The sequence below is a fragment of the Cupriavidus laharis genome (assembly GCF_914271435.1).
GTDB lineage: Bacteria > Pseudomonadota > Gammaproteobacteria > Burkholderiales > Burkholderiaceae > Cupriavidus > Cupriavidus laharis.
This window is the reverse complement of sequence record NZ_CAJZAI010000002.1, coordinates 622,715-679,958: the sequence shown is the minus strand read 5'-3', so window position 1 is coordinate 679,958 and position 57,244 is coordinate 622,715. Positions and strand designations below refer to the sequence as shown.

At 62.6% G+C, this 57,244-nt stretch carries 52 protein-coding genes and 3 pseudogenes (1 of these 55 only partly in view); 38 read left to right on the top strand and 17 right to left on the bottom strand.

The genetic code is table 11. The features are described 5' to 3' along the window. Positions 1-63 carry the end of a porin gene (locus tag LDO29_RS06900; protein WP_224079028.1) on the top strand. 1,014 nt of this gene lie to the left of the window's left edge, so the window shows 63 of its 1,077 coding nt (coding positions 1,015-1,077); the start codon falls outside the window, past its left edge; its stop codon occupies positions 61-63. Between the two features lie 175 nt (positions 64-238). Here the strand turns inward: LDO29_RS06900 and LDO29_RS06895 are convergent, their stop codons facing one another. Continuing rightward, positions 239-619 (bottom strand): hypothetical protein, encoded by a 381-nt coding sequence (locus tag LDO29_RS06895; protein WP_224079135.1) that lies wholly within the window; start codon positions 617-619, stop codon positions 239-241. Between the two features lie 273 nt (positions 620-892). Then, the gene (locus LDO29_RS06885; protein ID WP_224079027.1) at positions 893-3,229 is read right to left on the bottom strand and encodes an ATP-dependent DNA helicase; all 2,337 of its coding nucleotides are present in this window, start codon (positions 3,227-3,229) and stop codon (positions 893-895) included. A 375-nt stretch (positions 3,230-3,604) separates the two neighbouring features. Here LDO29_RS06885 and LDO29_RS06880 point away from each other — a divergent pair, with 375 nt between their 5' ends. Next, a complete protein-coding gene (locus tag LDO29_RS06880; protein WP_224079026.1) occupies positions 3,605-5,350 on the top strand; it encodes a tannase/feruloyl esterase family alpha/beta hydrolase in 1,746 nt (581 codons plus the stop codon). Between the two features lie 126 nt (positions 5,351-5,476). On the opposite strand, the gene LDO29_RS06875 is transcribed toward LDO29_RS06880, so the two are convergent. Next, entirely contained in the window at positions 5,477-6,991 is a 1,515-nt protein-coding gene (locus LDO29_RS06875) for a CoA-acylating methylmalonate-semialdehyde dehydrogenase (RefSeq protein WP_224079025.1), read from the bottom strand. Between the two features lie 188 nt (positions 6,992-7,179). On the opposite strand from LDO29_RS06875, the gene LDO29_RS06870 reads away from it, so the two are divergent. From LDO29_RS06870 to LDO29_RS06805, 14 genes are all read left to right on the top strand, one after another. Continuing rightward, entirely contained in the window at positions 7,180-8,145 is a 966-nt protein-coding gene (locus LDO29_RS06870; RefSeq protein WP_224079024.1) for a LysR family transcriptional regulator, read from the top strand. A gap of 160 nt (positions 8,146-8,305) precedes the next feature. Then, the gene (locus LDO29_RS06865; protein WP_224079023.1) at positions 8,306-9,937 is read left to right on the top strand and encodes a thiamine pyrophosphate-binding protein; all 1,632 of its coding nucleotides are present in this window, start codon (positions 8,306-8,308) and stop codon (positions 9,935-9,937) included. Positions 9,938-9,959: 22 nt separating this feature from the next. Next, positions 9,960-10,694, top strand: a complete 735-nt coding sequence (locus LDO29_RS06860; protein ID WP_224079022.1) for a succinate dehydrogenase/fumarate reductase iron-sulfur subunit — start codon at positions 9,960-9,962, stop codon at positions 10,692-10,694. A 2-nt stretch (positions 10,695-10,696) separates the two neighbouring features. Continuing rightward, positions 10,697-11,032, top strand: coding sequence for a succinate dehydrogenase (locus tag LDO29_RS06855; RefSeq protein WP_224079021.1), 336 nt, complete (start codon positions 10,697-10,699; stop codon positions 11,030-11,032). Further along, the gene (locus LDO29_RS06850; protein WP_211947612.1) at positions 11,029-11,376 is read left to right on the top strand and encodes a succinate dehydrogenase; all 348 of its coding nucleotides are present in this window, start codon (positions 11,029-11,031) and stop codon (positions 11,374-11,376) included. The genes LDO29_RS06855 and LDO29_RS06850 overlap by 4 nt, the downstream gene beginning before the upstream one ends. After that, entirely contained in the window at positions 11,377-13,125 is a 1,749-nt protein-coding gene (locus tag LDO29_RS06845) for an L-aspartate oxidase (protein WP_224079020.1), read from the top strand. A 12-nt stretch (positions 13,126-13,137) separates the two neighbouring features. Continuing rightward, on the top strand, positions 13,138-14,073 hold the full coding sequence (locus tag LDO29_RS06840) for a fumarate hydratase (RefSeq protein WP_224079019.1): 936 nt from the start codon (positions 13,138-13,140) through the stop codon (positions 14,071-14,073). Then, entirely contained in the window at positions 14,067-14,750 is a 684-nt protein-coding gene (locus tag LDO29_RS06835) for a fumarate hydratase C-terminal domain-containing protein (RefSeq protein WP_224079018.1), read from the top strand. The genes LDO29_RS06840 and LDO29_RS06835 overlap by 7 nt, the downstream gene beginning before the upstream one ends. Positions 14,751-14,797: 47 nt before the next feature. Beyond that, positions 14,798-15,631 carry an amidohydrolase family protein gene (locus LDO29_RS06830; RefSeq protein ID WP_224079017.1) on the top strand — a complete coding sequence of 278 codons (834 nt, stop codon included), beginning with the start codon at positions 14,798-14,800 and terminating at the stop codon, positions 15,629-15,631. Between the two features lie 65 nt (positions 15,632-15,696). After that, positions 15,697-16,623: a LysR family transcriptional regulator gene (locus LDO29_RS06825; RefSeq protein ID WP_224079016.1), complete on the top strand. Its 927-nt coding sequence runs from the start codon at positions 15,697-15,699 to the stop codon at positions 16,621-16,623. Positions 16,624-16,625: 2 nt separating this feature from the next. Beyond that, positions 16,626-17,528 (top strand): LysR family transcriptional regulator, encoded by a 903-nt coding sequence (locus LDO29_RS06820; protein WP_224079015.1) that lies wholly within the window; start codon positions 16,626-16,628, stop codon positions 17,526-17,528. A 360-nt stretch (positions 17,529-17,888) separates the two neighbouring features. After that, positions 17,889-18,836 carry a Bug family tripartite tricarboxylate transporter substrate binding protein gene (locus tag LDO29_RS06815; protein WP_396022635.1) on the top strand — a complete coding sequence of 316 codons (948 nt, stop codon included), beginning with the start codon at positions 17,889-17,891 and terminating at the stop codon, positions 18,834-18,836. Between the two features lie 123 nt (positions 18,837-18,959). Continuing rightward, on the top strand, positions 18,960-19,961 hold the full coding sequence (locus tag LDO29_RS06810; protein WP_224079013.1) for a Bug family tripartite tricarboxylate transporter substrate binding protein: 1,002 nt from the start codon (positions 18,960-18,962) through the stop codon (positions 19,959-19,961). A gap of 32 nt (positions 19,962-19,993) precedes the next feature. Beyond that, positions 19,994-20,734, top strand: a complete 741-nt coding sequence (locus LDO29_RS06805; protein WP_224079012.1) for a sulfite exporter TauE/SafE family protein — start codon at positions 19,994-19,996, stop codon at positions 20,732-20,734. A 674-nt stretch (positions 20,735-21,408) separates the two neighbouring features. On the opposite strand, the pseudogene LDO29_RS06800 reads toward LDO29_RS06805, so the two are convergent. Both LDO29_RS06800 and LDO29_RS06795 read right to left on the bottom strand, forming a co-directional pair. Continuing rightward, positions 21,409-22,095, bottom strand: a pseudogene (locus LDO29_RS06800) (tyrosine-type recombinase/integrase); the annotation flags it as partial. A gap of 441 nt (positions 22,096-22,536) precedes the next feature. Next, positions 22,537-22,932, bottom strand: coding sequence for a hypothetical protein (locus tag LDO29_RS06795; protein ID WP_224079011.1), 396 nt, complete (start codon positions 22,930-22,932; stop codon positions 22,537-22,539). Positions 22,933-23,064: 132 nt separating this feature from the next. Between LDO29_RS06795 and LDO29_RS06790 the strand changes: the two genes are divergently transcribed. The 4 genes and pseudogenes from LDO29_RS06790 to LDO29_RS06775 all read left to right on the top strand — a co-directional run. Beyond that, positions 23,065-23,571 (top strand): YkgB family protein, encoded by a 507-nt coding sequence (locus LDO29_RS06790; RefSeq protein WP_224079010.1) that lies wholly within the window; start codon positions 23,065-23,067, stop codon positions 23,569-23,571. 54 nt (positions 23,572-23,625) lie between these two features. Then, on the top strand, positions 23,626-24,084 hold the full coding sequence (locus LDO29_RS06785) for a RidA family protein (protein WP_224079009.1): 459 nt from the start codon (positions 23,626-23,628) through the stop codon (positions 24,082-24,084). Positions 24,085-24,596: 512 nt separating this feature from the next. Further along, complete coding sequence (locus tag LDO29_RS06780) at positions 24,597-25,046, top strand: GNAT family N-acetyltransferase (RefSeq protein WP_224079008.1); 450 nt, start codon at positions 24,597-24,599, stop codon at positions 25,044-25,046. A gap of 75 nt (positions 25,047-25,121) precedes the next feature. Further along, a pseudogene (locus LDO29_RS06775) lies at positions 25,122-25,313 on the top strand (NmrA family transcriptional regulator); the annotation flags it as partial. Positions 25,314-25,410: 97 nt separating this feature from the next. Here the strand turns inward: LDO29_RS06775 and LDO29_RS28185 are convergent. Further along, positions 25,411-25,545 (bottom strand): hypothetical protein, encoded by a 135-nt coding sequence (locus LDO29_RS28185; RefSeq protein ID WP_290369530.1) that lies wholly within the window; start codon positions 25,543-25,545, stop codon positions 25,411-25,413. Between the two features lie 108 nt (positions 25,546-25,653). Here LDO29_RS28185 and LDO29_RS06770 point away from each other — a divergent pair, with 108 nt between their 5' ends. From LDO29_RS06770 to LDO29_RS06755, 4 genes and pseudogenes are all read left to right on the top strand, one after another. Next, positions 25,654-26,289 carry a nitroreductase family protein gene (locus LDO29_RS06770; RefSeq protein ID WP_224079007.1) on the top strand — a complete coding sequence of 212 codons (636 nt, stop codon included), beginning with the start codon at positions 25,654-25,656 and terminating at the stop codon, positions 26,287-26,289. Positions 26,290-26,648: 359 nt separating this feature from the next. Next, positions 26,649-27,194, top strand: coding sequence for a carboxymuconolactone decarboxylase family protein (locus tag LDO29_RS06765; RefSeq protein WP_224079006.1), 546 nt, complete (start codon positions 26,649-26,651; stop codon positions 27,192-27,194). Between the two features lie 144 nt (positions 27,195-27,338). Further along, positions 27,339-27,668 (top strand): annotated as a pseudogene (locus tag LDO29_RS06760) (glutathione S-transferase N-terminal domain-containing protein); the annotation flags it as partial. A gap of 223 nt (positions 27,669-27,891) precedes the next feature. Further along, positions 27,892-28,848: an AraC family transcriptional regulator gene (locus LDO29_RS06755; RefSeq protein WP_224079005.1), complete on the top strand. Its 957-nt coding sequence runs from the start codon at positions 27,892-27,894 to the stop codon at positions 28,846-28,848. 754 nt (positions 28,849-29,602) lie between these two features. Here the strand turns inward: LDO29_RS06755 and LDO29_RS06745 are convergent. Then, entirely contained in the window at positions 29,603-30,499 is an 897-nt protein-coding gene (locus LDO29_RS06745) for a LysR family transcriptional regulator (RefSeq protein ID WP_224079003.1), read from the bottom strand. 119 nt (positions 30,500-30,618) lie between these two features. Here LDO29_RS06745 and LDO29_RS06740 point away from each other — a divergent pair, with 119 nt between their 5' ends. Together LDO29_RS06740 and LDO29_RS06735 are read left to right on the top strand one after the other, a co-directional pair. Then, positions 30,619-31,368, top strand: a complete 750-nt coding sequence (locus LDO29_RS06740) for a sulfite exporter TauE/SafE family protein (protein ID WP_224079002.1) — start codon at positions 30,619-30,621, stop codon at positions 31,366-31,368. Between the two features lie 30 nt (positions 31,369-31,398). After that, on the top strand, positions 31,399-31,761 hold the full coding sequence (locus LDO29_RS06735; RefSeq protein WP_224079001.1) for a carboxymuconolactone decarboxylase family protein: 363 nt from the start codon (positions 31,399-31,401) through the stop codon (positions 31,759-31,761). 65 nt (positions 31,762-31,826) lie between these two features. On the opposite strand, the gene LDO29_RS06730 is transcribed toward LDO29_RS06735, so the two are convergent. After that, positions 31,827-32,738, bottom strand: coding sequence for a LysR family transcriptional regulator (locus tag LDO29_RS06730; RefSeq protein ID WP_224079000.1), 912 nt, complete (start codon positions 32,736-32,738; stop codon positions 31,827-31,829). A 129-nt stretch (positions 32,739-32,867) separates the two neighbouring features. On the opposite strand from LDO29_RS06730, the gene LDO29_RS06725 reads away from it, so the two are divergent. Then, positions 32,868-34,052: a M20 aminoacylase family protein gene (locus LDO29_RS06725; protein WP_224078999.1), complete on the top strand. Its 1,185-nt coding sequence runs from the start codon at positions 32,868-32,870 to the stop codon at positions 34,050-34,052. Positions 34,053-34,068: 16 nt separating this feature from the next. Beyond that, positions 34,069-35,394 (top strand): MFS transporter, encoded by a 1,326-nt coding sequence (locus LDO29_RS06720; protein WP_224078998.1) that lies wholly within the window; start codon positions 34,069-34,071, stop codon positions 35,392-35,394. 486 nt (positions 35,395-35,880) lie between these two features. Here the strand turns inward: LDO29_RS06720 and LDO29_RS06715 are convergent, their stop codons facing one another. Next, on the bottom strand, positions 35,881-36,915 hold the full coding sequence (locus LDO29_RS06715) for an AraC family transcriptional regulator (RefSeq protein ID WP_224078997.1): 1,035 nt from the start codon (positions 36,913-36,915) through the stop codon (positions 35,881-35,883). Between the two features lie 137 nt (positions 36,916-37,052). Here LDO29_RS06715 and LDO29_RS06710 point away from each other — a divergent pair, with 137 nt between their 5' ends. The 9 genes from LDO29_RS06710 to LDO29_RS06670 all read left to right on the top strand — a co-directional run bounded on the left by LDO29_RS06710 (position 37,053) and on the right by LDO29_RS06670 (position 46,484). Beyond that, on the top strand, positions 37,053-37,454 hold the full coding sequence (locus tag LDO29_RS06710) for a carboxymuconolactone decarboxylase family protein (RefSeq protein WP_224078996.1): 402 nt from the start codon (positions 37,053-37,055) through the stop codon (positions 37,452-37,454). Positions 37,455-37,496: 42 nt separating this feature from the next. Continuing rightward, positions 37,497-38,552, top strand: a complete 1,056-nt coding sequence (locus LDO29_RS06705) for a BKACE family enzyme (protein WP_224078995.1) — start codon at positions 37,497-37,499, stop codon at positions 38,550-38,552. A gap of 108 nt (positions 38,553-38,660) precedes the next feature. Beyond that, positions 38,661-39,935: an MFS transporter gene (locus LDO29_RS06700; protein WP_224078994.1), complete on the top strand. Its 1,275-nt coding sequence runs from the start codon at positions 38,661-38,663 to the stop codon at positions 39,933-39,935. Positions 39,936-39,963: 28 nt separating this feature from the next. Beyond that, on the top strand, positions 39,964-40,791 hold the full coding sequence (locus LDO29_RS06695; RefSeq protein ID WP_224078993.1) for an SDR family NAD(P)-dependent oxidoreductase: 828 nt from the start codon (positions 39,964-39,966) through the stop codon (positions 40,789-40,791). A 615-nt stretch (positions 40,792-41,406) separates the two neighbouring features. Continuing rightward, a complete protein-coding gene (locus LDO29_RS06690; RefSeq protein WP_224078992.1) occupies positions 41,407-42,111 on the top strand; it encodes a glycoside hydrolase family 25 protein in 705 nt (234 codons plus the stop codon). 180 nt (positions 42,112-42,291) lie between these two features. Next, positions 42,292-43,833 (top strand): hypothetical protein, encoded by a 1,542-nt coding sequence (locus LDO29_RS06685; RefSeq protein ID WP_224078991.1) that lies wholly within the window; start codon positions 42,292-42,294, stop codon positions 43,831-43,833. 176 nt (positions 43,834-44,009) lie between these two features. Further along, positions 44,010-45,095: a catalase family protein gene (locus tag LDO29_RS06680; protein WP_224078990.1), complete on the top strand. Its 1,086-nt coding sequence runs from the start codon at positions 44,010-44,012 to the stop codon at positions 45,093-45,095. A gap of 790 nt (positions 45,096-45,885) precedes the next feature. Next, entirely contained in the window at positions 45,886-46,167 is a 282-nt protein-coding gene (locus LDO29_RS06675) for a type II toxin-antitoxin system Phd/YefM family antitoxin (protein WP_013958564.1), read from the top strand. Then, the gene (locus LDO29_RS06670) at positions 46,164-46,484 is read left to right on the top strand and encodes a type II toxin-antitoxin system RelE/ParE family toxin (protein WP_224078989.1); all 321 of its coding nucleotides are present in this window, start codon (positions 46,164-46,166) and stop codon (positions 46,482-46,484) included. The genes LDO29_RS06675 and LDO29_RS06670 overlap by 4 nt, the downstream gene beginning before the upstream one ends. A 453-nt stretch (positions 46,485-46,937) precedes the next feature. On the opposite strand, the gene LDO29_RS06665 is transcribed toward LDO29_RS06670, so the two are convergent. The 4 genes from LDO29_RS06665 to LDO29_RS06650 all read right to left on the bottom strand — a co-directional run bounded on the left by LDO29_RS06665 (position 46,938) and on the right by LDO29_RS06650 (position 51,698). Beyond that, positions 46,938-47,891, bottom strand: coding sequence for an alpha/beta hydrolase (locus LDO29_RS06665; RefSeq protein WP_224078988.1), 954 nt, complete (start codon positions 47,889-47,891; stop codon positions 46,938-46,940). Between the two features lie 79 nt (positions 47,892-47,970). Further along, a complete protein-coding gene (locus LDO29_RS06660) occupies positions 47,971-49,017 on the bottom strand; it encodes a saccharopine dehydrogenase family protein (RefSeq protein ID WP_224078987.1) in 1,047 nt (348 codons plus the stop codon). Positions 49,018-49,226: 209 nt separating this feature from the next. After that, positions 49,227-50,177: an alpha/beta hydrolase gene (locus LDO29_RS06655; protein ID WP_224078986.1), complete on the bottom strand. Its 951-nt coding sequence runs from the start codon at positions 50,175-50,177 to the stop codon at positions 49,227-49,229. Positions 50,178-50,186: 9 nt separating this feature from the next. Then, positions 50,187-51,698, bottom strand: coding sequence for a flavin-containing monooxygenase (locus tag LDO29_RS06650; RefSeq protein ID WP_224078985.1), 1,512 nt, complete (start codon positions 51,696-51,698; stop codon positions 50,187-50,189). Positions 51,699-51,799: 101 nt separating this feature from the next. On the opposite strand from LDO29_RS06650, the gene LDO29_RS06645 reads away from it, so the two are divergent. Further along, entirely contained in the window at positions 51,800-52,843 is a 1,044-nt protein-coding gene (locus LDO29_RS06645; RefSeq protein WP_224078984.1) for an AraC family transcriptional regulator, read from the top strand. A gap of 736 nt (positions 52,844-53,579) precedes the next feature. Here LDO29_RS06645 and LDO29_RS06640 read toward each other — a convergent pair. The 4 genes from LDO29_RS06640 to LDO29_RS06625 form a co-directional block, all read right to left on the bottom strand. Continuing rightward, positions 53,580-54,050, bottom strand: a complete 471-nt coding sequence (locus LDO29_RS06640) for a hypothetical protein (protein ID WP_224078983.1) — start codon at positions 54,048-54,050, stop codon at positions 53,580-53,582. A 340-nt stretch (positions 54,051-54,390) separates the two neighbouring features. Next, positions 54,391-54,819, bottom strand: coding sequence for a VOC family protein (locus LDO29_RS06635; RefSeq protein WP_224078982.1), 429 nt, complete (start codon positions 54,817-54,819; stop codon positions 54,391-54,393). Between the two features lie 469 nt (positions 54,820-55,288). Continuing rightward, entirely contained in the window at positions 55,289-56,017 is a 729-nt protein-coding gene (locus LDO29_RS06630) for a Crp/Fnr family transcriptional regulator (protein ID WP_224078981.1), read from the bottom strand. Positions 56,018-56,260: 243 nt separating this feature from the next. After that, positions 56,261-57,196, bottom strand: coding sequence for a LysR substrate-binding domain-containing protein (locus LDO29_RS06625; protein ID WP_224078980.1), 936 nt, complete (start codon positions 57,194-57,196; stop codon positions 56,261-56,263). Positions 57,197-57,244: the final 48 nt, after the last annotated feature.

Here is a 57,244-nt window from a genome sequence, read left to right as displayed (position 1 = left end):
GGCAATACGCCAGCGGGCAGCAACCAGTTTGGCGGTGCGGTGGGCATGCGGCATGTCTTCTAACTTTCGACCGCGTACTCCACGGATCTTCGTCTAGTTGAACCAACGATAAGAGACGTCCGAGATGGCGCCAAATTGCGCCATCTGTTCTCGAAGGGACGCGGGCGCCTGCGATGTTCGGAGTAGGGGCTTTCATCCAGGGATTGAGCCCAGATTTAGGCAGGCGGACTCATCGTCCCTAGTTCAGCGAGGATAGGGTGTCGTTCAGAACTTTCAGGTTTTCAGCCATAGAGGATCTCTTTTGCGCCAAGGCGCGCTGAAACTCCCGGACATAGACGCCGACTTCGCCGGCCGCCAGGCGCTCGCCTGCGCCTTCTTCGATGCTCGATCGTTGGAAGCTGAAGCCTGTTAGCCGCTCGCTATTCCGGTCAAGCAGCAGCGCGAAGATCTGCTCCTGAGGGTGTTTGCGAAGATAGTCGTTGTGGAACTCGGAGCGCATTCTGCGAACGCCGAGCGGGCGGGCATCTTCCACAGTTGCCGCATACATTGGCGCGGCGTACTGGTTTACCGCGTCTACATCGTTCGCCAATCCTGCGGCAGTGTTGGGGCGAATGTTCACCAGTAACTTTGCGTGCATCGCTACCGTGTAGCGTGCCGGGATTCATCATTTCCCACCTTGTTGGGGCAATGATTGGGCTGACGCTGAATCGCGTGCTTGATCAGCGCACGACGCGAATCGATCCGTCAACTTCAATTGAGCCTTCAGGGAAGCGCTAGGTGGAGTGATATGCAGGTGCGGCGTTGGGGATACCGCGCTCACGCGATCGAACGACCGCTTGCTGAGGGGAACTGCCATGTGAATGTCTCGACGACGCATCGAATGAGCGTCTCTTCATGGCCGGGACCCGCCTTCGGCAAGTCCGTGCCCGCTTGCCGGAACATCCCACCATCCCGGCAACATGTCCTGTACCTCGGGGCGTGCATAACGGTCGTCGATCAGCCAGACCACGCCGCGGTCCTGCCGGGTGCGGATCACGCGGCCGGCTGCCTGCACCACTTTGCGCAGGCCGGGATACAGATAGGCGTAGTCATAGCCATAGCCCTGGCCGAAGACGGCTTCCATCCGCTCGCGCAGTTGCTCGTTGACGGGGTTCACCTGTGGCAGACCCAGTGTGGCCACGAATGCCCCGATCAGACGATCGCCCGGAAGATCCACGCCTTCCGAGAACACGCCGCCCAGCACCGCGAAGCCGATGCCCCGGCCGCCTGGCGCGAAGGCACCGAGGAATGCGGCCTGGCCGGTCTCGGTCATGCCGCGTGCCTGCGACCATGTCGGGATATCGGGATGACGTTCGGCCAGCACGGCGGCGGCTTGCTGGAGGTAATCATGGCTGCTGAAGAAGGCCAGGTAGTTGCCGGGGCGTCGCGCGAACTGGTCGGCCATCAGCGCGACGATTGCCGGCAGTGATCGTTGCCGGTGGGCATAGCGCGTGGAGATATGGCGCGCCACGTGCACGTCGAGCTGTTCGGCCTGGAATGGCGACGGCACTTCCACCCACACTGCGCTGCCCGGCACGCCCAGCAGGTTGCGGTAGTAGTCGGCCGGCTGCAGCGTGGCCGAGAACAGCGTGGTCGAATGCGCGGCCGCGAAGCGTGGCGCGAGGTACGGCGCCGGCAACAGGTTGCGTACGCACAGCGCTGCGTCGACGCCTGCACGGCTGCGCGGCGTGCGTGTGATGTCAAACAGCGAATGCTTGCCGCCGTATTCCGTCATCTGCTCGGCGAGGCGCAGGAAGTGCATCGCATCGAAATAGAAACGCTCCAGCGTGGCGTCGTGCCGCTGCGGATGCTCGCTCATGTCGTCGATGATGGCAGTGCATAGCTGGGTCAACACCTCAACGAATGCGGCGGGCTCTTCGTCGCATGTTTCGTAGGCGGCGTCGCTGGATTTGGCCAATATGTTCCATTGCCGATAGACCCGGTCCATCGGGCGCTTCAGCGCGCCGGGCGCCGACAGCCGCAAGCCGCGGAACGCGGCATGGTCCAGCGTGGCCGTGTACATGGTCCGCCCGCGCTCGACGAGGTTGTGCGCTTCGTCCACCAGCACGCTGACGCGCCATTCGTTCAGCGCGGCCAGTGCATGCAGCATGGCGCTGCGGTCGAAATAGTAGTTGTAGTCGCCCACCACCAGGTCGCTCCAGCGGATCATCTCCTGGGCGAGGTAGTACGGGCAGACCTCGTGCGTGCGGGCGATCTCGCGCACGGTGCGGCCATCGAGCAGCGCTGCACGGCTGGCGGCGTCGCGTGCGGCGGGCAGCCGGTCGTAGAAGCCCTTTGCCAGCGGGCACGACTCGCCATGGCAGGCCAGGTCCGGATGCTCGCAAGCCTTGTCGCGCGCCATCAGTTCCAGCACACGCAGCGGCGCATCGTCGGGATTGCGGCGCAGTTGCGTGGTGGCCTGCAGCGCTACCGCGCGGCCCGTCGAACGCGCGGACAGGAAAAAGACCTTGTCGATGCGCTGCGTGGGCATGGCCTTCAATGCAGGAAACACCGTCCCGATCGACTTGCCGATGCCGGTAGGCGCCTGCGCCAGCAGCGTGCGCGAACTGGCATTGGCCTTGTAGACCGATTCGGCCAGCAGGCGCTGCCCGTCGCGGAACGTGGCGTGGGGAAAGGCCAGTGCCTGCAGGCCTGCATCGCGATCACTGCGATGAGCGATTTCCCGTTCGGCCCACCGCATGAAACGGCGGCAACTGTCCTCGAAGAAGGCACGCAGTGTCGCAGCGTCGTAGCGTTCCTTCAGCACGCGTTCGCGCTGGCTCAGGATGTCGAAATACACCAGCGCCACGTCGATCTTCGCGAGGTTGCGGGCTTCACACAGCAGCCAGCCGTAGATCTTTGCCTGTGCCCAGTGCAGGGCCTGGTGGTTCTGCGGGATGTCGGCCTTGTTGCCGCGTACGGTCTTGATTTCCTCGATGCGGTTGGCCACTGGATCGTAGCCATCGGCCCGGCCGCGCACGCGCAGGCCTTCGAACTCGCCCGACAGCGTGACTTCGGACTCATAGCCAGGCCCGCGGCGGCTGGTGACCACGCCATGACCCCCCACGCCTTCCTGCCCGGTGGGCGAGGGCGTGAAGCGCAGGTCCAGGTCGCCCGCCTTTGCCGTGAATTCGCACAAGGCGCGAACGGCGACGGTATAGCGGGGCGGATCGATTGGCGTGGCGGGCAAGGCGCAAGAAGTATGGGATCGGGTCACTGTATGAATATACAGTGACCAGCGGCGGCAGGAAATCCGTGTTGTGCCCTTTTGGGACTTTTGGGCCGCGTTTCTCTTGCTCAATGCCGATATGACCTTCCGCGCGGTTTGTCCCATGCAGGTTATTACAGCAATTTGAAAAAGATTCACGTCAACACCGTATCGGGTAACACGAGCCAGCATAAGAGTCGGTACTCGCGCACCACTTCTGAAGTTCCCGACATATTTCCTGAACCACATCCCTGCGAGCATGCGCGCTGGCCCGCCAATTGCGGACGTACCCGCGGGATACCTCGCCGGGCGATACCGTGGCCTATCCCATTCCTGGAAACACCTGGAGGAAAACAAATGTCAACGAACAATGGATGCAGACGTTTGCCAGCGACTATCGGACTGGCACCCGCCATCGTTGCGACTGCGGCAGGACTCATGCTAAGCGCCTGCGGAGGAGGGGGGGACGACAATAGTGCCAGTCCGCCGCACCCGATTACCCCGGTATCGTGCGAAAACATGCCCGGCAAGACAGTTGCCGCAAGCAGCATCGGTCTGCCAACCAAAGGTGCGACCGTGAGCGACGCTATCAAGGTGCCGGCCACGGGTGGCGGCCAGCTTGGCACCGGGGAGTACTGCAAGGTGACCGGCACGATTGCCCCGGTGGATCCGACTGCGCCAGCCATCAAGTTCGAGGTCGATATGCCGGCGAGCTGGAACCAGAAGGTGGTCATGTTCGGCGGCGGTGGCTACGACGGCACCATCCCGAACACGGCGGGCAACGTGCCGGCGGGCCCGACTGATCAGCCCACGCCGCTTGCGCGCGGCTATGCGACATTTGCCAGCGATTCCGGCCACCAGGCCGGCGCGCTGGGGAGCCGTGACGGTTCGTTCGGCACCAATGACGAGGCGCTGCAGAACTTTGCCGGCGACGCGCTGAAAAAGACCCGGGACGTCGCCATTGCGCTGATCCAGTTGCACTACCAGGCCGATGGTCCGAAGAAGGCCTACTTTGCGGGCGGGTCGTCTGGAGGCCGCGAAGCGCTGGCGGTGGTGCAGCGCTGGCCCCAGGACTGGGACGGCGCGATCGTGCTTTATCCGGCCTGGAATGCCGCGAGCCTGGACTTGCAGTTCGGCCGTATTACCCGCGCGCTGGCCGCGCCGGGCGCTTATCCGAACCAGCCCAAGCGCAAGGTGCTCTATGACGCGGCCATTGCCGCATGCGACAACCTGGATGGTGTCAACGACGGCCTGATCAGCAATATCGCGGCCTGCAACAGCAGCTTCGACCCGTCAACGGCGATGCTGAACGGCCAGGCGGTACGTTGCGCCAACGGCGCCGATACCGGCGACACTTGTTTGTCGGATGCGCAGATCAACGCCCTGAAGGTCTATAACACGCAGGTCGTGTTCGGCTATGCGCTGGGCAGCGGAGAGACGAAGTATCCGGGCTTCAACGTCTGGGGCGCGGATCTTGGCCTGGCCGGAAGTGCGTCTGTCCAGCCAACGGTCATCTCGCTGGCCCTCAATACCGATGCGCCGGCCAACCCGATGCCGACGACTGCCCCGTACATGAGCGTGTTCTGGGACCAGTGGGTGCGCTACTTCGTGACGCGTGACCCGACCTTCAATTCGCTCACGCTCGACCCGGAGAACCCGGGGCCGTGGCAGGACCGCGTCAGCCAGCTCACCGGCATCCAGGACGTCAACAAGACCGACTTGTCCGCCTTCATGAACCATGGCGGCAAGATCCTGATGGCGCATGGGATGTCAGACGCGCTGGTCAGCACGCGGGCGACGGAAGACTACTTCACGCGGGTGCAGAGCACGATGGGCGCAGGCAATGTCAGCAACTTCATGCGCTACTACGAGATTCCCGGCTATGGCCATGCCGTGAGCTCGGTATTCAACGCTTCGTGGGATTCGCTGACAGCGCTGGAGAACTGGGTCGAGAATAATACGGCGCCGGTTTCCCAGACGGTGACCGACACCGTCGGTGTGCCGGGCCGGACGCGACCGCTGTGCGAGTATCCGAACTGGCCGAAGTACAACGGTTCGGGTGATGTGAATGTGGCGGCCAGCTTTACCTGCGCGACGCAGTAAGGGGATGGGAGAGGGCCGACCGAGATGGTCGGCCCTGGGATTGTTGGGAATCAAAGTGTTTGTTGCGGGTTTTGGTGGGGGCTGTGTTGTTGTTCTTGGCAGCAAGACCCCCCATCGCCCGCAAAATCACTTCGCCGTGGGCATCGCGAACTCGGCCCCGCGCGCCATAGCGTCCGGCCAGCGCTGCATGACGCTCTTCTGGCGCGTGTAGAACCGCACGCCTTCCTCGCCATAGGCGTGCATGTCGCCGAACAGCGAGCGCTTCCAGCCGCCGAAGCCGTGCCAGGCCATCGGCACGGGGATCGGCACGTTGATGCCGACCATGCCGACCTCGATGCGGCGCGCGAACTCGCGCGCGACCTGGCCTTCGCGCGTGTAGCAGGCCACGCCGTTGCCGAACTCATGCTCGTTGACCAGCTTCACAGCCTGGGCGAAGTCGTCCACGCGCACGCATGACAGCACCGGGCCGAAGATCTCTTCCTTGTAGATGCGCATGTCGGGGGTGACGTTATCGAACAGCGTGCCGCCGGTAAAGAAGCCTTGCTCGTGTCCGGGCACTTTGTAGTTCCTGCCATCGACCACCAGCTTCGCGCCTTCTTCCACGCCGAGCGCAATGTAGTTCTCGATGCGTTCGAGCGCCTGGCCGGTGACGACCGGGCCCATCTCGGCGGCGGGGTCCATGCCGTTGCGGATCACCAGTTCGCGCGCACGGGCCTCCAGCTTCGGCATGATCTTGTCGGCCACGTCACCGACCAGCACCGCGACGGAGATCGCCATGCAGCGTTCGCCGGCGGAGCCGTAGGCCGCGCCGATCAGCCCGTCCACGGCCTGGTCGATGTCGGCGTCCGGCATCACTACCATGTGGTTCTTGGCACCGCCCAGCGCCTGCACGCGCTTGCCCAGCCGCGCGCCGGTTTCGTAGATGTAGTTGGCGATCGGCGTGGAGCCAACGAAGCTCACCGCCTTCACGTCGGCGTGATGGAGCAATGCGTCCACCACGGTCTTGTCGCCCTGCACGACGTTGAACACGCCATCGGGCAGGCCGGCCTGCTTGAGCAGCCTGGCCATGAACAGCGACGCCGAGGGGTCGCGTTCGCTTGGCTTCAGCACGAAGCAGTTGCCGGCCGCGATCGCGACCGGGAACATCCAGCACGGCACCATGCACGGGAAGTTGAACGGCGTGATGCCGGCCACCACGCCAAGCGGCTGGCGCAGCGTCCAGTTGTCCATGCCGGTGGAGACCTGGTCCGTGAAATCGCCCTTGAGCAACTGCGGAATGCCGCAGGCGAACTCGATGATGTCGATGCCGCGGCTGACTTCGCCGGCTGCATCGCTCAGCACCTTGCCGTGCTCGGCCGTGATGATGGCGGCCAGCTCGTCCTTGTGCTGGTTCATCAGTTCCAGGAACTTCAGCATGACGCGGGCGCGGCGGATCGGCGGCGTGTCCGCCCACTTCGGGAATGCCGCCTGCGAGCTGGCCACCGCGGCATCGACATCTTCGACGGTGCCGAGCCGGACCTGACGTGCCACGGCGCCGGTCGCCGGGTTGAACACGGCCTGCGAGCGCGTGCCTGAGCCGGCGTAGCGCTCGCCGGAAACGAAGTGGATCACGTCTGCGGAATCGCTGTACGGCGCCGTCATGAGAATCTCCTGTGCTGGTCTGACGAGCCTGCATCGCCCGCCGTGTCTGGGAATGAGGCGAGTGTATGAAGACAGGGGATAGGCGGGTAGCTAGCCGGCGCCGAACTCACTGTTCAGGATTTTTAGCTACTGGCATGCTATAGATGCGAACTATAGAACGCGTGGCGTGACGTAAGGGTGGTCTGGATATGACGAAAACCAACGTAGAGGATCTTTGGGAGCACTTGCATTGGCTCGTTGTCCTGCATCAGCAGGGCAGCTTCAGCAAGGCCGCCGCGCGGCTCGGCGTGAGCAAGGCCTCGATGAGCCAGCACATTGCCGATCTGGAAAAAGCCGCCGGCATCACACTCGTGCAGCGCACCACGCGCAGTGCGACGCTGACGGATGCCGGCCGGCAACTGGTCGATTCGATGCGCGGCGCGTTCGAGCAGATCGCCACGGGTTATGCCAATGTCCGCGACCTTGCGGGTGCCCCGCGCGGCTTCCTGCGCTTCACCGCGCCGGTGGCGTTTTCCCGGCAGCAGCTGGTGCCGCGGTTGCCCGAATTCCTGCGCCGCTATCCGCAGATCCAGGTCGAGCTGGATATGTCCGACCGATTGCGCCCGCTCGCGCAGGAAGGGTTCGACATTGCCGTGCGGCACACGTCCGCGCCGCCGGAAACCCATGTCGCGTGGACGCTGGCGGCCACGCGCACGGTGCTGGTGGCAAGCCGGTCCTATCTCAGGACCAGAAGCGCGCCCGAATCGCCCGAGGCACTGGCCGATCATGCCTGCCTGCACTATCCCCGCCGGCAAGGCACCGCCACGTGGACCTTCGTGCCGGAGGCGCCGGACACGGGTGCGGGACATGCCGATCCGGTGACAGTCCCCGTTGCCGGCCCGCTCGCGGTCAACAACAGCGAGGCGTTGCGTGACGCCGCGATTGAAGGTCTCGGCATCGCGCTGCTGCCGGACTTCAGCGCGCAGTCGGCGCTGGAAAGCGGAAGACTGGTCGAACTGCTGCCGCAATGGCGCGCGACCGGGGCCTTCGGGGACTGGCTCTATGCCATCCGCCCGTATTCCGCACACGCGTCGCGTGTCTCGCAAGTCTTTGTCGAGTACCTGAGGGAGTCGTTCTCGCAGGGGTTCACGTTCCGCCCGCCGGCCCAGCTCTGATCGTCCAGCGCAATGAGGTATCTAAAGATCACATTGCGTTCTTAAGTTCAAAAAATATCAATCTATATCTAATTGATTCAGAAATATCGATTACTTAAACTTTATTCAACCCAACCACAGAAGACCACGGCCGGAAAAGAACGGTCGGGTACGGAGACAAATGCTCGGTTCGGAACTCGTCATTCGTGCGCTGGCGCGCCGGGGTGTGACTACCATCTTCAGTCTCTCCGGCAACCAGATCATGCCGCTCTACGATGCGTGCATCGATGCCAGGATCCGGATCGTCCACGTCCGCCATGAAGCCGCGGCCGTCTTCATGGCCGATGCGTGGTCGCAGGTGACGGGCGAACTCGGCGTGGCGCTGCTGACCGCCGCGCCGGGCATTGCCAACGGCATCGCGCCGCTGTTCTCCGCAACACAGGCGGAAAGCGCCGTGCTGGTGTTGTCCGGCGATTCCTCCGTGGCCGAAGACGGCATGGGTGCGTTCCAGGAACTGGACCAGGTTGCCATGACGGCACCGCTGACCAAATGGTCGAAGCGAGTGACTGATGCCAGAACACTCGTTTCCACGCTGGACACGGCCATGTCGACGGCAATGGCCGACCGTCGCGGCCCCGTGCACCTCGCCTTGCCGTTTGACCTGATGACGCGGGAATCCGGCATTGACGCATTGCCCGCGCAGATACCCGATGCAAAGCCGGTCGAGCCGGCCGCGAACACCATCGAGGCTATCGCGCAATTGCTGGGCCAGGCGCGCCGTCCGCTGATCCTCGCCGGCCCCTCGCTGTGCCGGGAACGGAATCGCCGGGCCTTGGCGGCACATAGCCAGGCCTTGCATGCGCCCATCGTGCCGATGGAAAGCCCTCGCGGCCTGCGCGATCCGTCGCTGGGCGCGATCGCCGAAGTCGTCGCGGAATCCGACCTGATCGTCCTGCTTGGCAAGCGCCTCGACTTCACGGTCGGGTTTGGCCGCGAGAGCGTTTTTGGCAAGACGGCGCGCGTCGTCGCGATCGACCCTGACGTGGACATGCTGCGCCGGGCAGAAAGGCTTCTTGGCGACCGCCTCGCCGCGCGCTGCGTGTCCGATGTGTCCGTAGCACTCGACAGGCTTGAACAAGCGTCCCGGCCGCCCGAGCAAGATCGTGCCGCATGGATGGAGCGTGTTGGCTCCGCCCGTCTCGAACGTGGCGCGGCCCCGGCCGGATCGAAGCCCGGCATTCATCCGCGCGCCTTGTGCGAATCCGTCAACCGCTTCCTCAGCGGTGTACCGGAACCGATCCTCGTCTGCGATGGCGGCGAGTTCGGCCAATGGGCGCAGGCGTTCTGCACCGCGCCGACGCGGATCATCAATGGCGTGTCCGGCGCGATCGGCGGCGGCATCTGCTATGCCATTGCCGCGAAGATCGCCCGGCCCGGGGCCACGGTCGTGCTGCTGATGGGCGATGGCACCGCCGGCTTCCACCTGTCCGAGTTCGACACCGCCGTGCGCGAGCAGGCCGGCGTCATTGCCGTAATCGGCAACGACCTGCGCTGGAACGCCGAACACGTCATCCAGCAACGCACCTACGGCGAGGACCGCCTGATCGGCTGCGGGCTGAGCGCCACGGCGCGCTACGACGCCGTGGTGGCCGGGCTGGGAGGATTCGGTGCGTTCGTCGAACACATCAACGAACTGGCGCCAGCACTGCAGGCAGCGCTCGCCCGCGGCCAGCCAGCCTGCATCAACGTACGGATGGAAGGCGAGCCCACACCGGTGTTCGCGCGCAATCAGGCTGGCGCATCGGCGCATTGAACGACACGAAGGGGAGACAGTGATGGAGGCGACAAAGGCCGCGCAGCGCATGCTCACGGTACGCATTGCACGCGGCACCGGGGAGGGCAGTTTCACCACCTATGAGGTGCCGTGGCGCGAGAACCAGACCGTGCTGGATGTGGTCACCGAAGTGCAGCGTCGCCTCGACCCGACGCTGTCCTACCGCTTCGCGTGCCGCGTGGGCGTGTGCGGTTCGTGCGCGATGACCGTCAATGGCCGGCCGCGCTGGACGTGCCGCACGCACGTGAGCCGCGTGGAAGAGGATGGCGTGATCGTCATCGAGCCGCTGCGCAACATGCCGCGCATCAAGGATCTGGTGGTCGACATGTCGGAGTTCTTCGACAAGTGGAAGAAGGCCGGCAACACCTTTGTCGGCACCGCCACGCGCGGCGACCCGCCGGCCGCCGTGTCGCCGGCCAGCCGCAAGCGCAAGATGGCCGACGCCGCGATCGAATGCATCAACTGCGGCGTGTGCTATGCCGCCTGCGATGTGGTGTCGTGGGACAAGGAGTACCTGGGCCCGGCAGCGCTGAACCGCGCCTGGACGCTGTTCAACGACGAGCGCCATGCCGATCCCAAGGACGTACTGCGCAAGGCAACTTCGGGCAGTGGTTGCAACGCCTGCCATACGCAGGGCAATTGCATGACGCACTGCCCGGTCAGCCTGAGCCCGACGGGCAGCATCGCGGGCCTGAAGAAGAACGCGCTGCTGCAATTCCTGAAGGGAGGGGGTTGAACATGGAGCCGCGTCTCTTCGCCCTCCAGCGTCTCACGGCCATGGTCATGGCGCCGTTCGTGCTGGTGCACCTGGGCGTCATCCTCTATGCGGTGCGAGGCGGGCTGACCGCCGCCGAGATCCTGTCGCGCACGCAGGGAAGCTGGGTCTGGATTCCGTTCTATTCGCTGTTCGTGCTCAGCGTGGCGGTTCACGTGCCGATCGGCCTGCGCAACATTCTCATCGAGTGGGCCCGGCTCAGCCGCAGCGCCGCATCGGTGCTGTGCCTGTTGTTCGGCCTGGTACTGCTGGCGATGGGACTGCGCGCAGTGGCGGCGGTCGGAGGGCTCTGGTCATGAAGTCACCACGCAATCATCGCGCGTACTGGGCATTCCTGGGCCATCGGCTCTCGGGGCTCGCGCTCGGCATCTTTCTTCCCGCGCATTTCTATGTGCTGGGCCTTGCGCTGGACCAGCGCGCCCGCATGGACGCGTTCCTGAAGTTCGCCGACATGGGCGCGGTCAAGTTCGGCGAATGGGGGCTGGTGCTGCTGCTGTCCATCCATATGTGCTTCGGCCTGCGGCTGCTGGCGCTGGAACTGTTGCCGTGGAGTTCCACGCGCGACGCACGGCTGTCGTGGATCGGCTGGGGCGGTGCGCTGTCGTTGCTGGTCGGCGTGGTCTTTGCCCTGGGGGTAATCTGAATGCAAATCGAGAACCACAAGACGGACATCCTGATCCTCGGCACTGGCGGGGCCGGCCTGTTCGCGGCGCTGCACGCCAAGAAGGCCAACCCCGCGCTGAAGGTGTCGGTGGCGGTCAAGGGCCTGCTGGGCAAATGCGGCTGTACGCGCATGGTGCAGGGTGGCTATAACGTGGCGCTGTCCTCCGGCGATTCGGTCGAACGCCACTTCATGGACACGATCGAGGGCGGCAAGTGGCTGCCGCGGCAGGATCTGGCCTGGCGGCTCGTGGAAGGCGCGGTCGAGCGCGTGCGCGAACTCGAGAACGAGATCGGCTGCTTCTTCGACCGCAACCCGGACGGCACGCTGCACCAGAAGGCGTTCGCGGGGCAGAGCTTCGACCGGACCGTGCACAAGGCCGACCTGACCGGCATCGAGATCATCAACCGGCTGATGGAGCAGGTGCGCGCGCTCGACGTGGAAGAGATGGAAGAGCACCGCGCGATCGAATTGATCCCCGCTGCGGACGGCTCCGGCATTGCGGGCGTACTGTTCATCGACATGCGTCGCGGCACCTATCGCTTCGTGCAAGCCAAGGCCGTGCTGCTGGCCACCGGCGCGGGCCCGACCATGTATCGCTATCACACCCCGTCGGGCGACAAGACTTGCGACGGCCTGGCCATGGCGATGCGCTACGGCTTGAGCCTGCGCGACATGGAGATGGTGCAGTTCCATCCGACCGGGCTGCTCGGCGGCCCGGATACCCGCATGACCGGTACGGTGCTCGAAGAAGGCCTGCGCGGCGCGGGCGGCTGGCTGCTCAATGGCGACGGCGACCGATTCATGACCAACTACGATGCACGCGGAGAACGCGCGACGCGCGATGTGGTCAGCCGCGGCATCTATGCCGAGATGCGCGCCGGCCGCACCGGGCCGATGGGCGGCGTCTATATTCAGATGAGCCACCTCGGACCGGAGAAGGTGGCCAGGACCTTCCCGGGCATGGTCAATCGCTGCAGCGACTGCGGCTTCGACCTGGCAGGCGGGCGCGTCGAGGTAGTGCCGACTGCCCACTACCTCATGGGCGGCGTCGAGTTCAACGTCGACTGCAGCACGGCATCGCCAGGTCTGTTCGCCGCTGGCGAGGACTGCGGTGGCGTCCATGGCGCGAACCGCCTCGGCGGCAACGGCGTGGCGAACTCGACGGTGTTCGGCGGTATCGCGGGCGATGCGATGGCCGCTTACGTCCCGGGCGTGCGGCAATGGAAGGAGCCGGACCGGCGCGTGATCGCGCGCGGCATCGAGCGTGCCGAGTATCCGTTCTCGAAGCCGGCGGGCGCGATCCACGAACTGCGCGACGCACTCGCGCAGACGATGTGGGACGACGTTGGCGTGCTGCGCCATGAGGCGGCGATGCAGCGCGGACTGGAATCGGTCGCGTCGCACCAGCGCGCGTTGATGGCCATTGGCGTGCCCGACGGCGACCGGCGCTACAACGTGACCTGGCATGACTGGCTGAACCTGCAAAGCCTGGTCGACATGTCGCGCGTCATCACGGTGTCCGCGCTGGCTCGCGAGGACAGCCGCGGCGCGCATTTCCGTGAAGACTTCCCTGATACGGGCGACCTGCACAGCAGCCGCTATACCCGCGTGAGTGCCGACGGCGACGACATTCGCCTGGAGATGGTCCCCGTCAAGTTCGATATTGTCCGGCCCGGAACCTCGCTGATCACTGGCGAAGCCGGCCAACCCCCGAAAGTTGCCGCATAGAGGACTGCTACGATGACCATTTCCATCGATCGGGTCGAGGAAGCCGCGTTCGAGATCATGAAACGCGCCGCGATCGAGATCCCCAAGGACTACAAGCAAGGTATCCAGGCCTTGCAGAAGACCGAGACCGGCAAGCTGCCGCGCTTCGTCATCCACGCGATGCAGGACAACTGGGAAGCCGCCGACGAGGACCGCCGTCCGATGTGCGCGGACACCGGCTTGCCACGCTACTACGTGAAGGTCGGCAATGAAGCGGCGGTCCAGCGCGGCTTTGTCGCCGTCGAGCGGGCGCTGCGCAAGGCGACTGCCGACGCGACGCTGGCCGTGCCGCTGCGCCCGAACCGCGTGCATCCGCTCTGGCGCACCGACAACAACAACAACGTCGGCATCAACGCACCGGAGATCGAGTGGTCGTTCGAGCCCCATGCCGACTGGGTCGAGATCACCACGGTGCATAAGGGCGGCCTGTTCGGCACCGACTACCGCATGCTGTTCCCCGGCGACGGCATCGACGGCATCAAGCGCTTCGTGCTCGATACGCTGATCGCGTTCGGCAAGCGCGGCCTGGCGTGCCAGCCGGCCATCGTCGGCATCGGGCTGGGCGGCTCCAAGGATACGTGCATGCAGCTCGGCAAGCAGGCCGCCTGCCTGCGCGTGGTCGGCGACCGCAACCCCGACCCGAAGATTGCCGAACTGGAGCTGGAACTCATGAAGCTCGGCAATTCGATCGGCATGGGGGCCATGGGTTTTGTCGGCTCTTCGATGGTGGTCGATTGCCACATCGAAGTCGGCCATACCCACACGGGCGGCATGCCGGTCAGCCTGCACACGTTCTGCCTGTCGTCGCGGCGCGCCACGGCACGCATCCACGCGAGCGGCGAGATCGAGTACCGCACGGACCCGCAGTGGTTCACCCCCTACCTGCGCAGGGAGACAGTCGAATGGTAAGCCCGCAAGACGATGACCTGAAGGTCTTCCATATCAACCTCCCCGCCACGACGGAAGACATTGCCAGACTGGAACTGGGCTCGGCCGTCTACCTGAACGGCGTGATCTACACCGCGCGCGAGGGCGTCTACAAGAAGGTGCTGGATGAAGGCCGCGAGCCGCCGGTCGAGTTGCGCGGGCTCAGCAACGTCAACTTCCACTGCTCGCCCGCGGCTGCGCCAGATGGTAACGGCGGCTACAACGTCGGCGCGGTGACTGCCACGGCGAGCTTCCGCTTCTCGAAGTGGATCCCGAAGTGGATGGAGAAGACCGGCTGCCGGATCTTCATCGGCAAGGGCGGCATGCCTGCCGACGACTACAAGCGCGTGCTGGCACCCGGCGGCGCGGTCTACCTGACGACGGTCGGGTACGGCACGGGTGCGCTGCTGGGCCGCGGCATCAAGCGCGTGCGCGACGTGTTCTGGCTCGACGAGCTTGGCATCGCCCAGGCGATGTGGATGTTCGAGGTCGAGAACTTCGGCCCGTTCATCGTCGAGAGCGATCTTGAAGGCAACTCGCTCTTTGCCCAGCACGCCGAGGTCATCAACGCCGGCATCGAGAAGCTCTACGCCGGACTCAAGCCGCCCGCACTGCACCGCTACGGCGAGACCGACGACCGCAAGAACGAAGTGATGTAGCCCCAAGCACCCCCAACACACAGGCAGCGAACCGGCAAGGAACGGACATGATCATCGATTTCCGACTGCGGCCGCCACTCGGCGGCTTCCTGAATACCCTGATGTACTCGGCCGGCGAGCGCCGCGACGGCTTCACGCGCACGGTCGGCTTCGAGCCTTCGCCGGCTGCGCAGCAGCAGTCGATGGACCTGCTGATGCGGGAGATGGACGGGGCCGGCGTCGACAAGGGCGTTGTCGTGGGCCGCCTTGCCGGCACGCTGGGCAGCGTATCGAATGACGATGTGGCGCGGATCGTGCGCGACTATCCGGGGCGGTTCATCGGTGCGGCATCGATTGATCCCACCAATCGCGTGGCCGCCTGCAAGACCATTTCGGATGCCGTCGCCGGCGGCTTCAAGGCCATCAACATCGAGCCCGGTTCGTACCCGATACCGATGTACGCGGACGACCGCCGCCTGTACCCGATCTACGCCCATTGCGAAGACCTGGACGTGCCGGTGATCCTGATGGTGGGCGGCACCGCGGGCCCGGACCTGAGCTACTCCGACCCGATACGCACCGACCGCGTGCTCACCGATTTCCCGAAGTTGAAGGTCGTGGTGGTGCACGGCGGCTGGCCATGGGTCACGGAGATTCTCCACATCGCGTTCCGCCGGCCGAACCTGTACCTGTCGCCCGATATGTACTTTTCGAGGATGCCGGGCTGGGAGGAGTACGTGAAGGCGGCCGATACCTTCCTGGCGGACCGGATGCTGTACGCGAGTTCATTCCCGTTCTGCCCGGTGCGGGACTACAAGCAGTGGTTCGAAACCCTGCCGATCCGTCCGGAGAACATGGAGAAGGTCATGGGCGGGAACGCCCGCCGCCTGCTGGGGCTATAGGGCACGCGGTGTGCGTCCGTGCGGCACAATGACGGCGCACCGTACCCCCTGATATCGAGTCGAATATGGACGTCAAGACGCTCTACACCCTGGTCGCCATCGCGGATCGCGGCAGCTTCGCCGAAGCGGGCAACGCGATCGGCCTGTCGCTGTCCGCAGTGAGCATGCAGATGCGCGCGCTCGAGGAAGAGTTGGGCATGACTATCTTCGACCGCAGCCGCAGGCCGCCGATCCTGACGGACGCAGGGCTCGCCTTCACCAACCGGGCCCGCGACCTGCTGACGCACTGGGAAAGCATGAGCGCGGCGCTCAAGCGCGAAGCGGCGGGCGGCGTGCTCAAGCTCGGCGCCGTGCACACGTGCGTGTCCGGCCTGCTGCCGCTGGCACTGAAGCGGCTGCAGCAGCACGGGCATCGCATCGACATCCACCTGACCACGGGGCTGACCCACGACCTGGAGCGCGCCGTGCAACGGCGCCAGCTCGATGTCGCCGTGGTCACCGAGCCCGAGGTGCCGCGCCTGGACCTGGAGTTCACGCCGTTCTTCAACGAAGAGTTCGTGGTCATCACGCATGTCACGACGCGTGGAGATTCGGACAAAGGCGTGCTCGAAACGACGCCATATGTGCGCTTCAATCGCACGGCGCGCGTGGGCCTGCTGGTCCAGGAAGAAATGGTGCGCCGGCAGATCGCGGTCCGGTCGACGATGGAGATCGACACGCTGGATGGCGTTATCGCCATGGTCGCAAACGGCCTCGGCTCCTCGGTGGTGCCCGCGCGCGGCGTGCAGAACGAGTTTCCGGCGTCGATCCGTACCATCCCGTTCGGATCGCCGCCGCTGATGCGCAGGCTCGGCATTCTGGTGCCGCGCGACAATCCGCGCGCCCACCTGTCGCGGCTGCTGCTCGATGCGCTGACGGCTGTTACAGCGCCAACGAGCGCGCCAGCCAGCACCCCCGACGACAGCCGGCCCAGGCTGGTGCGCAAGCGTTAGCGATGGCGACGGTGCGATTCTCCCTGCGGCAACTCGAACTGTTCTCGGCGGTGGCCAGGACGGGGTCCACGGCAGCCGCCGGGGAAGAGGCTGCATTGTCGCAATCGGCCGTCAGTGCTTCGGTGAACGAACTGGAGCAATTGCTGGGGATCACGCTGTTCGATCGTGTTTCCAAGCGGCTCGTGCTCAACGATGCCGGGCGCGCGCTGCAGGAGCGCGCGAAGCGCCTGGTGCGCGATGCCAGGTCGATCGAGCGCGAGTTTTCCGGAAACAGTCCGCCTTGCCACCTCAAGGTGGCGGCGAGCACGACGATAGGCAATTGCCTGATTCCAAGGATTCTTGCCGATTATCAGGAGCAGTACCCGGATCGGCGCGTCGACACGCATATCTGCAATTCGCAGGAAGTCATCCGCATGGTCGCGGAAGCGCATGTCGACGTTGGCATTATCGAAGGGCCAGACCCCGGCACCGATCTGGTCAGCCTTCCGTGGCGCGATGACGAACTGGTGATCGTCGCCTCTCCACACGACGCGCTTGCCATCGCGCAGCGGGAGAGTGGCTGTCCCGTTTCGGACGAACAACTGCGTAATGCCAGGTGGCTGTTCCGTGAAGAAGGCTCCGGCACGCGCGATGCAGTCAGGAAGGCGCTGCATCCCCACCTGGGCCCGCTGTGTCCACACATGGTGCTGGGAAGCTCGGAGGCGATCCGGCACGCCGTTGAGCTGGGGTTGGGCATCAGCTGCCTGTCGCGGCTGCTGGTTCAGTCAATGCTCGACGGGGGAGCCCTGGTCGAGTTGCGCACCGGATTTCCAAGGCTGATGCGGCCATTGTCGGTCGTTCTGCATCCGGCGCGGTCGATGTCGGCGCCGATGTCGCAGTTCCTGGGCCTGCATCGAAGCGGATAGTCGAAGAGCAAGATCGGACTTGGAGTTGGATCGTGCATTTTCTTTAAATGTGCGAGGCAATGTTTTATCTGGATTTTAATTAACCAGTTTCACTGGTGATATTGACTTCAAGATTCCGTTTCCATTTAAGGATAGTAGTCATTAGCATCGATTAAAGCAGAGACACTGCGCACGATAGTCGCGACGGACAGCGGCACCACAAAGGAGACAGCGATGACACGACTTGGCATTGGAAAGGCGATCAGGCACTGGAAAGGGCTGGCATGGCAATGGCTGCGCCGCGCACGGGCGAATCCCGTGATGAAGGAACTGTGTGGCGGCGGGGACACCAGGCGCTACGCCGGTTCCACCGCCGTGGCCATGTTTGCCTTCGCGATCGCGCCGTTGTACCTGACGCCCGCGCATGCCGAGGAATGGCCCAACAAGCCGGTGCGCCTGGTGGTGCCGTTCGCCTCGGGCGGCGCCACCGATCTGCTCGCACGCGCGCTGGCGCTGGAGCTGGGCAAGCAATGGAAGCAGCCCGTGGTGGTGGACAACCGTCCCGGCGCAGGCGGTGCTGTCGGCGCAGAGGTGGTCGCCAAGGCGGCGCCGGATGGCTACACGCTGCTGCTGGCCTCGGGCAGCATGTTCACGGTGAATCCCTACATCTATCAGAAGCTGCCGTATTCCACGCAGAGCTTCGAGATGATCAGCAAGGTGGCCAGCGGCCCGATGGTCGTCACGGTCAACACCAAGGTTCCCGCCAAGACCGTGGCGGAGCTCATCAGCTATGCGAAGGCCAATCCCGGCAAGCTTACCTTCGGCTCGGCGGGCAACGGCAGCCAGGTCCATATCGCCAGCGAGGCGTTTGCCGAAGCCGCAGGCATGGAGGTCGTCCACGTGCCGTACAAGGGGGACGGTCCGGCCTATGCGGACCTGATGGCGGGTGTGATCGACATGACCGTGGGCAATATCAACGGCATCTCGCCGCTGCTCAAGGGCGGCCGCCTGCGCGCCCTGGCGGTGACGGGCAAGGAGCGCTCGCCGCTGCTGCCCGACGTGCCGACGGTGGCGGAAGCCGGCCTGCCGGGCTTCAGCTTCTACGGCTGGTTCGCGCTGATGGCGCCGGCGGGAACGCCCAAGGACCTGACCGCAAAGATGTATGCCGATCTCGAGCGCGCGGTATCGGAGCCGGGCATGCAGCGGTACCTGGCCGGGCAGGGCATGACCAAGACGCTGTCCCCGAATGGCCGCCTGGTCGAGGAGATTGCGCAGGAATCCGGGCGGTGGAAGATGCTGGTGGCCAGGCGCAAGATCTCTGCAAACTAGCCGGTCCATGGAGGGACACCTGATAGGACGTTGAAATGTCCGGGTGTCCGACACAGAGCGTACCCACTGTCGGATGGCAGGCAGCGCCTGAGCCGCCACCGTCCGGAAACGGAGACAAGCGTCATGGATCGAATGCTTCGCAGGACCCTGCGGCTTGCCGCGCTCGGCGTGGCAGCAGCAGGCGCTGCGGCGGTGCTGCCCACTGCCGCGCAGACGTATCCGAGCCGGCCGGTCACGATCGTCGTGCCGTTCAGCGCGGGCGGCGACGCGGACCAGTCCGCGCGCAACCTGTCCGTCACGGCCTCCGCCATGCTCGGGCAGCCGGTCGTGGTGATGAACCGGCCCGGCGCGAACGGGGCCATCGGCTCGCAGGTGGCGAAAGACGCGGCGCCGGACGGCTACACACTGCTGCTGGCCCGGGTCGGCTCGCAGGTGCTCCTTCCCGCCATCCAGGACTCGGGGCTCCAGTACAAGTGGAACGACTTCACCTTCATCGGCCTGCTCGAACTGAACCCCGTGGTCTGCGTCGTGCATCCGGATTCGAAGTACAAGACCATTGCGGACCTCGCTGCCGAACTCCAGGCGCATCCCGGCAAGCTGAACTACAGCGCGTCGGGCCCGGCCACGGTGCTGAACCTTGCGCCGCAGTTGCTGCTCCAGAGCCTGAACCTCAAGCCGGCCGATGCCGTCAGCGTGAACTACAAGGGCGGCAGCGAGGCGGCGCTCGCCGTGATCTCGAAGGAAGTGGATTTCAGCTGCCCGAACCTGAGTTCCGTGAGCGGGCAACTCTCGGGAGGAAAGCTGCGCGCGCTGGTGACCACGACACCGGAACGGCTGAAGCAGTTCCCGGATGTGCCGACCGTCCGGGAGGCCGGGTTCCCGAAGCTCGAGGCGGTGATCGGCTGGAGCGCGCTGTACGGCCCGCCGAAACTGGCCCCGGAGATCGTCAGGAAGTGGGCCGCCATCCTCAAGGCGGCGTCGGGCGATGCACGCTGGATCTCCGCCAACGCGACGTATGGCGGCATACCACGCGTCCTCACACCCGATGAGACAGCCAGGTATGTCTCGGAGAGCTTCGCGACATATCAGTCGCTGGCCCGCAGTGTCGGCATCAAGGTGCAATAGCGTGGCAACCACGGGAACAACGGGCTGACAGGATGGGAACCGAGCACTACGCGGTCCTGGGGGCGACCGTCGCCGCCGCCTACACGGTATTCGGGCTGACCGGCTTTGGCGCGGCGATGGTGGCGGTACCCGTGCTGGTCCAGTTCATCCCGCTGCAGTTCGTGGTGCCGATGCTGCTGCTGCTGGACCTTGTCACCACCACGATGGTCGGCTTGCGCAACCGCGCTTCCATTGCGCGATCCGAGCTGCTTCGGCTGGTGCCGTTCATGGTCGCCGGGGTGGCGCTTGGCACGACCGTGCTGGCAAAGGTCGAGTCACGCTGGCTGCTGGTCGGCCTTGGCGTGTTCGTGCTAGGCATGACCGCGCGTGCGCTGGCAGCCCCCTCCGTTCGCATGCAGGCGACCGGCAAGGCCTGGTCGGCGCCGGCAGGCATCGTCGGCGGGGTATTCAGCGCGCTGTTCGGGACAGGCGGCCCGATCTACACCATGTACCTGTCCCGGCGCCTGCCGCACATCGACGAGTTCCGCGCCACGATCGCGGCCGTGATCTTGGTCAGCGCAGGCATGCGTCTGGTCGCGTTTGCCGGCAGCGGACTGCTGCAGCAGGCGGACCTGTTGCGCAGCGCGGCGTTCGCGGTGCCGTTCAGCCTCGCTGGCCTGGCCGCCGGGTCGCGGCTGCGCAGGCGCTTCTCCGCGGAGGCCGTGCGGCGTGTGCTGCTGCTGTTCCTGGCGGCCAGCGGCGTCTCGGTGCTGTGCCGCGGCCTGATGATGTAGTGCGACGCGCGTCATCAGGCCGGCATCCGTTGGCAAGGTCAAACAGTTACGGACTGCGCGCATTTCTTCGTCCGCAAAGCCGACGCTGACAAGGCATATCCATAACGGTTGCGTCCTACGCCGGGCGGCTCTGTTTGCCGCAACCTTGCGGGAACCCAAGCAGACATTTCCCGCTTCACATCTGCAATCCGGAGCTGCTCGCAGCCTTTGCGTGGTCCACGCACAGGTTACCCACCACCTGGCTGTCCACACAAACGAGCACGTAGACGCCGACGCGATGCTCTTGGCTGGTTTCGCATTGCAGTCGCGAGCGAAGGGCGGCAGACGGGTCCGGCGTCAGCTTCCGAAGTACAGCGGGCTTTTAGCGCTTCGTCACAGCCGGCATACCATCGGCCGACGCACATAGCGTAAGGAATCGGGAGGAGCCGCTTCGGAAGGTCCGTTTGCGGTGCATCGGCAGTATTGTTGCAGTACAACGGTACTGCCCCAGCGAGGAAGCGCCCTGTCCATGTTGCGTAAGTCTCATCGGTTACTGTCACCTGGCTAGGGACTGGACAGGGACGCAAAGGTCAACCAGCGCCCGTGGCTCATTGTCCGTGGATAATCGGGGCGGTCTGAAACGCAGGAGTACGCGATGAAACGTCTGTTCGAAATCGGATTCGCCTCTGCCGGCTACTGGCGAAGCTGTGTCGCAGCGTATGCATGAACGCGTGCTTCTCAATCTGTGCATCCTGGGCAGCGGCATGGATGGCGCGATTGAGTTGCCGGGGGCTGAGCGGTTGGATGGAGTTAAGGCCCGGGAACTACCAGCCACCGTCGAGCATCTTGCCCTGGGCATGGGCAACACGCCACCAAACGCGCAGGCGTTCGAGCAGCACGGGTGAGAGCATCGCGTAGCGGTCCTTGCGACCCTTGCCCTGTTCGATGCGCAGGGTCATGCGTTCACTGTCGATGTCGGTGACCTTCAACGCCACCACTTCGCTGGCGCGCAAGCCGGCGCCATAGGCGACCGCGAGCGCGGTCTGGTGCTTCAGGTTCCCGGCGGTCGCCAGCAGTCGGCCGACTTCGTCGGGACTGAGTACCACGGGCAGGGGGCGTGGAATTCGTACCAGTCGCATCTTGGCCATGCGTTGCGCATCGCCGAGCGTCACTTCAAAGAAGAACTTCAATCCGGTGATCGCGGCATTGAGCGAAACCGGGGAGATGCCGTGATCGACCAGATGGAGTTGATAGCGTCGTAGGTCCTCAGTGCTAGCCGTGTCGGGAGAGCGGCCGAGAAAGGCCGCGAACTGGCGCACGGCGCGGATGTATTGGGTCTGGGTCTGATCCGCAAGCGTGCGCATCCGCATGTCTTCGATCATGCGCTGGCGTAGCGGGCTGATGGTAGTTTTGGCCGGGACTCGGACGGATACCAACCGCCAGGCCGGCGGCCGTCTCTGATCGGGCCCATAGCGGTCAGTTGAACAGAAGGCGTGGTCAAGAGGGGCGTCGTGGCTCCATGAACTGGCCGGCTCATTGGCGACGTCAGCGTGCCCTGCATCGTGGCTAGTATGAAGTTGCCGATCCCGTCGTGTACCCCGCGTTCGACCTGCTTGCCGGTCACGAGGGCCATACCTCATCTCCTACGCCGCTTGCTGCGGCACACCGATATCGATCACCCACACCTGCTGGAAACCGTGCCGCAAACGTCGCTATGCCGCCGCGATAGAGGTGGGTTGCCTCGTTGTTTTGATCTTTTTTAGCATCTTATTGAGCAAATGTAGTCTCGAAATCAATATCGGGTGAGCCTACAGTGGAGACTCCTAACCCCCTGATGAAAGAGTCGCAGCATGAGCCGAATCGCCAGCGAGAAGACGGGTTGCGACGTTTGTTTGGCCGCACACAGCTTTGTAGGCAAGATGGTAAGTCTGTCGGTCGATGCCTAGCGCGCCATTTGCGCCGGGCAGGCCACGGGTGATGCCAAGCGTGATGCCTTGGTGCGCTTCGCATCTCACCTGCAGACCACCAGTGGCACGATCAACTAAGACGAGTTCACTGCCATCCGCGCGGCCGGCTACACCGACACTCAGTTGGCTGAGATCTCGCCGGCCATCGCGCTCACCATCTTCACCAATACCTTCAACCGTATCAACGGAACCGACGTCGATTTTCCACCCATCGGGTAAGCGCCCTTTCCGGGCGCGCATGGCATCACACATCCAGTTTTCTCCGGGCAGCTTATAGCCGTAATGCGCTCCAATTGTAGGTCTTCGGGCCGCCGGAAACTGCCAACGGCTCGGTCACAAAAGCTCGCTAACAAGGACGCTTACAACTTAAATGGGAAACCTAAAATGACCAGTCTTATGAATCGGGTTCGCGTAAAAATAGCTGAAAAGAGCGTTGGGCCGCTCTCTCATCTGGCTCTGCTCAGATGGGCGCTAGTCGTCGTCTTCCTTTGGTTTGGTGGAATGAAATTCACCGCTTACGAAGCCAACGGCATTGCTCCGTTCATCGTCAACAGCCCCATCATGCGCTGGTTGCACAGCCTATTCGGAGTTCAAGGGGCAAGTTATGTCATAGGTGTACTTGAGCTGTCGACCGCAGCGGCTCTGATTGTCGGAGCCTTCCAGCCCATTGTCTCCGCATTGGGAGCGGCGATGTCCGCTGCGACCTATCTGATCACACTCACTTTCTTCTTGAGCACCCCCGGGGTAGCAGAGGCGACAGCGGGCGGATTTCCGGCGATCTCGGCAGCACCAGGGCAGTTCCTTCTTAAGGACCTTGTTCTGCTGGCCGCATCGCTTTGTCTTCTGCTGACGTCTGTACAGGGCTCGTCGCCCAAAGATCAGAAGCCATGAGGTGAACAAATGGCCCGGATAACCTGGGCCGGCTTATTCAACTGGAGATAAGAGATGACAAACAAGATCACAACGAATGGCAAAGGGGCTGCCTATCATGGCGTGCCAGCGGAAGACGACTACGGCTACGCACAGGCGATTAAGATCGGAAGCATGATCTTTGTTTCCGGCCAGTTCAGTCATGATGACATGGGGGCCATGATCGCACCCGCGGCGCTCGATGATACCGGCAAGCCCACTAATTTCTCGATGATGGCAGAACAGATGCGGGTGACCTACGCAAATGCCGCCAAGATCTTGGCACAGTTCGGCGCCACCCTCGACAACGTTGTGGAAGAGACGCTCTATGTCCTGGATGTCGATGCGGCGTTTGCGGTTGCGGGAAAGGTGCGCAAAGAAGCTTACGCCAAGGTGCGGCCTCAGTGCGCCAGCAATCTGATTGGGGTATCGAGGCTGGCCTTTCCTGACCAGCTTATCGAAATCGTCTTCAAGGCGGTGCTGCCTAGAGCATAGGCGAACCTCGGTTGATACTTCCAGAAAGCGTCAGTGCGATGACGCGCTCGGTGAGTCCGGCTACAAGCTCCTTCGGCATAACGACCTAACCGACGTGCATGAGCGGCACCCCGTCGGACCAGCTTGATGAACGGAACGATGCCAGCGATTTCGATACCAGAACGCAAGACAAGCTCATACGAGAATAGGCATGCGTCCTCATCACCGGCGGGTCAAGCGGCATCGGCCTCGCTCTGGCGCGGGTACTGTTGGCGCGCGGGCGAAAGTAGCGGTCGGCGGGCGGCGCCTGGAAGTCATCATCGAACGCGTTCAATCCCTGTGAACCCGGACTGCCGAGCGCCGCGGCATAGTGGCCTATGTCGCGACGGACGAAGGCCGCGCCACTACGCTCGAATGGGTTCTTGCCGCCCTCAGCGGCCCCAATGCCCTTGGAACAGCGTCGGTGGCATCAGGGGCGGCCGTCCGGTCTGGAGTGTCGCCGGGGGCGGTAGCCTCGATTTCAGGAGTATTCTATGCAATCAGTCGGGATCAAAGCCATTGATCACAACGATTTTGATCTTTGGCTGCCGCTGTGGAAAGGCTATCAGCGGTTTTACGAATTGGATATCCCAGAGTCCGTGACGCTCAAAACCTGGGCGCGCTTTTTGGATCCGGCCGAGCCGATGCATGCGGCGCTAGCCATGGTGGACGAACAAGCATTGGGGTTGGTGCATTCGATCCACCATCGCTCCACCTGGACTACCGGAGACCACTGTTATCTTCAGGACCTGTTTGTTGCGGACGTCGCGCGTGGCAGCGGCATTGGCCGCGCGTTGATCGAGCATGTCTATGCGGACGCGAAACGTCGCGGGGTGTCCCGTGTGCACTGGCTGACGCACGAAACCAACCATAACGCCATGCAGCTTTACGACCGCATCGCTGAGCGCTCGGAGTTCATCCAGTATCGAAAACTATTTCCCTGACATGCGGTTCGTTCGCCATCGGGACTCGTGCGGCGCATCGCCGAAAACCAACCGAGGCTCAGAAGGAGAAGACCCATGAGGATAGTCGTGATCTGCGGCACTGGCCTGATTGGCTTGAAGACCGTTGCCATTCTGCGCGAGGGTGGCCACGAGGTCGTCGCGGCGTCGCCCAACGGTGGCGTCAACACAGTCACCGGCGAAGGGCTCAAAGAAGCCATCACCGGCGCACAGGTGGTGATCGACGTGTCCAATGCGCCTTCATTTGACGCCGGGGGTGGTGCAAGGTGCGGGTGTTCGTGAACTGGGCTGTCGAGGTTTTCTCGTCGCATCCTCACTTCGGCGCGGCACCGCAGAAACCGGCGGCTTAGTTTGCGTATTCATAGCCGACGACCTGGGGCGTCACGACTTGGCGCCGCGGATCGCGCAGTTGCGAATCCCATTGCTCGTCGTGCATTCGACGCTGGATTTTCGCGTCGTGCTCGCAGATGTGGATGGCCAAGTTGTTTTGATCCTTTTGGGCATTTAATCGAGCAGATAGAGTCTCGAAATATGTATCGGCTAGACCTAAAGTGGAGGCTCCTAACCACCTGATGAAAGAGTCCTACCCATGACCAAGGGAACCGCGAAGACCAATGCAGTCATCGAATGTATCTTGAGCCGCAGCGCCGCCAAGTACTACGATCCCGCCGCCACCTTGAGCGACGACGAAATCCGCGCGCTGGTGCGAATCGGCACCAGCGCGCCGACATCCTTCCACATGCAGAACTGGCGCTTCATCGCCGTACGCACGGCTGAGGCAAAAGCTCGGCTGAGCCCGATCGCCTGGAACCAGCCTCCGATCACCGAAGCAGCTGTTACCTTCATCGTCTGCGGCCAGTTGGCCGATTCCAGCGTAATACCAGATCGCCTCGCTCCGCTGGTGGAAGCGGGCGTCATGCCGGCAGAGATGGTGCCGGAATGGGAAATCCCCGCACGTAACCTGTATATGGACTATCCGCAGCGCCAGCGCGACGAGGCAGTACGCTCCGGCACCTTCGGCGCGGCGGCGATGATCTACGCAGCCCGTTCGCTAGGTCTGGGTTCTACGCCGATGATTGGTTTCGATGCCGAAGCGGTGCACCGCGAATTCGGACTGGCCAGGGACGAAGTGCCGGTCATGCTGTTGTCCGTAGGAGCGGAGCGCCCGGGAAACTGGCCGCAGAAGCCGCGCCTGCCGCTGGCCGATGTGTTGGATTTGGTATAGCTGCGTCGCAATCGCAGTGGTCATGCCGGACGACTAAGCGGCTGCCAAGTGAGCGGCAAACACACAAGGTACCTCCCACTTGAAGGCCTGACCAGCTTCGACCCAAGACTTGGGCACGAAGTAAGCCGAGGGATGGTTCCCACATGGACTTTCCCCAATTATTGATGTTTCCAGAATTCATGACAACGCAAAATATTCGTCGTCCCCGCGCAGGCGGGGACCCAGTGACTTTTTGTCCCCCTTCGGGGGACTTGTAAGACGCTGGATTCCCGCCTTCGCGGGAATGACGGTGGTTGCTTTGATGTTGTCGTGAAATAGGGAAAGCTCAATAGTGAAACCAGTAACTTACAGAGACTACGATGCCAAGAACTGCTGCTCTGAAGCCGGAACAGGTGCCGGCCGATTCGAAACCGACCCTCGATGCGTTCACCAAGAACATCGGGTTCACTCCAAATATGATGGCGACCTTCGCGCAGAGCCCCATCGCGTTCAACTCGTGGGCCATCCTGCTTGGGTCCTTGAGTAAGGCGCTTGACGTGAAGACGCGTGACAGCATCGGCCTCGCTGTCTCCGAAGTGAATGGCTGCAACTACTGCCTGACAGTTCACAGCTTTACGGCTGAGCATATGGCCAAGCTGGCGGCCGATGAAATCATTCTCGCTCGGAAGGGCCATGCCAACGACCCGAAGCGCGACGCCGCCGTTCAGTTTGCGCGCAAAGTCATCGAGACCCGCGGCAACGTCACTGACGCCGATCTGAAAGCCGTCCGCGAAGCCGGCTACACGGATGCGAACGTCATGGAGATCGTCGCGCTGGTTGCCATGTATTCCCTGACGAACTTTTTCAATAACGTGTTTGATCCCGAGAAGGATTTTCCTGCCGTCACGCCGGCTGGCTCGATCTGAACCCTATCCGGTCGCATCGACCCTGTCCGAAGGTGCTTGAAGGTTCGACGCGAGTGTAATGCCAAAGCCTGGAGGCACCTGGGAGAGATTCTTGGGAACGCCTCCGGGCTTATCGTATGACCCGCCAAGTCCAGGAGAAAGAAAGTGACACTCGATCATCCAATTTTCGCGCGCTGGCCGGTGGGGTACCCCGATCGGCTGCAACTCTTTTCCTTACCGACGCCCACCGGGGTGGAGGTCGGCATCATGCTGGAGGAGACGGGCCTTGACTATGAGCCTCACCGCATCGACATCATGGAGAACGAAAACCATGATCCGGACTTCCTTGCACTCAATCCCAATGGCAAGATTCCGGCGATCTACGATCCCGACGGACCGAACGGCCGGCCGCTGGCGTTGTTCGAATCGGGAGCGATCCTGATCTACCTCGAAGACAAGGCGGGGCAGTTTCTCTCCACCGATCCCAACACGCGCTGCCGACATGGTGACGATCATCAAGCAGGCGATACTGTCGTTCGTCGCGACAGTCAATGAGGACGGACCGCCCAATCTTTCACCGAAGGCGTCCTTGACGGTCACGAACGGCGCTCTCTCTAGTTCGCCGATATCGCATCTGTCCGAACGATACTGAACTTGAGGCGATAGATGGTTGTGCAATTCCAATAAGATGCCTGAACGTTTCAAGTACCGAGGTCCTATGTCCCAAGTCGACTGGCTGAGCCAACTCCTGCAAATGATCACCATCACTGGCCGGCTGGAGGTCCGTTGCGCCTACGGTGCACCATGGCGTGTAGCCTGGCCACAGTCCGCGGCGCGCGAGATTCCCTACCACGTCGTACTCAAGGGCAGGGCCATTATCGAGAATCCGGAGACAAAGACGACTTTGGAGCTCGGGGGAGGAGATATCGTGCTATTGCCTCACGGGTCGGCGCACGTGCTACACGATGGCAGTGGACACGAGCCGGGTCTCACATACAATCGCCAAGGTTCTGCAGGATGGATGCTCAGCCAGAATGATGGCCAGGGCGAGCATCTGGACTTGTTGTGCGGGCGATTTTTCATCGAGCCGCCTCATGATCGGCTGATTCGCAACTATCTACCCACGAACTTGGTGGTACGGGCCATGGACGGCCATCGTGAAGATGCCATGGGGTCCGCTTCGAACCACCTCGCCAGTCTCGTGGGGCTAATGCGCATGGAGTCCACCGGCGACAAACTGGGCGGATTCGCCATGCTCAACGCGCTAACGTCGGCGCTGTTCACATTGGTACTACGCGCAGCAAGCGAATCCGAGAAGGCTCCGGCAGGCTTGTTGGCGCTTGCCAGCCATCCACGACTGGCTCCGGCCATTTCAGCCATGTTCGCCGATCCGGCACGACCCTGGACTCTGCCTGACCTGGCCGACTTGTGCAGCATGTCACGCGCCACGTTCATGCGGCACTTTCAGGAAAAGCTGGGGCGCTCAGCCATAGAATTGCTGACCGATATCCGGATGAGCCTGGCCGCCAACGAACTGAAGAAGCCGACAATGACCACCGAGGCAGTGGCCGACTCAGTCGGGTATCGATCCGTGGCAGCGTTCCGGCGTGCGTTCACGGACACGATGGGCATGACGCCGGGGCAATGGCGCCGTCTGGCGCGTGAGGGCGAGTAATGCTCTTGGGCTTCGGTGTGCAGCCTGAATGAGGCGCTAGCAGTCGCGGGTGGTCGGGGATTCCAGGGCTCGGGCCCTTGCACTGTTTACGGCCGAGCACGCCCGGGAACTTGTGAGCGCCTCGCGGTGCCCGAAGCAGTGGATGGCTCGAAGAGCGCCTTCCGCTCGCTCCGATCCACCTCTGCACTCGGATCAACCAACGACTCCGAGTGCCCATGGCAACGTCGGGAAATCTGTGCACCTTACTGCTTACGACGCGCGCGGGCGCATGACCGACGTCGATATTGACGGCATCCATACACGGTACGCATTACGATGCGCTAGGTCAGATTGTTGGCGTCGTCGGGCCGTTCGATCTGGTCACCCGCTACACCTATAACGCTGCCCATCGGCTGATCCAGATCCTGGACAAAATCGCGATCGCCGACGAAATAGGGAATGGCTGAGTCTGGCCGGACTCTGCCCGCGGGCTATCCACCTGGGGTCTTGCTGGCGCCGGAGGCGTCTACCGGCCCAAACAAAGGCGACAGCCGCTGTTGTCCACGGAAACCTATACGGGGTGCCGGAATTTCGTGCCGATAAATGTAAAAGAGTCCTGCTGGGCGAGGACTCGTCCTGAATCGATGGCCGCTCGATGCGTCGCTTGTACTTCATGTTCGACGGGTACGCTATGTGGTACGGTTTCCAGTCTGGTGCCGTGGAAGCCGGTGATCGAGCACCGGTCGGGGCGGTAGATCGCAGCGACGGTGAGCGGCTACAGGGTCGGCGCTCTGCCGCCGAGATGCGTCAACAGGTTTTGCATCGGTGCGGATAGCGTGTGCCATTGTTGAAAGCACAGACAGAGCTTTCTGCGCGCCCAGTCATCTCTAATCCTGAGGGTTTTGAATGGGTATCTGCGTCCAAAACGCCTTGCGGCCGCTAATGGAATAATCGCGACCCCCACCCCTTGTGACACCATCTGGCACGATCCCTCGAAGTTTTTCATGCGAATACGGAATGCTAACGTCTTGCGCAGATCGGCAGCGTGTCCGTCGATGTGATCTTGAAGCGCGCTACCGGCCTCCAAGCCAACGAACTGCTCACCCGTAACATCGGCAAAGCAAACTTCCTTCGATTCTGCGAGTCTGTGCGCCACAGGAACAATCAGCACAAGATAATCACTGGCGACAGGTTGGATTGTGAGACCCGTGGGGTTGACCGCATCTGATACCACACCAGCTTCGGCCAGTCCTGCGCCGATCATTCGCACAATCTCGGCACTCGTACGCTCTCTCAGGTCAATGTTCAGACGCGGACGCTGCGCAAGCCACGGGGCAAGCTTCTGCGGCAAGAGGCCGGTCAGCGCTGCCGTATTTGCGTACAGCAGCAACGTACCTCGTGCACCGTCACCAAAGTCGCGTAGCTCCCCTTGCAATAAACTGTGTTGTCGGAGAATCAGACGCGCATGGTGTGCCAGCGCCTCACCTGCCTCGGTGGTCACTACCCCCCGGCGGCTTCTTTCAAGCAGAGCGACACCGGCATCCGACTCGATATTGCTGATACGCTCGCTTGCCGACGCCAATGCGAGGTTTGCTTGCCTGGCCCCGGCTGTAATGCTGCCCGCATCGACCACGCAAAGAAACAGGCGCAAATCCACGAGATCGAATTTCATACCCCCTCCAAGACAGAGTTCCTTCGGCTAGTCCGAAGGCACCATCGGAAAAACCGCATTGTGCCAGCTTCTGGCCGGATGTGTAATGCCGGCTATGGACACTTTGACTAATGCCGGCTATGAATACTCTGAGCATTGAATTGATCTGCCTGCTCGTTGCGACGTTTCTCGGAGCCGGCATGGTCAAAGGCGTGACCGGAATGGGCTTACCCACGGTTGCCATGGGCGTGCTTGGGGCTACCATGTCCCCCCTTACGGCGGCGGCGATCTTGATCATTCCGTCGTTCGTGACCAACGTGTGGCAAATGCTGGCCGGGCGAGACCTGCTCCGCCTCCTGCGACGGCTGTGGCCAATGATGCTCTGCATCGTGATCGGTACGCTTATGGGGACGCGACTGCTGGTAGTCGTTGACTCCGTCTGGTCGGGACGTGCGCTGGGGCTTGCCCTGATCGCCTATGCGGCCTATGCGCTGTTCGTGCCGACGCTCTCCGTCCCGGAACGGCTCGAGCCCCGGCTTTCGCCCGTCGTCGGCATGGTTACCGGGTTGTTGACTGGCGTCACCGGCATCTTCACGATTCCTGCAGTGCCTTATGTGCAGTCGTTGGGTCTTCAGAAAGACGAACTGGTGGAGGCTCTTGGCCTTTCGTTTACCGTCTCCACGATTGCTCTCGCAGGAGGGTTCCTGGCCCAGGACGCGTTTCGACTCGACCAGCTCGGCTTGTCGCTGCTGGCTGTCCTTCCCGCTCTCGTCGGGATGTGGCTGGGTTCGATTGTGCGGCAGAAGATCAGCCCGAAAACGTTCCGCCGTTGCTTTCTCCTGTTCCTCGTTATTCTGGGCCTCGAACTGACGCTGCGTCCGTTTTCCTGAGCCCTGGCCACCTGATGAAGAGTCCATACCATGAGCCGTATCGCTATTCCCGACATCACGTCTGCCACCGGCGCCACCGCTGATATCTATGCTAGGGTGAAGAAGCTTTCCGGTGACCGTGTTCCTAATACGTACGCCGCGTTGGGCTACCTTATGCCGGCTTCTTTGGCCGCGGTGCTCGACGCCCAAGGCACATTGAACTCGGGTCGCCTGAGCCGGCAAGAGCACGAAACCATCAAGCTGTTAGTCAGTGAGAAGACCGGCTGCGACGTTTGTGTGGCCGCGCACAGTTACGTGGGAAAATTGTCGGGCTTGCCGGTCGATGCGCTACGTGCCATTCGCGCGGGGCAGCCCACGGGTGACGTCAAGCGTGATCGACGCCTGGGCGTCTGAGAGGCGGTCTCAGCGAACGACGCATCTTGGCCGGTCTCGGTCCGAGACTCGTCGTGCCACTATGATCATGTGGACTCCGCCACGATCCCAAGACCAGTGGATTCGCGGATGCAGTGGATGAAGTAGTCCGCCGTGCGCGTGAGGATCGCACCTTCGCGCAGCACCAGGGCCACGTGGATATCCGGAGGATTCTCCGGTAGCGTGAGAGGCGTCAACAGGCTGGCGATATAGGGGGAGCGTACCGACGGCAGCGACAGTGGCACCACCGCGTCGGTCTCCAGCATGAGGGTGCTGAACAGGACGTTCGACGTGCTGCGTGTGATGCGGCGCGGGGGCGGCAGTCCGTGCCGGGCGAACAGGCCAGCGAGATATGCGGGGTAGCTGTCGCTCGCGTCCTGGTGCAGCCATTCTGCCTCCTGCAAGTCCGCCAGCGAGGTGGCGCCGGCCAGCGGACTGCCGGTGCGCACTACGAATGACGTCGGATAGACCGACAGTTCGGAGTACTGCAGGAACGGATCGGCGGCCAGAACCTGCATGGCGGTGAGACCGAAGTCGACCTGGCCGTTGCGCAGGTGTTCCTGCAGTCGCGGCGGGTCGAATTCCAGGAAGTCGACGCTCACGTCCGGCATGCCCTGTCGAAAGCGCGAGAATGCCGGCGGCAGCAGCGAGATGCCGGGTAGCGGCGACACCCCGATCCGCAGCCGGCTCTCGTTGATGCCACGCCGCTGTGCCAGTTCTGCCTCGGCACGTTCGATTTCGCAAACGATCAGCCGAGCTCGCGCCAGCAGCGCCTGTCCATCGCTGGTTAGCGTCACGCCCCAGGAGTTGCGCGCCAGCAGTGGCACGCCGGCCTCGGCCTCCAGCTCGCGCATGGCTTTGGTGATGGCCGGCTGGGTCAGGCACAGGGCACGCGCGGCGGCGTTGATGCTGCCGTGATCGGCAATGGCGACGAGGGCGCGCAGGTGGTGGTGTTTCATGCGGGTCTACCCGGTCAGGGGTTTACCTGAATAACCCCGGGTTATGGTTATCAACTTTCGTGCTTTGTTACTGCGGCGGGTGATTACATACCATGGGCTTTCTGCATCCATCCCCACAGGAACCCGAAAATGTCGCAAGGCGCCGTCATTATTCCCGAAATCCACGCTCATCAGGCCGAATTCGTCGCGCTGCGCCGTGATATCCACGCACACCCGGAACTCGGCTTTGAGGAAGTCCGCACCAGCCGCCTGGTGGCCGACAAGCTGGCGGAGTGGGGCTACGACGTGACGGCAGGCGTAGGCGGCACCGGCGTGGTCGGGCAACTGAAGCTCGGCAACGGCACGCGCCGCATCGGCATCCGCGCCGACATGGACGCGCTCCCCATCGTCGAGGCTACCGGCCTGCCATACGCCAGCACGCACCACGGCAAGATGCACGCCTGCGGCCACGACGGCCACACTGCCATCCTGCTCGCTGCCGCGCACTACTTTGCGGCCACACGCCGATTCGACGGCACGCTCAACCTGATTTTCCAGCCGGCCGAGGAGGGGCAGGGCGGTGCGCAGCGCATGGTGGCCGACGGCCTGTTCAAGCGTTTCCCGTGCGACGCGGTTTACGCCCTGCACAATGCGCCCGGCGTGCAGCTCGGGCACTTCGTGGTGCATGAGGGGCCGGCGCTGGCGTCGGCCGATACCGTCACCATCACGCTGACCGGTAAGGGCGCGCACGGCGCCATGCCGCAGTACGGGCGCGATCCCGTGGTGGCGGCCGCGGCCATTGTCATGGCGCTGCAGACCATCGTCGCACGCAACCTGTCGGCAACTGATGCCGGCGTGATTACGGTGGGTTCACTGCAGGCCGGCACCACGCACAACGTTATTCCCGAGACGGCGAAAATCCTCCTGACCGTGCGCGCGCTCGACCGTACTGTGCGCGACACGCTCGAGGCCCGCCTGCGCGAAGTGGTCGACCTGCAGGCCCGCAGCCTCGGGGTGAGCGCGGAAATTCACTATCACAAGGTCACCAGCGTGGTGGTCAATACGCCCGACGAAACGCGCTTCATCCGCGGCGTCATCCAGGACCTCGTCGGCCAGGACTGCGTGCAGGACATGGGAAAGGGTGCAATGGGCAGCGAGGATTTCTCATGGATGCTCGACGAAGTGCCGGGCTGTTACGTTCTGCTCGGCAACGGTAGCGGCTCGCAGGGCGGCTGCATGGTCCACAACCCCGGCTACGATTTCAACGACGAGGCGCTCCCGCTGGGCGCGAGCATGTGGGCGCGGCTGGTCGAGCGCTACCTCGTCGCCGCCTGAAAAGGGAGGATGCGATATGGAGCAGAGACTCGATGCGGCCCTGACCGGCACTACCTCGCCTGGCTCGCCGACCGCGCGTGCTGACGCCGCCGCCTCGTTCACCAGGCAGCGCCGCGCCGTGATCGCCGCCTCGCTCGGCAATGCGCTGGAGCTGTTCGACTTCACGGTGTTCAGCTTCTTCGCCGGGCTGATCGGCAAGCTGTTCTTCCCCGTGGAAGGCGAATATGGCCCCTTGCTGCTGGCGCTGGCGACGTTCGGCATCGGCTTTGTCATGCGGCCTGTGGGCAGCGTGGTGATCGGCAACTACGCCGACCGCGCCGGTCGCAAGCCGGCCTTGACGCTCACGATAGGCCTGATGGCGCTGGGCACGGCCATCATCGGTCTGGCGCCCACCTATGCACAGATCGGCATCGCCGCGCCGCTGCTGGTCGTCACGGGCCGGCTGCTGCAGGGCTTCTCGGCCGGCGGGGAGATCGGCGCCGCTACCAGCTTCCTGATGGAGTCCGGCACGCGCAGCAACCGCGGCTTCATGGTGAGCTGGCAGATGGCCGGGCAAGGCGCGTCGGCGCTGGCCGGCGCGCTGTGCGGCGCCCTGCTGACGCACGGCCTGCCGCAGGCCGCGCTGGAAAGCTGGGGCTGGCGTGTGCCCTTCCTGCTCGGCCTGCTGATTGGCCCGGTCGGCTTCTATATCCGCCGCCATCTCGACGAGACTCACCAGGACGTTGCGCGCGAGCGCAGCGCGCTGTCTGAGGTGGTGCAACAACATGGCCGCAAGCTGCTGCTCGGCACGCTGCTGATCCTCGGCGGCACTGCCGAAATGTACGTAGTGGTGTTCTTCGCGCCGGCCTGGCTGGTCAAGACTTTCCACATGCCGGCCGCCACGTCGCTGCTCACGGGCTGTGCTGCCGGGGCGATCATGCTGTTGGTATCGCCGCTGGCGGGCGTGCTCGCCGACCGCCTGGGCCGCCGCAAGCCGCTGCTGCTGACGCTGCGCGTGGTGTCGCTGCTAGGGATGTTGCCGGGATTCCTGCTGGTGCAGAATGCGCCGTCGCTCGGGTCGGCGCTGGTGCTGGTGTGCGGTGTGATGATGCTGGCTACGCTGGGTGCGCCGGCCGGCTTTCTGTTCATCATGGAAGCCTTCCCGCGCCGCGTGCGTGCCACCGGGCTGGCGATCATCTATGCCGGCGGCGTGACACTGTTTGGAGGCTTCGCTCAGTTTATCGTGACGTGGATGCTGAGCGTGACAGGTAACCCGCTGTCACCTGCGTGGTACGTGCTCGGCTGCGGCACCGCGAGCCTGCTGGCGCTGCTGGCGTTTGCAGAGCAGCGTGTCGCGGATTGATCCGACCGGCGCTCGGGCTTCACGGAATGCAGCAGGTCGAGCCCGGCGGCTGCGCTCCATGGAATGCGCACGTTGGCAGTTGTGCCCCCGCCGCGTAGCAGGTATTTCAGCGCTTGATGCCTTTGGCGTGCGAATCGATGTTTCGGCACGCCCGGAACTTCCGTAGCCGACCCGAAGCGGAAGCTCGATGGGCCAAGACCGATGACTGCTGCGCAGCGGCTGCTGCCAGTGAAAGTTAGCATGGTATGTGCGATGTGGCCGACCTCTGCCCGATGGTGGTCGGCAGAAGCTGAGCCACATTGGCCCCTCGATCAATCGTGAACTCAGCGACAGCTTTCGAGGAACCAATTGCCATGCGCCGATTCAAGTTTGACTGTGAGAGCAGCGCTCGCTATCGCACTCAACTTTCCCACATTCGCGGTGATTGCCATTTGGAGGTACGTGACTTTTTGCGGAGTGGCGACGCATCTGATTAGCCTGCCGTTTTCAGGACTTGACACTCTGTCGTGTGTCCGCCTGTTCCGCCTTCACCCGGCTTCGCCACCGCGAAACACTGCACCCGAACTGGAGGGCGAACCAGTGCGAGAACGCGCTCAGCGAGGCAAAGCCAAGCAGGGCGGCCACTTCCGACAGGGGACGTTCGCGATTCTCGACATATCGCACCGCGAGCTCTGTCCGGATCGCGTTCAGTAGCCCGGAGTAGCGCTCGCCCTGGCTCGCGAGGCGGCGTTGCACCGTCCTCGCATCCATGCCGAGGTGCTCGGCCACCCGGTCGATCGAGCATGCGCCCGATGGCAGCAAGGCGATGACCAGCCGTCGCACCTTGTCCGCCATGCTGTCCTCGGACCGGGCGAGCATCGCGCCGAGATACTGCCGCACCTGACGGGCGATGGCTGGATCGTAGGAGGGAAGCGGGGCATTGAGGTCGGATGCGTCGCAGATGATGCCATCGAACTCTTGGTTGAACAGCACCGGCATCTTGAAGATGCGCAGGTGCGTCGCGGTACTGGCTGGTGCGGAATGGGTGAAACAGATGCTGCGAGGCTTCCACCTGGGACCGAGGAACAGCGCGAGTACGCGATACAGGACGCCGACCACCAACTCCGAGGACTGTCTCAGCGAGCCGTGAAGTCCGGCCAGTGCTTCCTGCCGGATGGTCACAAGGCCGTCTGCCCCGTCGATACGCATCGCAATGGCCTCGTTCTGCAGTCGAAGGTAGCGGGCCATGGATTCCAGCGCACGTCGCAGCGTGGGCTCCTCCCGCATGACGAACGCCAAAGGGCCGAGATTGGCGAGTTCCCGCGTCTCGGCCATGCGGAGCCCGAAATCCTCCACGCCTGCCGCCTGCGCTGACGCCTCCAGCAACCGGGAGACGGCGGCTGCGGAAATCCGTATATCGGGATCGACCAGCGCAGCCACGCCGATGCGGGCGGCCCGCAGGAACGCGAATGGGTCCAGGCCCAGCGCACGGGCTACATCGACGTAATTGGTAAGGCTAGCGCTTCGTAGCTGGTAGGGCATGGCGTTTTCCCTAGGTGTCGTGAATTATAAAATGTATGTCGTGATTCATCAAATCGAACTCGGCCGATGGCCAATACTTTCCCAGGTCGGCGCGACCTTGCGCCTGAAGTGAACCTAATCCGTCGAGGACAACAAACATGATCAGCCAGAGCCGCCCCACACCCCTGTGTGATCAATTGCGGGCCACCGGGAACTGGAATCCCGCCTGGGACGCCATCGCCGAGCTGGACCCGGCATGGACTGAGAAATTCATGGAGATGGGCATGCACCCGGTTCTCTCCGGCGTGCTCGATCCCAAGGTCTACGAATTCATCGCCATCGCGGTCGATGCGTCGTGCACCCACATGTACGCCCCAGGCACACGCCGCCACATTCGCAAGGCGCTCGAACTGGGCGCCACGAAGGAAGAGATCGCCGCGGTGCTGCAGGCCGTCAGCGTGCTCGGCATCCACAGCAGCAGTCTGGGTGCGCCGATCCTGCTGGAAGAACTCGCGGCACGGCAACAGCAACAGGCGTTGGCAGAGCGCGCAGCCGCTTGAATACGATTCGCGCCACACACCTCAAGAGAGAGAGAGACAGAGATGCATTTTCTAGACGATTCCCTCCTGCCCGAGAACCAGGAAAAGCTGGTCATTCAGGTTGCCCCCTACGGGCCGCAATGGCTGCCCGGCGATTCGGACGACATTCCGGTGAGCATGGAAGAGCAGGTCCAGAAGGCGGTCGATTGCTACAACGCGGGCGCCACCGTGCTCCATGTACATGTCCGCGAGGCCGACGGAAAGGGCAGTAAGCGGCTGTCCATGTTCAATGAGATGCTGGCGCGGCTGCGCGAAGCCGTGCCCAAGATGGTGCTGCAGGTGGGCGGGTCGATCTCATTCGCCCCGGAAGACGAAGGCCAGGCCGCCAAGTGGCTGGCCGACGATACCCGCCACATGCTCGCCGAATTGCAGCCGAAGCCGGACCAGGTCACTGTCGCCATCAACACCTCTCAAATGAACGTGATGGAGCTGATGACCGAGGCCGACGTGGCAGGGACTTCCCTGGCGAACCCGGCCATCCAGGCGGCGTACCGAGACATGATCGTGCCGTCCAATCCATCGTGGCATGTCGAGCACATCAAGCGACTGGTCGCGAAGGGCATCCAGCCGCATTTCATGCTCGGCAACATGACAGGCCTCGAGACGGTCGAGCGACTGATCCGCGCCGGCGTCTACCATGGACCGCTGATCCTGAACTACGTCGCCATCGGCGGCGGCGCTGCCGGGCTGCATCCGGCCGACATGATCGAATTCGTGCGCCGCACGCCGGACGGTGCTGTGCTGACCATCGAAACGCTCAATCGCACCGTGTTTCCGATGAGCGCCATGGCGATCGCGCTGGGCCTGCACGTGCGCGTGGGTATAGAAGATACGCTTTACGGCCCCAATGGCCAGCGCGCTACCTCCGTGCAGCAGATCGAAACGATGGTGCGCATTGCCCGCGAGCTGAACCGCGAAGTCGCCACCGGCGAAGACGCGCATCGCATCTACCAGACCGGCACGTTCTGGAACAGCGCCGACGAAACCCTGGCCCGTCTGGGCATGGTACCGAACCGCAAGCCCACGCAGCGCGGCGTGCCGTTGCGTCCGGCCGCCTGAGCTCGACCCATTCTCATCCTCGGGGAGGGGCGTGAAGACTATCTAAAAGATGGCTAACAAAAATTGATCCGTGCCAGCGGCCAAGCGCACGCAAAACAGGAGACAAGAATGTTCTGGAAGAAAAGCCCCGCCACGGTGCTGGCCAGCTTGCTGGTCATCCACGTGCTGGCCATGGTTGACCGCAACATGCTGCTGGGCTTTTCGCCCCAGATCATCGCGGACCTGCAACTCAGCAACGCCCAATACGGCTTCCTCGTCGGGGCAGTGTGGGTACTGAGCTATGCATGCTCGGTCGTGTTTCTTGGCTCCATGGCCGACCGCTTCAGCCGCACGCGAATCCTGGCCGGTGGCGTGTTTGTCTGGAGCCTGTGCACCTGGGCCTCGGGTCATGCCCAGAACTTCGAGCAGATGGCGCTGGCGCGTTTCTTCGTCGCCATTGGCGAGGCCGCGCTCGTGCCGTCCACGGTGTCACTGCTGGCCGAGCTGTTTGTGCAGGAGCGGCGCGGCACGGCCATGGGAATCTTCTTCATGGGCATTCCGCTGGGCATCGGCGTCAGCTTTTTGCTGGCCGGCACCTTTGGTGCGGTGCATGGTTGGCGCACCACCTTTTACGCCTTGGGTGGCGTGGGTATCGCCATCGCCGTGCTGCTGGCTGGCCTCAAGGACGACCGACACCATCTGCCAGTGAGCGAGCGTGGTGCCCCCTTTATGCAGCAGGTGCGCGACACGCTTGGCCTGCTGCGCCGTAGCCCTGCGCTTTCGCTGATGATTGCCGGTTTTGCCCTCTTTCACTTCTTCTTCGTTGGCCTGACGTTCACGCAGTTATGGCTGGTGAACGAGCGCGGCATGAACCCTGCCGCCATCGCCTCGCGCATCGGCATGCTGCAACTGGTGTTTGGCGCGGCGGGCTCGGTTGTGGGCGGCGTGCTGGGAGATCGCTTGGCGCAGCGGCTGCCTGGCAAGCACGCCGCCGTGGTCGTTCTGTTCATTGCTGTGTGTGCGGTGCCCATGATTGCGTACCGTTTTGCCCAGCCGGGGTCGTGGGTGTTCTACACCGGTATGTGCGCAGGCTTCTTCCTGCCGCTTGCCCTGTATGGGGCGGGCAACGGCGGCATCGTGAACCTGACGCCGCCGCAGATGCGCTCCACGGTCAGCGCCTTCAACATGCTCAGCGTCAACGTCTTTGCCCTGTCCATCGGCAACGTCGTGGCGGGGCGCGCCGTGGACGTGATGAAGGCCCAGGGCGTGGCCGATCCGCTCTCGCACGTAGTACTGGCGTCGGACGTCCTGGGCATTGCCTCGACCATTTTCTTTGTGCTGGCGGCGGTGGCTATCGCCCGGCAGCAGCGCGGCGCGGTGGGCGGCGCACCTGTCTGCGCCTAGGTTTCCCGCGACAGATCGGAGTGACATCATGAGAAAACTGCAAGGAAAGGTGGCCCTCATCACGGGGGCCGGACAGGGCCTGGGCAGTGCCATCGCGCAGGCCATGGGCCGCGAAGGCGCCCGCCTGGTCATTTGCGACATCAACATCGAAACACTGGAGCGCACTCGAGCTGTGATCGAAGCCGAAGGCGTGCCCTGCCTGGCACTGCGCTGCGACGTGTCGGACGCGGTTGCCGTCGATGCCATGTTCGCGCAGGCCGCCGAGGGCTTCGGCGCGGTAGATATCCTGGTCAACAACGCCGGTATCGTCCCCTCGTCCCCGAAGGACACTGAGCGCCGCAACAAGCTTTACGCCTACCTCACCACGCCCATGCCGCGCCAGTCGCTGGGTATCGTGTCGTCGCTGACCGACGACGACTGGCTCAAGTGGTGGGGGGTGAACATGCACGGCGTGTTCTATTGCACCCGCGCCGCGCTGCGCCAGATGGAGCCGCGCCGCAGCGGCAAGATCATCAACATTGCATCGATTGCGGGGATGAGTACGCTCAGCACGCACAGTCCCGGCTATTCGGCCACCAAGGCGGGCGTCATCAGCCTGACCAAGACCACCGCCATGGATGTGGCGGGCGCCAATATCTACGTCAACGCCATCGCCTGTGGCGGGGTGATGACGCCGCCCTTCCATGTCTATATCGCAAATGCCAGTGAAGCGGAGAAGCGCAGCCTGTTCCAGTTGTCGCCGCTGGGACGGCTCGGGGAGCCGTCGGAGTATGCCTCGCTGGCGGTGTACCTGGCCTCGGACGAGCATTACCTCGTCGGCCAGGTCATCAGTCCCAACGGTGGCGCTGTCATCTGAAAGCGATTCGTACGTGGCCCGTCTGTCCCTGCAAGCCCATGATTTCCCTCAGGCAGGCCAGCGCGCCTTGCTGCGCAGGGATGGGTTGGAAATTGCCCGCAGGGACACGTCAATGCGGTCGGCTCTCCAATCGTTGACAGGGATGACACGCGTAACCGCGTGATCGTGCTGACGCTTCATGGCCGGTCTCGGCCGGGCACCCGGTGCGGAGAGGTGGATGTCTCTGAGTGCCTCACTTCCATCGATCGCGCGTTCCGAGCCGTGCAGCCGTTCACCCACGGCAGTCATTCGCGTTCTTCAGCCCATTGAGGACGCCCGGCGCCCCAAGTCCTCAGGCCGCCAGCAGGACGCAGGCCTGAATTGCGAGAGAAATTTCGTCTCATTCAGAGTTCAATAATCCGCAGCACAAAGTCATCCACCTGGCTGAGATGGTTTACCCGATCGCTTGCCTATGCTTCAGACGGGTTCGCGGATGGCGCCCTGATTGGGTATCACCGACGGTGTTAGGCAACAGGCGCACATTCTGCGGGCCTCCATGGTACAGACGCTGCGCAGCTTGGGTCGCTCGCCGATGGATGCGCCGTGGTCCGAATGGCACTGAATCGGGAGGGCGCGATGCCAGCAACCATGCCAGGGTCCATCGATGTCGTCATCGACATCAACCATGACAACCATTTCGATGCCATCAAAGCGAGGAATGCCGGGGTTAGAGCCGTTATCCACAAGGCCAGCGAGGGCGCGACTTTTCAGGATCCCGCATATAGGAGGCGGCGAAAAGACGCACTCGCCGCGGGACTGTTGTGGGGTGCCTACCACTTTTCCAGTTCCCGTCCGGCGGACGAGCAGGCAGACAACTTCCTGGCCGCCACGCAATGCGATGATCCATCGGTAGACAATACTGCGACGCTATTTTGTCTCGATTTCGAACCTAGTTCGAGCGGTCCCGACATGACGCTGGAGCAGGCGCACGCTTTTGTCGTCAGGGTCAAGGATAAGACTGGTCGTTGGCCAATGATCTATGGCGGCAACATGCTGCGCGATGCCGTGCAGGCACATGGCGCGGACCCCATCCTCAAGAATTGCCCGCTCTGGTATGCCCGGTATCGAAGTCAGCCTGTTGGCATCCCAACGGACACCTGGCCGCACTTTATCCTCTGGCAGTACACCGACGGCAAGTCTGGGCCGGCACCCCATGCCTTTGCGGGAATGGATCCCGGCGATCGCGATTGCTATGCCGGAACCGAAGCGCAACTGAAGGCAGCGTGGCCGTTTGCTGACTATTTCAAGACAGCACCGAGGTCGACCGATCAGAATGCCTAATCCATTGCATCAGAGAAAGCGCACTCGGGCGGCTGTGCTTCGAGGTCGCAGCCTGGGCGCAACTGGCCATTGCGAGCATTTGCAACGACGCATTCGGCCTTGAGGCGCAGTCGAACGAGGTGCTTTTCGAATGACGCAGTGAACCAGGGGCCAGAAGCCGCCGTACTTAGCCTTGGACAGATGAAAGCCGATGCCGCCAGCGCAGCACAAGCCTGCGCGATACATATCCTGCAAAGGCTGTTTGCAGCCTTGTTGCTGGTGGGGCTCTGTGCGTGCGCGCCGAACAGCGCGTATCGCACCCATCTTGTTGACCTCGACAGGGATACAAGCTGTCAGCGTGCAAGCGCCAATATGAACGATGACTTGCGGCAAGTGTGCGGCAGTGTGACACCGGAAAGTGTGCGAGATCTCTACGAATTGCATTTCGTCGAGTTCGACGACCAGGGCTGGCTGTTTCCGAATACAGCCGCTTCCGCAGACGCGCTGGCGACCAACCCCTCGAACCAGATCGATAACCTCATGGATCGGCTGACGTTCCTCCTTGCCAAAAAAGGCGAAGACCTGAGCATCGTTGTTTTCGTTCACGGTTGGAAGCACAACGCACAGGCCAACGACGTAAATGTGCGGGAATTCCGTGCGTTGCTCGAAGCTGCAGGCGCCGAGGAACGTGACCGGGCCGGCCCGGCTGGCAAGCCGAGAAAGGTCGTGGGAGTTTATGTGGCCTGGCGAGGGAAGTCGTGGACGGTGCCCGATCCACTGCTGAGTCTCACTTTCTGGGCGCGCAAAGAGGCCGCACGACGCGTCTCGATCGGATCGTCGCGCGAACTGTTCGCACGATTGCGATCCCTCCGAACTCACTACAACCACGCGCTCCAGACGGGCGCAGCTTCCGAGAAAGCGGGTGCGCGTCCCCGCATCCGCACGCTGATGATCGGTCACAGCTTTGGCGGTCTTATCCTTTATGCCGCGATGTCCGGATCGCTGATCGAGTCGCTGGCAGCGCAGCGCGATCTGGACGGAGCGGGCAAGGGAACGGAACTGGCGGAAAGGCCGGCGGACATGATCTTACTGATTAATCCGGCCTTCGAGGCATCGCGGTATGAAGCGCTCTATCGCGTGTCGCTCAGGTATAAGCCGACACGGTTCCAGCCGCCGCTGCTGGTGTCAGTCACGTCGATCAAGGACTGGGCAACAGGGATCGCATTTCCGATTGGCCGCTCGGTCAATACGCTCTTCGAGCGCGAGACCACCAGTGAGCAGGGTACAGCCATGAAGAAGACCCCGGGCCACATCGATCACTACCTGACGCACCGACTCTACGCTCACGCGCCCGGCGAGGTGCCAGGCGCGGACAACGCCACGCCTGGCGACAGCGCCCGTTGTGCAGGTTGGAGGTCAGAGGCGGAGCTCAAAGATTTGCACGGCGAGGAACTGGGAAAGGCCGTGCGTCAGAACAAGAAACTCGAGGCAGAAGACGCTGCTGAGTTCTTTCGCCAGAACCTCACGCCGGGCTATCTGCTTAAGCCAAACTGGACACGCACCTTTTGCGGCGGCAGCTTTCTGACGACGGTAGTTGGCGCAGACGAAAGCGCGGTGGCGAATGCAATGATCTGGAATGTCGAGGTGGACGGCGACGTTATTAAGAACCACGACGATGTGATGAATCCCATGTTTCGAGCGTTCATGCGCCAGCTTTATGGGGATGTCTCCGCGCATCCCTGATCTGCGCCGGAGTCGCCGGTCGCCTGACGCTATACGTGGCTATCGTCCGCAAGACAGCCATATATGGCTTGAACCAGACGCCGGTAATGTTCACCCTCTTGCGGCCGGTAGAGTTGATACTTGCTCTAGAACAGGGGGGCGCATTCGAAGTGTAATGAACCAGATCGGAGGCGGCCGTGGCGAACGAAACGAAAGTCAGTGCAGCAGGGCAACAAGTGGGCTCCGGCACCGGATGGGAAGACCACATGGACACGCCGGACATCCTGGCCACGTTGGTCGAAAAGATCGGGGCACAACAGGAATCGATCGCGTCGAGCAGCCGGACGGGCTTGGGCGGGCGTATCGACAGGGGGCAGCATCAAAAGCAGGTGATGGGCGCGTTCGGCACGCTGCGCATCTTCGCCACGGTGCCGCCCGCGCTTGCGTCAGGTCCCTTCGCGAAAAGCGGCGATTCGGATGCGCCGCCCCTCTACCGCGTGGCGTGCCGCTTTTCGAATGGGCAGCCCTGTCCCTTTGCAGACACGGAGGCGGACGTGCGCGGCGTTGCCGTCAAGTTCTTCACGGCCGAGGGCACGGAGACTGATTTGCTCGTGACGAACGAAGGCGGTCGATCGCATGCGCGGGATGCGAAAAGCTTCATGGAGATCGCCGATGTGCTCGTCTCACAGATCGAGGGAGGACTTGCGGGATTGATCGAAAAAACGACGGCGGACGTGTTCGGGCGCAAGCTCGGACCTGTTGAGGCGGCACGCTCCTTTGGCATCCTGTTCCAAGCGACGAAGTTGCACACGGTGGCGAGCCTCACGACGGAGAAGTTCTGGGGCTCGGTGGTGAAGTGTAACGATGCAGCCTTCAAGTACTCGCTGCAGCCGTGTCCCGACACCGTGCCTGGCACCGATGGCGATCGTCATGGCGACCAGTATCTGCGCAACGATCTGCTCAATCGCCTAAGGAAGGGCGCGCTGAAATGGCAACTGGTGGTGCAGCTCTTCACCGACGAGGAGCATACGCCGGTGAACGACGCGTCGATCGTTTGGGAGGCTCCGACAGTCGTGATCGGGGAGCTCGAGATTTCGTCGGTGCCTTCAGCCGAAGAGGAGGCCACCGTCAATCAGATGGCGTTCAATCCGGCCAACGGGTTCGAGCCGCTTGGCATCACGCATGCACGCAGGGTGGTCTATGCGGCAAGCGCGGCCAATCGCGCGGACCGGGGCCTGCTTTCAAGTGCGGAGGCGCGCGCCCGCATCGAGCGTACCTATTGAGCTTTCCCTATGTCACGACAACATCAAAGCAACCACCGTCATTCCCGCGAAGGCGGGAATCCAGCGTCTTACAAGTCCCCCGAAGGGGGACAAAAAGTCACTGGGTCCCCGCCTGCGCGGGGACGACGAATATTTTGCGTTGTCATGAATTCTGGAAACATCAATAGTATGGCCGAGGAGGCGACGAGCATGACCGTCCCGCGAAGTTCCGTTACGTGAGCGGAGCTGACATTCGAAAGTCCGCGTGAGAGTGTTGCCAAACGGCCGTAGCTGGCCGGGTGCGGCCCGACGCCGAGCACAACCGAACGTTCCTCCTTGACCGGTCGGCGTGAGGCCGTAGCCGACCCGCTGCCGTCGTTCGCCCCAGTACGGCTCCAGCGTCACTTTTGAAGTGCGGCGGTCATTCAGCGTTGCGTTACAGCCAGCAAATCATGATATGGACATGCGTCAGTCTGTTCTCGGGATGCGGCACTGGTCCAAGACATTCGGCATATCCGTGCGCGCCTAAAAACGCACTCATTCCCGGCGCCACCCGGCGGTTAATGCAGTTTAGGTGCGTCGGAGGACTGGACTATTGGCCCACAGCAATGGCTGCCTGGTCTGTACGGGGCTGCGGCTGTCTGAACTGCGTTTGGCGGGAGCCGCTGATAGGAGGCAATTCCTCACCGAGGACATGCATCGATTGCATGCTCTATGCGCCACCGCATGGTGCACGAAATTCCTTGTTGCTGGACGCAGACTGAATTCAGGTCTATATTTGGACCGGTAGTTTCAAGTCTAGGGAACGGATATGAAACCGAGTCAGGTCAAGCCCATAAGCTACCTTAAAAGCCACGCAGCAGAAATCGTGCGGGACATCACCGAGAGCGGCGAGCCCATGCTGATCACACAGAACGGCGAGGCAAAGGTAGTCGTGCAGGATGCCCAATCGTATGAGGACATGCAACAGACGGTTGCCCTTCTGAAGATTCTGGCGATGGGTCAGAATGATATCGAGACGGGCAACTTCACCCCGACGGATGAAGTGTTTGCCGAACTGGAGCGCATGGACAGGGAGGAAGGGATCGAATGAAGTCTGTAATTCTCGGGCCTGCCAAGTCCGACTTGCAAGACTTACGACGGTACATCATTAATAAATTTGGCAACAAGACCTGGCTTGAGACCAGAAACAAGATTCAACAATCAATCAAGCAGGTAGAAGATTTCCCACTGAAGGGCAGCAACCCACCCGAGTTGATAGATTTCCAACCAACGAAATACTATCAAGTCATCAGCGGCATGAACAGAATCATCTACCAGATTGCAAACGACACCATCTACATACACATCATAAGCGACACCAGGCGAGACCTTAATGCAATACTCGCAAAACGGCTTCTGAGAATATAGGAACTAAGAAGTTCTCATTTGTCTGTCCTCCGTGGGAGCCTACGCTTGCTCCCGCAATACCCAGCTAATACAGAACCAAACTTTACGTTGCTCGCGCAGCGAATTCGCGGTCGAGTTCATAGGTCTTCGATCTGGCGGGGTACCTTCACGGATCTGGGCTCGCCGGATGCTCGTGTGAGTTGCAGTGCCGGCATGTATCTATGGTTCCAATGCCCAAGGGAAGAGAGTTCGCGTGGAAATGGTGGGATACGTGCGTTTCGATCTCCAGGTGCCGGCCGACTTCGTGTACCACGATGGCCTTCGGTAGATGGCCCTAATGGCCCGTCAGCAGCCTTTGCCTTCCTGATCCCGGTCGTCGCTTCCCGACCCTTGGCCGCCATTCAATTTGCGCAATGATGGGCGGCAGGTTCCGGATACGTAGAGACATTCAGCATTGATACCTTCAGGCTTGCTTCAAGCATGAGGGCGCGCCACGTCAAGGCAGAAATCATGAACGGCAGTGACCATCTGATTCAGTCCTGGCTGTTCCAGCGGATAGTGGCCGGCATTTTCTAGCATGGTCACCTTCACCGGTACGTGCCTGACTCGCCTCAGGAATAACTCACTCAGGTGCAGAGGCGTCCAGCGATCTTGCGCAGGTTGCGTCAGCAGGATCGGGCAGACGTCAAAATCCTCTGGCTCGACTGCCGGCTGATAACCCGTGTAGCTGGACAGAAAGCTCATGGTCACCCACTTTCCCGCAGAGGTCTTGTCCGCCAGGCAAGCGTTCAGCATGGCCTTGTTATTGACCAGCGTGTGCATCTTGCTCGCAACGGCCATGGGTATTCGCAGACCCGCGAACGGCGTCTGCGCGACCAGCGTCGCGAGCGGCCCGCCGACGCGGCTCATGAACCGGTTGTACGCGGTTTCATCACGAACCTGCTGCTCCCTTTGATCGAGAAAGGTCATGCCGACAATGCCCTTGACCTTTCTGTTCCGAACGGCGATGTGATACGTTTCCATGCCTCCTGCGCTCAGCCCGTAGAGCACAATGGGGCGGCTGTCCTTTGCCAGCTCGACATCGATAAGATCGCTCCCGGCCTGTATCCAGTCGTCGTACCGTACCGGCTGCCCGCGGCCCACCTGCGTCAAGCCGTACTCCGGCATGTCGATGGCAATCGTCTCGAAGCCTTTGCGCGCAAGCGGGGCGCCCAGGATGGTTGACATCTGGCGACCGTTCGTGCCGACGCCATGGAAAAGAATGACCTTTATTGGCGCAGTGGCATTGCGATAGCAATCCAGGTGGATGCGATGCGGTCCCCAGGACCAACACTCCTCCTGCGGCTCCTGTCCTGGCTGAAGTTGATACGCGGCGGGAAGGAAGCCCTGAATGTCTCGCCAATGCTGCTGCTGCGTGTAAGTCTTCATTATCGGATCCGAATCTGGTTGGGTTTCGCGGGTTGCGTTCAACGGCGTGCAGTCATGGGCGCTAGCGCGACGCCGGCCCTCAGGCGTACGACACTTCAAATCCCGGGCGGCAGAGAAAGAAGGCGCTGCCCATCAGCATCGACGGCGTCGTGTAGCCTCCCCGTCCAGGATCGGTCAGGCAGCGTTGGGCGATCGCCAGTGCCGTGTCCGCCGTCATCGCATAGACGTTGGGTGCCGACATCCTTATCGTGACGGCTTGTCCGTGAATGTTTCTCGCCTGGGCCCAAAACTCTGTTCGCTCGATGCCGCGTGCACCGGCGTCCGGCCCGCCGGAAAAGAGCCGTTCTGCAAGCCGGTAGAGCGCCTTCGATACAGAAGGGGTGGCAAAGAGCCGCCGCATGAAGTTGGTGAGCCGCATCGACAATCCGAGCGTTAGCGGCAATGCGCAATACACGAGGCCGTCAGGTACGCCGGTCGATATGCCGGCGGTAAATACGTCGCCCCACGGAATCGATACCCCCCAGCGCGTGCCACCGGGAAACGGGATACGCCGCATGCGATAGGCATTGGGGACTGAAACGAGCCGGTGATCTCGTCGGATGAGTCCGCCGCTGGCCGCGGACTCCAGAATGGTTTTCGCGGTGCCGATGCTCGGTTTCGTCCCAAACGAAAACGCGAGGTCAATCCGCGAGGCATCGGGCATGCGCGCCTTCAATGCTGCGGCGAGACTATCGGTGGGGACGATATCGAAGCCCGCGCCGGGACAGAGGACGATTCCCGCGGCGGCCGCGCGTGCATCCTGCGCATGACAGAACTGGAAGACCGGGATTTCACCGGTGATGTCCACATAATGCACGTGCGCATCGATGCAGGCTTCAACGAACGCGCTGGCGGTCGATGAGAACGGCCCTGCACAGTTCAGGATGACGGCGACGTCCTTCAGGTTTGCTTTGGCTCTGGCAACTTCGAAGGCTCTCGTTTCCAGGCCGAGCGCATCCGCCAAAGGTTGGAGCTTCTTGCCATCTCTCCCCGCAATGATCGGCTGCAAGCCTAGTCGCACGGCTTCGCGCACGACGAGTTCGCCCGTGTACCCGTATGCGCCGTAAATCATCAATCTTGTGCTCATTCCCATACTCTCTTTCCCACGAATCGCGCTGGCTCGCCGGGACTATTGATGTTTCCAGAATTCATGACAACGCAAAATATTCGTCGTCCCCGCGCAGGCGGGGACCCAGTGACTTTTTGTCCCCCTTCGGGGGACTTGTAAGACGCTGGATTCCCGCCTTCGCGGGAATGACGGTGGTTGCTTTGATGTTGTCGTGAAATAGGGAAAGCTCAATAGGCTGCGCGGCACCGCACGGGGCGGGCTACCTGTTTATTCAGGAACGCCAGTTGCAGCGCAATATTCTCCAGGCACGCTGGTTCATCCTCGAGATGAAGCCCGAAGTGGCTACCATCCACGAGGTGAAACTCGCAGTCCGGAATGCGCATTGCTGCACGGTATGCGGCGTGAGCCGGCGTGACCGTGTCGCGTCGACCGGCAACGATGAGCGTCGGTGCCTTTACCCGATGTGCGTGGCGAAGTGGGTTGTAGAACGGCAGATCCAGAAAGATTCGCGAAAGCACCTTGTTTTCCCAGGGAGCTGCTGGCGGAAGCAGCCGCGCGTAGCCTTCCCAACACTCGTCGGTCGTCAAGGCCGCCGTGTCGCCGGGACGCCCGACGATCCGGCTGTAGTGCGGATGGCCGAACAGCCTGCCCGCGTGGTCGCGCAGTGCCGCCATCATCAATCGAATGGTCACGCGCACTGGCACTTGTCGCAGGCTCGCGATAGCGCTTACGTGTGGTACCTGCGCGATCACCGCATGGATCAGGCGATCGTTTGCAGCGGTTTGGATCACGTGTCCGCCCGAAAATGAGGTTCCCCACAGGACAATGCGTCCGGTATCGATACCGGAAAGCGTCCGCACATGCCGGATCGCCGCAGCCCAGTCCGCGAGGTGCCGACGCGGGCTGACCCAATGCCTCGGCATGCCTTCGCTGTCGCCGAAGTTGCGATAGTCGAAGAGATAAACGGCGTACCCTTCGGCAATGAAGCGCCGTGCGAAGGCGGACAGCCCGGCCGCGCGAATCGCGCCGAAGCCATGTCCCATGACGATGACAGGCGGTCTCTCAACCGCGCCCGGCACCATGAGCGTCCCGGCGCAGTTCTCGCCATGGCTCTTGAACGTGGAGTCGAAGGTAAGCGTGGTTGACTCCGGAACCATCGCTCGACAGGGATTGTGCATGCACGCCGCCTACACGGACAAGGCGCGAGGGTCTGCCATGCGTGCGGAAGACGGGGCCACCCGGGTCCCGGCACGCTTGAATTCCAGCGCGGGGTCGGCGATTGCTTGCTTGAGCAGCATCTTGCGATCCGCCTCCAGGTTATGGAGAACCCGCCACGGCAGCCCCCGGCCCTGGCGTGGCAGCACGCCCTGGCCGCGTTGCACGTATCCAGATTGCAGCGAGCCCAGAATCGATTCGTCGAGCATCTCGTCGGACGGCGCATGCGCCGTTACCATGTCGAAGTCTCCCGCATCCATATGTTTCAACAAACGGCAGACATAGCTTGCCGCCATATCGATCTTCAGGGTCCACGGCGCGTTCGTGTATCCAAACAGGTAGGCGAGATTGGGGACGTCCTGAAGCAGCACGCCCTTGTACGTCATCAGGTCGCCAGGACCCAGTTGCCGGCCATTTACGCGCAGGGTCATGCCGCCGAGCGATTGCAATTGAAGGCCGGTCGCCGTGACGATGATGTCAGCCTTCAGCACTTTGCCCGACTTCAGGAGAATGCCGTCTTCCGTGAACGTCTCGATGTGGTCAGTCACGACGGACGCCTTTCCTTCGCGGATGACCGTGAACAGATCGCCATCCGGAACCGCACAAAGCCGCTCGTCCCACGGGTTGTAGCCGGGGGTGAAATGACGCATGTCCACACCGGTGCCGACCTGCTTCTCGACGTGGGCCAGCAACCAGGAACGGATCTGACGCGGCCAGCGCCTGGCTGCCTTGTAGATGAGGCGCTGCATCCGGATATTGCGCCAGCGGGCCAGTCGATATACCCAGCGTGTCGGCAAGACGCGGTCCAGCTTGGCCGAGATCTTGTCGTACGCTGGCACAGAAAAGATATAGCCCGGTGACCGCTGCAGCATCGTGACGTGGGCCGCCTTGCCGGCCATCGCGGGAACGAGCGTGACGGCCGTTGCGCCACTGCCGATCACCACGACGCGCTTGCCGTGATAGTCGAGATCCTCGGGCCAGTGTTGCGGATGGATGCGCAAACCGTTGAATCGCTCTTGCCCCGCGAAATGCGGCAGGTGTCCGTGGTCGTGGTTGTAGTAGCCCGTGCACGGAACCAGGTACTGACAGGTAAAGGTCAAAGCTTCTCCGGTGTCCTCTTGTCGTGCGATGACCGTCCAGCGGCGCTGTTCCGTCGACCACGACGCCGCTTCGACCTTGACGCCGAAACGGATGTATCGATCGACACCATATTCACGTGCAGTGTCGGCAATGTACTGGCGGATCGATGGTCCGTCAGCGAGGACCTTGTAGTCATGCCAGGGCCGGAATGCATAGCCGAAGCTGAACATGTCCGAATCCGAGCGGATCCCCGGATAGCGGAACAGGTCCCATGTCCCGCCGATCGCGTGGCGGCGCTCGAGAATGGCGACGCGCTTTTCCGGACATTCGCGGGCCAGATGGCACGCCATGCCGATGCCTGAGATTCCGGCGCCAAGGATCAGTACGTCGTAGTCGGCCGTCATCACATGTCTCCTCGCTGATTTTGATCATTGATAAGCGAACTCTAGCGACCGCGACGCTCAAGCATTTGACGTGATGAGACTAATGTTTTACGCTACGAGACATGGATCCAATGGTAAGAGCGAGCGGCCTTCGGGGCTATCCGGCACTGATGCGCAGCCTCGGCTTTGATCCCGTGCCGCTGCTGAGCCGGTACCACATGGCGGAGGCGTCACTGGAGCGCGACGATGCGTTGATTTCGCTGCGCTCGGCCACGCACCTGCTGGAAGCCAGCGCCGAGGTGACGGGATGCGGCGATTTCGGCCTGCGCTTGTCCACCCACCAGAGCGTCGACGTGTTGGGGCCGGTGAGCATCGTGCTACGGAACGCGCCCACGGTGAGGGATGCCGTGAACGATGTGATTCGCTATCTGTTCGTGCACAGTCCGGGCATTGTCGTGTCGCTTAATGAGCGCGACCCGATCATGAAGGACACGGTCGCGATGTCAATCGACATCCGCTTGTCCGGCTCCGTCGCCATGCGTCAGAACTGCGATCTCTGTCTGGCCGACGCTCACAATTTCATGCGGCTGTTCGCCGGGGACAAGTACGAACTGCGCGCCGTATCGATTCCGCACGAACCCATTGTCAGCCATGCGGTATATGAGCGCTTCTTTGGGGCGAGGCTGCTGGACGAGCCGGCCAGCGCAACGTTGCATATCGCGCGCGAAACGTTCGCCGCAGATGTTCACGGCGCAAACGCCACGCTGCGACAGATTGCCGAAGACTATCTTTTCCGGAATTTTGGTGCGGCCCAGGGCAGCACTTCAGATCGCGTTCGCCAATTGCTGCGGCAGACGCTTGGCACGTCGAGTAATGACAAATCCAGTATTGCCGCGCTGCTTGCGCTGCATCCGAGAACGCTGCAGCGCCGGCTCGCGGAAGAGGGCACGAGTTTCGAAATCCTGAAGGACGAGGTTCGCAAAGCCCTCGCGTTGCATTACCTTCGAAACACCAGGCTGGCGGTCGGCCAGATTTCTCTGATGCTTGGTTTTCCTGCGCAATCAGCACTGTCGCGCGCTTGCCGGCAGTGGTATTCACTCACGCCATCGGATGTCCGCGGCGGTCAATGCGATGTCAGTGTTTGCGAGGGAGAGGCTAAGGGTTAGTGGTGTCGTACAGCGCGCAATGGAAAGCCGTGCGGCTGGTTCAGTCGTGAGGCCGTGTTCGCAAAGCGTGGCGCTGCTAACGGGGAAATCTATCCTTGCTGGGAAAGTCAGGCGGAACCGCCGCAACGGTGACCCCGCCATCGAAATGGCTGCGACTGGAGTCAAGCGGACGTGTGAATGTCCGAACAGCAGCGCGGGCGGGTGTCCCCTCATGGCCGGGCACCGACCAGCCCCCGGGGGGGCGTGTAAGCTTTCGCCTGCGTGACGCTGCAACCCCTGAATCGAGCGCGCGGCCGACGCCGCACCCATCTGACGAAAACCACAACCCTCCCGAAGGGCGGGCCGCCCCCCAACGGTGAATAGCGACAACGCCGCACGGCATGCCGCGCGAGCCTGTACAAGCCTGGCACCAGTTGGGTATTTCGCGGGAAGCGCCTGACCGTTACCCGCGTCGTGAGCCCGACCGAGGTACGCGTGAAATGGCCAGACGGGGCCCGCACCTACGCTCCATCAGAGTTCTTGACGTAAACGGCCAGCGCGCGTGACGGATTCAAGCAACTATCCCAAGGGCTGCTTCTGGCCTGTCCGCCTACATGTCGCGCACCCGCGCTTCCTTGAACATTTTTCACCACTGCGGCTTCCAGCGGATGCGGCCCCGCCGAGTGCACAGGACCTGCGCGGCTACCGCCGCCCCCACCATCGGGGAGCCTATCGCAGACGCCCCCCGCACGCGGTATCACACCCCGCTGAGGTGCTGGCAATGTTCGCGAAACCAGCGGTCCAGCCCCTGCTGCGCGCCGGACCAGGTTGGCATCTCGCCGACTGCGCCGGGCGCCAGACCAAGACTTTCCCACGCCGACTGCAAGAGTTGATCGACAGGCCTCCAGAAACGCCCACCGAGATTCTGCGGCTCTAGAACAACGTCATAGGCCGCAATCCATGCGCAAAGAGCCCGTCGGTCTTGCTCCGAGGGCAGCTCGGTCGACTGCAGCGCCCGTGGCGGGGGCCTGCCGATCGCGGCCGCTTCCAGCCATGCGGCCAAGGCACCACCCAACGGCTGCTCGGCCAGTATGGCCGACAGCGCAACGCCCCGGCGCAGGTCCGCGAGCAGGTACAGGCAGGCGCGCGGCGGCGTCTGCCCGCGAAAGAGCGTGCAGTGGAGGGCCCAGGTACGGGCGGAGGGCGAAGGGGGCGTCTGCAAGAGCACGGGCGATAACTGGAGAACCGCTGCCTATTGCAAGCAAAGTTCGCGCTGGCCAAGATGTCAAGCGCTGGCCACTCCTGAATGCGTCGCTGGGTCCGCATGGGCCCGGTTGCCGAGCCCATGCAGGGCATGCCTCGCGAACCGGGTAGCGAGAGCAGTCTTGCCCGGCACGCGTGTTGTGAGAGCCAGCGCCGGTCGGCTGTTCCCGACCCGTTGCCGCCACCCGTTCCACAAGGACGGCGAGGACCGTTCTCAGTACTTCATCAGCCATTCACAGTGGGGGAGCGTGTGCTGCTCGCCAGCCAGATCAGTCACCGCACGCAGGTCTTCCACTTGGCCGCCATCATTTCTCTTCCCGCATCAATGGCGTAAAGGTGATTCCTACCAGCAATCCTTCTGGCCCGATGAAGCGACTGACGGTCTGGCCCCACGGCTCATTCCGGTTCCTGACCAGCATCCGATACCCTCGTGATTCAAGTTCTGCCGTAGCCGCTTCGACGTTGTCGACATCAAACTCAATCCAGGCTTGTGGGATGGGTACGTCGCGAGGCCACGAATCCGTGCCGAAGCACGACTGAGCGGCCTGAGAAAGCGGCCACAAGGCGAAAGTGTTTGCGCCTTTCAGACTCTCCGTATGGAGGTAGCCGCCTTTCTCTTCCTTGAAGGGGATGCCGAAGGCCCGACTGTAGAGATCGCGGCTTGCCTGCGCTTCTATCACGACCAGGCCAAAGCCTGCGATGAACAAGGCCGTTGTTCTTGGGATCTTTTCCATGGCTTCTCCTTTGCCGCGAATGACCGGCGCCGTGAGGAACGAACATGTCCGGTCGCGCCTGTCGAACTGATGTGGCGGCCGTTATTCAGGTAGCACGGGGCATCGACGAGTGTAGGCTTGTTTCAGGTGATCGGCAGGCATCTCCACCCGGCAGCGAACGGCGATCGGGCCGGTTCGGCAGACGCGCGCGGCATCGACTGTGTGCGCCACGTCACGGGCGAACTGCTGACGCTCGATTGTTCCCTGCCGACTTTGGTCGGGCGGCCGTTGATGGCCGACTACGGCCTGACGCTGAACCCAACCGAGTGCTCGTCCGGTTGCCCAATCCACTCGACCAAGCTAACGAGGACTTCTTCAAGAAGAAGGGTATGCACGGATACAAGCCGTTAGGGGGCAGCTTTTGCGTCCCCCATCCGGAACTATCCGGTGCATCCAGCCGCAACTGTATGACCTTGCCACAGCATCCGGATCAGCGTGTCATCTCCCTCGCATCGCCAACCAGGCGCCGCACTTCCGCCGACACGATCGTATAGGCCTCGCCGGACATGGATTCGAGCCCGGTCCGGTCGATCACGACGATTCGTCCCCGCGTATGTTCGATCAACCGCAGGCTCTGCAGCTTGCCCATCGCTTCCGTGACGCCTTCGCGGCGGACGCCGAGCATCTCGGCGATCCGCTGCTGCGTGATCCTCAGTTCGTTGCTCTGGAGCCGGTCCAGTGTCTGCAGGATCCAGCGGCAAAGCTGTTCCATCAGCGTCCGGTGGCAAATACACGCCGCGGTCTGGCCCACCTGCGTCAGCAGCAGCTGCATGTACCGCATGACCAGCCGTTGCATCTGCGGCAGCCGCGGATACAAATCGCGCAGGTCGGTGGCGGCGATGCGCCAGCTCGTGCCCGGCTGGCTGACTTCGCAGCGCTGGGGCATGGACTCGGCGCCGGTCAACGCGGGCAGGCCGACCAGGCCTTCCTTGCCCACCGCCGCCAGTTCCACGCTGGAGCCGTCCGCATGGAGCGACAGCAGCGAAACCACGCCATCCTTCGGAAAGTAGACGTGCCGCACGCGTTGGCCAGCATCGCACAGCAATTGCCCGCCACGCAGCGTCACGGTTTCCAGATACGGTCTCAGTGCCGCCCATTCCGATTCCGGAAGCTGACGCAACAGTAGGTTGTTGCCACCTGTCCTGGTCGAAGTGTCCATCCCGCGCTCCCCGTTTGCCACGTTGCAAAGTTCCGATGGGTTCTTGCCGGTCTGGTGCCGGCCCGTGGGGCACATTAAGCGCGCTCTGTACGACGACGAACATTGGCTGAAGGGCTTAGACCCCATTTCACATGGTGTAAAGGTGTCGCCATTCGCCTGATGAAATGGGTTTCGGGGCTCGGAGTGCGGTATGCGGCCAAAGGTTGAGCCCCAGCCAAAGGGTTGAGGCGGTCCGCCGGACCGTCAGCTTCCGCACGCGTGGATCAGGAACTCCCGCAGCGCATCGGCCGGCTTCTCCAGCTTGCGCCCGGGCTGCCACAGCATGCCGACCTCCATGTCGGGCACCGCGTCGGCAATCGGCCGTGCGGCGATCTGCCGGCCTTCCAGCGACCACGGGCGGTACACCATGTCGGACAGCACCGTGACGCCGAAGCCATGCGCGACCAGCCCGCGCAGCCCTTCCATCGAGCTGGTGCGGAACGCGATATTTGGCGCCAGCTTGCGGCTGCGCCAGTACCGCAGCGTGGACGACTCGGCCTCGTCCACAGTGATGAGGATGTACGGGTAGGCCGCGATATCGCGCAGCGAAGGGCGTTCGATGGCCAGCAGCGGGTGCGTGGCCGAGGTCCATAGCTGCCGCCGTGACCGGATCAGCGTGTGACGGGAAAAGCGCTGCGGCCGCTCCAGGTTGGAGAGCAGCGCGATGCCAAGTTCGATATCTCCGGACAGCACGGCCCGTTCGATCTCCGGCCGGTCCATGTCCAGCAGGTCGAGCTCGATGTCGGGGTAGTTGGTGCGAAAGCGCGCAAGCAGGCCCGGCAGGAAGTAGCCGAGCACCGTATAGGATGCCGCGAGCCGCACGCTGCCTTTCAGCCCGTAGACCTGGAACCGCGGCTCGCGCAGGGCGTCTTCGACCGAATCCAGGATCTGCCGCGCATGCTGGTGGAACAGGTGGCCTTCGGCGGTCAACGCCACGCCGTGGGGCAGGCGGTCAAAGAGGCGCACCGCCAGCCGTTGTTCCAGCGTCAGCACGGCGTTGGTAATGGCCGATTGCGACACATGCTCGGCCGTCGCGGCCATCGAGAACTGGCCCGTTTCCGCCGCCGCGACGAAGTAGCGGAACTGCCGCAACGTGATTTCCTTGGCCAGCCGTTCCGGCGTCTCGCGAGCCTTTGCCATGGTTGCTCCCCAGATATTCGTTTATCAGATATCAGCTCTCGGATTTCA

Coding starts and splice junctions, on each gene's coding strand:
- LDO29_RS06880 (WP_224079026.1), top strand. CDS start 3,605: ATGTCAACGAACAATGGATGCAGACGTTTGCCAGCGACTATCGGACTG.
- LDO29_RS06875 (WP_224079025.1), bottom strand. CDS start 6,991: ATGACGGCGCCGTACAGCGATTCCGCAGACGTGATCCACTTCGTTTCC.
- LDO29_RS06870 (WP_224079024.1), top strand. CDS start 7,180: ATGACGAAAACCAACGTAGAGGATCTTTGGGAGCACTTGCATTGGCTC.
- LDO29_RS06865 (WP_224079023.1), top strand. CDS start 8,306: ATGCTCGGTTCGGAACTCGTCATTCGTGCGCTGGCGCGCCGGGGTGTG.
- LDO29_RS06860 (WP_224079022.1), top strand. CDS start 9,960: ATGGAGGCGACAAAGGCCGCGCAGCGCATGCTCACGGTACGCATTGCA.
- LDO29_RS06855 (WP_224079021.1), top strand. CDS start 10,697: ATGGAGCCGCGTCTCTTCGCCCTCCAGCGTCTCACGGCCATGGTCATG.
- LDO29_RS06850 (WP_211947612.1), top strand. CDS start 11,029: ATGAAGTCACCACGCAATCATCGCGCGTACTGGGCATTCCTGGGCCAT.
- LDO29_RS06845 (WP_224079020.1), top strand. CDS start 11,377: ATGCAAATCGAGAACCACAAGACGGACATCCTGATCCTCGGCACTGGC.
- LDO29_RS06840 (WP_224079019.1), top strand. CDS start 13,138: ATGACCATTTCCATCGATCGGGTCGAGGAAGCCGCGTTCGAGATCATG.
- LDO29_RS06835 (WP_224079018.1), top strand. CDS start 14,067: ATGGTAAGCCCGCAAGACGATGACCTGAAGGTCTTCCATATCAACCTC.
- LDO29_RS06830 (WP_224079017.1), top strand. CDS start 14,798: ATGATCATCGATTTCCGACTGCGGCCGCCACTCGGCGGCTTCCTGAAT.
- LDO29_RS06825 (WP_224079016.1), top strand. CDS start 15,697: ATGGACGTCAAGACGCTCTACACCCTGGTCGCCATCGCGGATCGCGGC.
- LDO29_RS06820 (WP_224079015.1), top strand. CDS start 16,626: ATGGCGACGGTGCGATTCTCCCTGCGGCAACTCGAACTGTTCTCGGCG.
- LDO29_RS06815 (WP_396022635.1), top strand. CDS start 17,889: ATGTTTGCCTTCGCGATCGCGCCGTTGTACCTGACGCCCGCGCATGCC.
- LDO29_RS06810 (WP_224079013.1), top strand. CDS start 18,960: ATGGATCGAATGCTTCGCAGGACCCTGCGGCTTGCCGCGCTCGGCGTG.
- LDO29_RS06805 (WP_224079012.1), top strand. CDS start 19,994: ATGGGAACCGAGCACTACGCGGTCCTGGGGGCGACCGTCGCCGCCGCC.
- LDO29_RS06795 (WP_224079011.1), bottom strand. CDS start 22,932: ATGTGTGATGCCATGCGCGCCCGGAAAGGGCGCTTACCCGATGGGTGG.
- LDO29_RS06790 (WP_224079010.1), top strand. CDS start 23,065: ATGACCAGTCTTATGAATCGGGTTCGCGTAAAAATAGCTGAAAAGAGC.
- LDO29_RS06785 (WP_224079009.1), top strand. CDS start 23,626: ATGACAAACAAGATCACAACGAATGGCAAAGGGGCTGCCTATCATGGC.
- LDO29_RS06780 (WP_224079008.1), top strand. CDS start 24,597: ATGCAATCAGTCGGGATCAAAGCCATTGATCACAACGATTTTGATCTT.
- LDO29_RS06770 (WP_224079007.1), top strand. CDS start 25,654: ATGACCAAGGGAACCGCGAAGACCAATGCAGTCATCGAATGTATCTTG.
- LDO29_RS06765 (WP_224079006.1), top strand. CDS start 26,649: ATGCCAAGAACTGCTGCTCTGAAGCCGGAACAGGTGCCGGCCGATTCG.
- LDO29_RS06755 (WP_224079005.1), top strand. CDS start 27,892: ATGTCCCAAGTCGACTGGCTGAGCCAACTCCTGCAAATGATCACCATC.
- LDO29_RS06745 (WP_224079003.1), bottom strand. CDS start 30,499: ATGAAATTCGATCTCGTGGATTTGCGCCTGTTTCTTTGCGTGGTCGAT.
- LDO29_RS06740 (WP_224079002.1), top strand. CDS start 30,619: ATGAATACTCTGAGCATTGAATTGATCTGCCTGCTCGTTGCGACGTTT.
- LDO29_RS06735 (WP_224079001.1), top strand. CDS start 31,399: ATGAGCCGTATCGCTATTCCCGACATCACGTCTGCCACCGGCGCCACC.
- LDO29_RS06730 (WP_224079000.1), bottom strand. CDS start 32,738: ATGAAACACCACCACCTGCGCGCCCTCGTCGCCATTGCCGATCACGGC.
- LDO29_RS06725 (WP_224078999.1), top strand. CDS start 32,868: ATGTCGCAAGGCGCCGTCATTATTCCCGAAATCCACGCTCATCAGGCC.
- LDO29_RS06720 (WP_224078998.1), top strand. CDS start 34,069: ATGGAGCAGAGACTCGATGCGGCCCTGACCGGCACTACCTCGCCTGGC.
- LDO29_RS06715 (WP_224078997.1), bottom strand. CDS start 36,915: ATGCCCTACCAGCTACGAAGCGCTAGCCTTACCAATTACGTCGATGTA.
- LDO29_RS06710 (WP_224078996.1), top strand. CDS start 37,053: ATGATCAGCCAGAGCCGCCCCACACCCCTGTGTGATCAATTGCGGGCC.
- LDO29_RS06705 (WP_224078995.1), top strand. CDS start 37,497: ATGCATTTTCTAGACGATTCCCTCCTGCCCGAGAACCAGGAAAAGCTG.
- LDO29_RS06700 (WP_224078994.1), top strand. CDS start 38,661: ATGTTCTGGAAGAAAAGCCCCGCCACGGTGCTGGCCAGCTTGCTGGTC.
- LDO29_RS06695 (WP_224078993.1), top strand. CDS start 39,964: ATGAGAAAACTGCAAGGAAAGGTGGCCCTCATCACGGGGGCCGGACAG.
- LDO29_RS06690 (WP_224078992.1), top strand. CDS start 41,407: ATGCCAGCAACCATGCCAGGGTCCATCGATGTCGTCATCGACATCAAC.
- LDO29_RS06685 (WP_224078991.1), top strand. CDS start 42,292: ATGAAAGCCGATGCCGCCAGCGCAGCACAAGCCTGCGCGATACATATC.
- LDO29_RS06675 (WP_013958564.1), top strand. CDS start 45,886: ATGAAACCGAGTCAGGTCAAGCCCATAAGCTACCTTAAAAGCCACGCA.
- LDO29_RS06670 (WP_224078989.1), top strand. CDS start 46,164: ATGAAGTCTGTAATTCTCGGGCCTGCCAAGTCCGACTTGCAAGACTTA.
- LDO29_RS06665 (WP_224078988.1), bottom strand. CDS start 47,891: ATGAAGACTTACACGCAGCAGCAGCATTGGCGAGACATTCAGGGCTTC.
- LDO29_RS06660 (WP_224078987.1), bottom strand. CDS start 49,017: ATGAGCACAAGATTGATGATTTACGGCGCATACGGGTACACGGGCGAA.
- LDO29_RS06655 (WP_224078986.1), bottom strand. CDS start 50,177: ATGCACAATCCCTGTCGAGCGATGGTTCCGGAGTCAACCACGCTTACC.
- LDO29_RS06650 (WP_224078985.1), bottom strand. CDS start 51,698: ATGACGGCCGACTACGACGTACTGATCCTTGGCGCCGGAATCTCAGGC.
- LDO29_RS06645 (WP_224078984.1), top strand. CDS start 51,800: ATGGATCCAATGGTAAGAGCGAGCGGCCTTCGGGGCTATCCGGCACTG.
- LDO29_RS06635 (WP_224078982.1), bottom strand. CDS start 54,819: ATGGAAAAGATCCCAAGAACAACGGCCTTGTTCATCGCAGGCTTTGGC.
- LDO29_RS06630 (WP_224078981.1), bottom strand. CDS start 56,017: ATGGACACTTCGACCAGGACAGGTGGCAACAACCTACTGTTGCGTCAG.
- LDO29_RS06625 (WP_224078980.1), bottom strand. CDS start 57,196: ATGGCAAAGGCTCGCGAGACGCCGGAACGGCTGGCCAAGGAAATCACG.